We start from the raw sequence: 57,671 nt of genomic DNA on the forward strand, positions 1-57,671 counted from the left end.
TACGTGTTACTCACCCGTCCGCCGCTAAGTTAATCTGAAGCAAGCTCCCTCATAACTCCGCTCGACTTGCATGTATTAGGCACGCCGCCAGCGTTCGTCCTGAGCCAGGATCAAACTCTCCAAAAAGGTAGAGCCGATAGCTCATATCAAACAAACTGACGAGAATTTCTTCTCAATTAATACTCACTCGTTGTTCAGTTTTCAAAGATCAAACTTCTTTGCCGCCGCTCAACTTCTCGTCAGCAGCAACTTTTATAATATATCATATCCAACCGTTTAATGCAAGCTCTTTTTTTTTAATTCTTTTTTTGAAGCAGAGCCCGTATTTCTTGGCCGGAATTAGAATATACCATGATTGATTTCTTTATGCAACCCTTTTTTTAAAAATAAATTCAAAACCAATATCTTCCCTACGTGATGATCTCCTTAATATACAGGTTGCGCGAATGCGCCAGATTAATAATTCGGCCTTCCACGCTTACTAAAGGACGTGTAGGGTTGCTGCGATCCGAGAAGATGATCTCCCCCTGCCGGCCGTCGATAAGGCGTATCTTGGTTCCGTTATGAAGTTCTGTCGTCTTATAAACAAAGGTTTGTACAATTGTGGGGTCCAGTTTGCCAAAGCCCTCTTTCTGGATTTCTTCCAAAACGAGATAAGGCGATTGTGCCTTCTTGTATACCCGCTCGAGTGTCATAGCATGAAAAATATCAGCCACGGCGACAATTTTCGCGTAGATATGAATCTGGCTGCCTTGAAGCCGAAGCGGATAACCCGATCCGTCAATTTTTTCATGATGCTGCAAAGCTGTAAGCCGGACACCTTCGTTGATAGCTGTTACATTTCGCAAAATTTGATATCCATACGTCGTATGCCTGCGCACTTCATTTCTCTCGGTAAGCGTAAGCGGTTCGGGCTTCTGAAGAATGAAAGAATCAATTTTGGCATTTCCTATATCATGCAGCAGGCCGGCGAAGGCCACCTGAAGCCACTCCTTTTGGGGGTATCCGCACCATTGGGCAATTTTATAGGAGGTTAGCGCGGAGAGCACGGCGTTATGATAAATATAGTCCTGATCATTTAGCGTCCGCGGCGTAAAGTTCAGAACATGGTAGTCCTTGATATGGGTGATCAGCGATTCCAGGGCGCTGCGGAGATCATAAATAGGCAGAATTGCCGCGCTGGCTGAGCTATAACAGCTTTTGATGAGCGCAAGCATTTTATCGTATTCCTCATGCAGTTGTGAACTGCTGCGGGTCACTGAAGAGACTGAAGAAGCCGTTACCTTCTTGGCATCCCCCTTCAAAGGAGCTGCAGGGGCTTCCGAAGCTATGGCGTCCTCTTCCGAGCCTTGAATATCCACTTGCTGGATAAGAAAAGCCTCCAGTATTTCCATATCGCGCGGCAGCAATACTTTTCCCTTGGTAAACAGAGTCCCTCCCAAAGGCGTAATGATGTCTTTACTTACTTTTGAACCCGGTTTTACTTCCGCCACCGATATGCTCGGCATACGCTCAACCCCTTTATTCTCTCCATGCTGAAAAATAGGTACTATTTTCCTAATTATATTATGAATATAGGGAAGCGACTAGTATGAAAGTTTTAGTTTAGTCATTTTTTTAGGATGCAAAAAAAGAGTACCTGCCAGCACTCGCTGCAGGTACTCTCTTAGCTAATGGATGATGCTATTCCAGAGCCTCTCCGCCATCTTCCGAATCGGAATCGGCAGATTCTGATTCATTGACTTCCGAAGCTTCGGTCAGCTCAGGATTGACGCCTTCCTCCTCATCGGACTGCGCGCCCTCCTCTTCCTCACTCTTATCGGTGCGGCAGACGGTAGACACGGCATCGTCCTCGCGGATGTTGATCAGCTTCACGCCTTGCGCATAACGTCCCATGGTCGAAATGCCATCCATGCTCATGCGGATCAAGGTTCCGCCCGTCGTGATGATCATTAGATCCTCTTCCTGCTTAACGACCTTGAGGCTGACGACAGGGCCGTTCTTTTCCGTAAGGTTGATGGTCTTGATTCCCTTGCCTCCGCGGGTCTGCAGACGGTAATCGCCGGCAGGCGTCCGTTTGCCATAGCCCTTGGTCGTGACAATGAGCACATCCAGGTTCTGATCGATACAATCCATGCCAATGACATGATCCTCTTCATCCAGAGTAATGCCCTTGACGCCAGTCGCACTCCGTCCCATGGAGCGGACATCCTCCTCGGAGAAGGTGATGGACATTCCGTCCGCCGTGCCCAAAATCAGCTTCTGCTTTCCGTCGGTAAGCTTCACATCGATAAGCTCATCCTCTTCCCGCAGATTGATGGCGATAAGCCCGCCTTTACGGATATTGTTGTAATCCTCGAGCGGCGTCTTCTTCACCAGACCTTCGCGGGTGGCAAAGAACAGGTATTGATCGCTTTCGGTTTCCTCGATCTGGATGACCGCGCTGATCTTCTCTCCCTGCTCGATCTGAAGCAGGTTAATAATCGGAGTCCCGCGGGCCGTACGTCCAAGCTCGGGAATTTCGTAGGCCTTGATCCGGTATACCTTCCCTTTATCGGTAAAGAACATCAGATAGTTATGGGAATTGCTGACGAAGAGATGCTCGACAAAGTCCTCATCCTTCGTGTCCATGCCCACAACGCCTCGGCCGCCGCGTTTCTGGCTGCGGTAAGTGGTTACCGGAAGACGCTTGATGTAACCGGTATGGGATACCGTTATGACGACCTCTTCGCGCGGGATCAGATCCTCATCGAGAATGCTTTCTTCTCCGATAGTGATCTCGGTCCGGCGATCATCGGCATACCGGTCACGCAGTTCCTGCAGCTCATTGCTGATAATCTCAAGAACGAGCGCTTCATCGCCTAGAATGGCCTTGTACTCGGCTATCTTCACCAGCAGCTCGTTATATTCGTTCTCGATCTTGTCGCGTTCCAGACCCGTCAGACGCTGCATCCGCATGTCCAGAATCGCCTGTGCCTGCTCGGCACTGAGGCTGAAGGTCTCGATCAGGCCTTCGCGCGCAATATCGACCGTACGCGAAGCGCGGATCAGAGCGATAACCTCATCCAGGTTATCCAGCGCAATGCGCAATCCTTCCAGAATATGCGCCCGGGCTTCGGCCTTCTTCAGTTCAAATTCGGTCCGGCGGCGGATAACCTCGACCTGATGCTGCAAATAGTGGTACAGCACGTCGCGCAGGTTCAGCACCTTCGGCTCTTTGCCGACAATAGCCAGCATATTGATGCCAAAGGTAGACTGCATCGAAGTGTGTTTGTAGAGATTATTGAGTACAACATTCGCGTTGACATCCCGTCTGACTTCAATCACAATGCGCATGCCGTTGCGGTCCGATTCGTCCCGAAGGTCGGTAATGCCTTCAATCCGCTTCTCGCGCACCAGCTCGGCAATTTTCTCCACCAGACGCGCTTTGTTAACCTGATAAGGCAGCTCATTTACAACAATCCGCGCCTTGCCGTTACTCTCCTCTTCGATCAGTGCCTTTGCACGCATCGTGACCGAGCCGCGGCCCGTACGATACGCCTGGCGTATGCCTTCGCGGCCTAAAATATATCCGGCCGTTGGAAAATCCGGGCCTTTGATATATTCCATAAGTTCGATTGGCGTAATTTCGGGGTTGCGGATCATGGCCTGTACGCCATCAATGACCTCGCCCAGATTATGCGGCGGAATGTTGGTAGCCATCCCTACGGCAATACCAGATACCCCGTTAACCAACAGATTGGGAAAACGGGAAGGCAGAACAGCAGGTTCATTCTCCTCGCCATCATAGTTCGGAATAAAATCAACCGTTTCCTTGTTCAAATCGCGCAGCATTTCCATGGCAATCTTGGAAAGTCTGGCTTCCGTATAACGCATTGCCGCAGCCATATCGCCGTCAATCGAGCCGAAATTGCCATGCCCGTCAACCAGCATATAGCGCATGGAGAAATCTTGAGCCATCCGGACCATCGTCTCATATACGGCCGAGTCGCCGTGCGGATGGTACTTGCCGATAACCTCACCGACGATTCTCGCCGATTTCTTGTAAGGCTTATCCGGTGACATTCCAAGCTCCGACATCGCAAACAAAATGCGCCGGTGAACCGGCTTAAGTCCGTCCCGTACGTCCGGCAAAGCCCGGCTCACAATGATGCTCATTGCGTAATCCATAAAGGAATCGCGCATTTCGACACCGATGTCCCGATCCCTGATTTGCGGGTTATTTTGTTCAGCCATGAGTTGCTGGACCTCCTTCAGTTAAAAAACCGCTACCCTTTATTATATTCCTTTCACAAAAACAGCACAATTAAACGTACTAGCTGATAGCTGTTATATCAATATTTTTCTGCCCGGTTCCCGGGTATTAGCCCTGTCCGCATAGACTCACGGCTCATAGACTGTATGGAACAGACCGTGCCTAAACGCTCTATAGCACGGGCATAAAGATATCATCCCATATCCTTAGATTATACCATTGTTTAGAACACTTGTCCTTATATTTCAGCCGTGTAAAGGGAGGAGTAACATGAGAATTCAGCGGGTTTCCAGCAAATGGGCCAAGACCGAAGTCATCCTGCAGAACCGCTCCTTGGCGCCTTATATTCCCGATACCCGTAAATATGATTATTCGGTGCTTAATGAGATGCTCGTCCTGTATGAAACCGTCTATATCAAGCCGGACCGCGGAACCTACGGATGCGGGGTCATGCGAGCGGAGCGGCGGAATCTGATCCTGACACCAAGCGGCGCGGAAAATCCGGAAGCACACGAAGAGGAAAACGCCGAGCCAAGTATAATGTATATCCTCCGTTACGGTACCAAAGCGCATGCCTTTCAATCGATGGAAGAGCTGCATCAGGCCATCACTGGACGAATAAAGAAGCGTCCCTATTTGATTCAACAAGGAATCAACCTTCTGCGTTATAAGAATCTGTCATTCGATTTGCGTGTGCTTGTCCAAAAAAACCCGGAGGGCCGATGGGAAACAACGGGACTTTTGGGCAGAGTGGCGGCGCCGCAAAAAATTGTGACCAACTATCATAACGGCGGAAGCCTCCTGCCCGTTGAGGAGCTGCTTGCCGAGCATATGATCACGGCTGATCGCTCGTCTATGATACATCGACTGAAACATCTTGGCGTGCGCATCGGGCGCCAACTGGTGAAGGCTTTCCCGGATATGAAGGAAATCGGTCTGGATGTCGCCATGGATGATCATCATGATTTATGGATTCTTGAGGTCAATACACTGCCTTCCCTTGTAGCGTTTAAGCTGTTTGACGACAAATCCATTTACCGTAAAATCAGCCGGTATGCCGCCTCCTACGGACGTGCGGGTTTTGGCAGCTCGAGCTTATCCTCGCGCCGCAAGACCCATACACGCGGCCGTTAGCCCCCTGCTCCTTCTTCCTCCTTGACGTAAAAACAGCCCCCGGACCGCCTTGCTTGGCGGCAGCCGGAGGCTGCTGAAGATGGATACTGCGGTTCTGTGCTCCCGCAACACCCCTTTACCGTATGAATCGAACTCATCAGGCTGACCTGCAGCCGAATTAAATGTCCAGATTCTTGACCGTATTGGCATGCTCCTGGATAAAATCGCGCCGTGGCTCCACATTATCGCCCATCAACGTATCGAAAATGCTGTCCGCCAGAATGGCGTCTTCGATCGTTACCTGCAGCATACTGCGGCTTTCGGGATCCATTGTCGTTTCCCAGAGCTGCGTGGCATTCATCTCTCCGAGGCCTTTATAGCGCTGAACATTATATTTGGCGTTCTCTCCGAAGGTGGCGATAATCTCGTCGCGCTCCTTCTCCGAGCCGGCGTAGCGCACCACCTTGTTGCGTTCCACTTTGAACAGCGGCGGCTGGGCGATGTAGATAAAGCCCGCGTCAACGATTTTGCGCATATACCGGTAAAAGAAGGTCAGCAGCAGCGTGCGGATATGGGCGCCGTCGACATCCGCATCCGTCATGATGACAACCTTGTGATAACGCGCCTTCGACAGGTCGAAGTCATCGCCGATTCCCGTTCCAAGAGCGGTAATAATCGCGCGGATTTCGGCGTTGGACAAGATGCGGTCCAGCCGGGCCTTCTCCACGTTCAGAATTTTACCGCGCAGCGGTAAAATTGCCTGAAAATGCCGGTCACGCCCCTGCTTAGCCGATCCCCCGGCAGAGTCGCCTTCGACGATGAACAGCTCGCTGATGGAAGCATCCTTGGACGAGCAGTCCGCCAGCTTGCCCGGCAGCGCGCTGACTTCAAGCGCGCTCTTGCGCCGCGTAAGCTCGCGGGCTTTGCGCGCCGCTTCACGCGCCCGGGAAGCCTGCAGCGATTTCTCCAGGATGCGCCGGGAAATGGCCGGATTCTCCTCGAGGAATTCCTGCAGCTTCTCGGCAAACAGCGATTCCACAATCCCGCGAGCCTCACTGTTGCCAAGCTTTGTCTTCGTCTGGCCCTCGAACTGCGGCTCGGGGATCTTCACGGAAATGATAGCCGTTAGTCCTTCACGAACATCGTCCCCGGTCAGGTTGGAGCTGTTATCCTTGATGATGCCGCTTTTGCGCGCATAATCGTTGATAATGCGCGTCAAGGCGCTCTTGAATCCGGATTCATGCGTCCCGCCCTCATGGGTGTGGATGTTATTGGCGAAAGAGTAAATATTTTCGGTGTACGAATCGTTGTATTGAAGCGCCACTTCGACCTGGATCATATCGCGGGAACCGCCAACATAGATCGGTTCCTCATGCAGCACCTCTTTTTTCTCATTGAGGAACTTCACGTATTCGATAATACCGCCGTCATATTTGAACGTGTTCACCGCACCGGTCCGCTCATCCGTGAGAGAGATTTCAATTCCCTTATTCAAGAATGCCAGCTCGCGAATCCGGGTAAGGAGCGTATTATATTCATACACGGTCGTTTCGGTAAAAATCTCCGGGTCCGGGTGGAAGGTCGTCTTGGTCCCCGTCTCTTCGGTATCGCCAATCATCCGGATGTCGTACTGAGGGGCCCCCCGGCGATATTCCTGCTGGTACACATGTCCCTCCCGCTTAACTGTGACAACCACTTTTTCCGAGAGGGCATTCACTACCGAAATACCCACACCATGCAGGCCGCCCGATACTTTATATCCGCCGCCGCCGAATTTGCCCCCTGCATGCAGGACGGTCATGACGACTTCAAGCGTCGATTTCTTCAGCTTCGTGTTCTCTCCGACAGGAATTCCACGTCCGTTGTCGATTACCGTTATGCTGTTGTCCTCATGCACAATAACTTGGATTTTGTCGCAATAACCGGCCAACGCTTCGTCAATACTGTTATCGACAACTTCCCATACGAGATGGTGCAAGCCCTTTACGCTGGTCGAACCGATGTACATGCCCGGACGCTTGCGGACCGCTTCCAGCCCTTCAAGCACCTGAATCTGGCTCTCATCATATGTCGGTTGATTCATTGACATGCCTTCACCTACTTCTTTCAGATTGTGACCTGGGCCCAGAACGGGCTTTAACCTTCAAGCAGCATTCTGGATCTTTTTTTGAGTGTGGAAGAAGAAATGGGGGAATAATACACGATATTCTGCGTAACGACTATTGATTTGGCTTCTTCTTCACCGATGCGCTCCAATTTCTTGTCATTCAAGGCCGCAGCAACGAACTGTTTGGACAATTTGGAGGATTTCTCGATCGAAATATCGAATATGGCAATCAGCTCCGAAGACCGGATAATCTTTTCCCCGCCCAAATGAATATACATGGTCTTCCTCCCGTTTAAGACTCTATGATTCCGTTATGGACGCGATACTGGATTGCGCCTTTTAATTTATCGGCATTCAGGCTTTCGATTCCGGTAGCCGTTATGAAGGTCTGCACTTTGCTCTGAAACGTTTCAATTAGCTGCGTTTGACGGTACGGATCAAGCTCGGACAGAACATCGTCAAGCAGCAGGACGGGATATTCCCCGATTTCCTCATGGATTAGTTCAATTTCGGCGAGCTTGAGCGAAAGAGCGGTTGTGCGCTGCTGCCCCTGGGAACCATAGACCGAAGCTTCTCTGCCGTTGATAAAAAAGGACAGATCGTCCCGATGGGGACCTGTCAGCGTCATGCCTCGCCGAATTTCCTGTTCACGTGTTTGTGATAACTTTAACATAAATTTGTCTAATAAGACAGCTTCATCTTCCTCATCACGCTCTCCGAAAGAAGGGACATAGGACAGTTTCAGCTCTTCGCCGCCGTTGGTAATCCCTTTGTGAATCTCTTCGGCCCACCCTTGCAGCTTCTTTATGAATTGTTTCCTTTTTTTGACGATTTTAACACCATGCTCCGCAAGCTGGGCGTCCCATATTTCCAGCATATCCCCGCCAGCCCCGTTTTTGGCCCACAGCTGCTTGAGCAGATTGCCTCTTTGGAGGAGCACCTTCTGATACTGCTGCAGATGGAACAGATAGCTTGGCTGAACCTGGCCGATTTCCATATCCAAAAAACGGCGCCGGACGCCAGGCGTCCCCTTGACGATCTCCAGATCCTCGGGCGCAAACATGACGACATTCAGCGAACCGACAAATTCACTCAGGCGCCGCTGCTCCAGACCGTTAATCTTGGCTTTCTTCCCCTGCGGGGACAGCGTGAGCTCAAGCTTTAAGTTCCCGTATTTGCGCCGAATCTCCGCCTCGATATAAGCCGCGCCGTCCGGAGCGTCGAAAGAGATCAGCTCGCGGTCCTTTGAGGTCCGGTGGCTCCTCGTCATCGCCAGGCAGTAAAGGGCCTCGACGAGATTCGTCTTGCCCTGGGCATTTTGCCCAAGGATCAGATTCACATCTCCGAGGCCTTCAAGCAGCAGCGATCCGTAGTTCCGGTAATGCCGCAGGGTGATACTGTTTACAAACACGAAAGCGTTCCTCCCAAGCAGGAAACGGCAGCACAATTCCCATGGATGAAAAAGCGCCCGCTTCTCGATCGAAATACAAGCCATTAACCGCTATGCTCTTATTCCAGCTTATATTTCAAGCTAGCTCCTGACAATGGAGCTTTGATTTACAAGTGAAAAATGCTTACTCTTCTCCGCCGGCTACCTCAAACAGTCCTTCGTCCTTCACTTCGACTTTGTCGCCCGGATACAGCTTTCTTCCCCGGCGATCCTCTTTTTCCCCGTTCACGAGCACATTCCCCTCCTGAAGCAGAGCCTTCGCCATCCCGCCTGTGGATACACAGTCCGACAGCTTTAAAAATTGATCCAGCTTGATATATCCACTGTGGATAACTATTTTCTTCATGATTTATTTCCTCTCCGCCACTTATCCACAAAAGGGGAATCCGGCGTTAGTTGGTTGTACGATAAGGCAAAATAACGTACAGCGCCTTGCTTTCATCCAGCGGCTTTAAAATTATCGGGCTCATCATCCCGGTAAAAGCGATTGTCAGCTGTTCGCTGTCGACTATTTTCAGTACATCCAGCATATATTTGGAGTTAAACGATATTTTCAACGGTTCGCCTTTAAAATCAAGGACGTCAAGCTCTTCCCGCACTTTCCCAAGCTCCGATGAACTCGAGGAGATTTCGATTCCTCCGTTATCAAGCGTCTGCAGGCGGACGATATTCGTCTTCTCTTCGCGGGACAGCAAATAAGCCCGGTCGATCGATTCGCTTAATTTTTTTGTTTCGAGAGTCAGTTCTGTTTTGTAAACATTCGGAATAATTCTAGAAGTATCCGGATAGACGCCGTCAAGAATGCGGGTATAGAAGAGAACCCGGTCCAATTTAAAAAGCACCTGATTATCGGCCACGACGATATCTACGAGCATGTTCTGGTCGGGAATGATTTTGCTCAGCTCATTCAGCGTTTTGCCGGCGATGACAACATTTGCGAAACGGACTTCCTCCGTTCCTTCCAGCCGGGCCGCTCTTGTTGCCAGCCGGTGACGGTCCGTTGCGGTAAATTTGAACTCACCGTCCGACAGATTCCATAGTATACCTGTTAAAATCGGCGTTGTCTCCTGGGTGGAGATGGAAAAAGCCGTTTGCTTGATCATATTTTTCAGCAAATCTCCGGGTATAGAGATCGTTTCATTGCCTTCAATATTCGGCAGGACAGGAAATTCCTCCGGATCAAGGCCCACCATCTGAATTTCCGTCGCTCCGGAAGAAATGTAGGTCTGAAAGCCATCCTTGACCTCCATATGAATTTCCTTAGAAGGCAGCTTCTTGATGATTTCAACGAAAAATTTGGCCGGAAGCACGACGCTTCCCGGCTGCTCCACCTTCACGATCTGCTCGCTGTCATTTTCCGCCGGAATAAACGATTGAATGGAAATATCGGTATCGCTGGCGGTTAGCGTAACGCCCTGGTAACTGACCTCCAGCTTGATGCCGGTGAGAATGGGGATCGTCGTTCGGCTGGATATCGCCTTGGATACATGCTGGATGGAATCGTTGAGTTCATTTTTAAGAATGCTGATTTTCATAATTTCACTCCTAGCTGAATAGTGGGCAGTCTGATAATGAGAGTTTACAGAAGCCTTATACCGGTTCTTCGAAAGACGGCGCAGCCGCTTTGTCTGATGAAGATATATTATAGATTTTAAATAGTATTAGTAGTAGGGGCGCTGGATATGTGGATAAGCGGCCTGGACTGCATAAAATTAAGCCTACGCACATGTGAATAGATTGTGTATAGGCTTGTTTATTCCTTCTTACGAAGGATTTTTTATTTTCTCGGAAATATTGTTTACCACTTTGTACAGCTCCTGATCGACCTTAATCGACTGGCTTATTTTTTCGTGGGCGTGAATAACGGTTGTATGGTCCCTGCCGCCAAAGGCCTCGCCGATCTTGGGAAGCGAATAATCGGTCAGCTCCCGGGAAAGATACATAGCAATCTGTCTTGGAAAAGCGACGGCTTTCGTCCGTTTGCGCGCTTTGAAATCTTCGAGTCGCAAATTGTAATATTCGCCGACCTTTTGCTGGATATCCTGAATGGTGATCATCTTCGGCCGGCTGGACGGGATGATATCCTTCAGCGCTTCGGCTGCCAGATGCGTCGTTACATCCTGGTTGGTCAGCGAAGAGTAGGCCACAACCCGGATGAGAGCGCCTTCCAGCTCACGGATGTTCGTATCGATCTGATTAGCGATATACATCATCGCTTCGTTTGGAATATCAAGGTTCTCGGCTTTGGCCTTTTTGCGCAAAATTGCGATCCGGGTCTCCAGATCCGGCGGCTGAATGTCCGTGATGAGGCCCCACTCGAACCGCGAACGCAGCCGTTCCTCAAGAGTCGGAATTTCCTTTGGTGGCCGGTCGCTTGAGATGATAATCTGCTTGCGTTCCTCATGCAGCGCATTAAATGTATGGAAAAATTCCTCCTGCGTCGATTCTTTGCCGGCAAGGAATTGAATATCGTCGATCAGCAGAATGTCGACATTCCGGTATTTGTTGCGAAAGCTTTCGCCGCGGTTGTCCCGAATAGAGTTGATGAACTCGTTGGTGAATTTCTCGGATGAAATATAAATCACCTTGTTGCTCGGATTATGTTCCAGAATATAATGGCCGATTGCATGCATCAGATGCGTTTTGCCGAGTCCCACACCGCCGTACAAGAACAAGGGATTATAGGCTTTGGCCGGCGCTTCGGCGACGGCCAGCGAGGCCGCATGGGCAAACCGGTTGCCCGAGCCGATGACAAATGTATCGAACGTATACTTGGGATTCAGCATATGCGTTTGGGCTTCTTCACGGGAAACAGCGGGAGGCCCGGGAGAAATCTGAACGACAGGCTCCGCAGGCTTGTTCTCTTCTATAACAAACTTGACGTCGACCTGTTGTCCCGTCACTTCGAAAACCGTAGCTCCGACCAGCTTCGTATACCTGCTTTCAAGCCACTCCACGGCGAAAGTTGTCGGCGCCGAAATGACGAGCGACTGGGGGCTGAACGAGAGCGCTTTGGTTGCTTTAAACCAGGTATCATAGCTTGGCTTGCTTAGTTTGGTCTGAATAATTGATAAAATCTGCTGCCATAGTTCGGAAGTATGGCTTTCCACACACTGTCACTCCTTTAAATCTTCCAAATGTGGCTAGAGCCATGAAGTGGAAATGTCGAAGAAAATAAGGTGATGGGGAATATTATCCCCAATAAGCAGGAAGAGAAGACAAAAAAAGATGGATAAACTTGAATTGTTCACAACTTTATCCACAACTTGTTGATAATATGGAGGACATTCAAATCTATTCACAATCAAAAGTAATACCATCATAGCAAAACTCCCCTTGATTTTCAATGAACCCGAGGATTTTATCCACAAATTCAACCACTTGTGTATAATTGATAGCCACAATACTACATATTGTTGATAATTTGTTTACCGTTCGACATTTTCCGGCACTTGTTTATTTTTTTATACACAGATTGTCCATTAAGCGAAGAATTTACCGCCGGTCTTTGAGCACAGGTGGATAACTTTGAAGGGCTGTGGATTATTTAATCGGGCAAACAAGCTGTGGATAAATCGACATTCAGAGAGGGAGAGCAAGGGAGCGGGATTGCAGTTGACTTTTAAGGGCGCTTTATGTTTTAATATATAAAGGTGTTTTCTGCGAGGAAATTTCTCAGATAGATGAAAATGATGATCTTGTGGATACTGTCCCAGCAAGAACGGCCAAGCCGTTTTTTGACAGTCATTTAAGTTCCTGCAAGGGAGGTGCAATACATGAAACCGACGTTCAAACCGAATGTAAGCAAGCGCAAGAAGGTGCACGGGTTTCGCGCAAGAATGAGCACGAAAAACGGCCGTAAAGTGCTGGCTGCTCGCCGCCTGAAAGGCAGAAAAGTTCTGAGTGCGTAAGTCAGGCCAATAAGACCACTGCGGTGGTCTTTTTTTTCAAATAAGCCTCTTTTCGCTCTTCCATGATCTTATATTTCGACGAGAAACGGATGCCCTCCCGCAATATTTGACGGCGCAGCCGTTTCTTCTTGTATATCGGAAGGAATAAGCACCGCTTATTTCCTGGTCTTTAGTCACGAGAAACGGGTAACGTCCTTTTTTTGAGGATGGATTAGCCGTTTCTTCTTGCATAATAAGGGGATGACCGTATTTTGGGGAGAGACGGCGGCCCGCCTGCTGGTCCGCTCGTTTAGTGAGTTCCTCCGGTGACTATAATAATAAGAAGAAAAATTTCGAAGATCCTGATTTTGGACTTTGAGCAAGGAGATTTTTCGTGCATAAAAGCTTGCGTTTACGAAACCGCGCCGACTTCAGCCGCGTATACAGGCATGGGAAGTCGTTTGCGAACCATCAGTTTGTGGTGTATTGGTTCAATAGAAAGCAGGTTGAGCGGTTCCGGGCCGGCGTATCGGTCAGCAAAAAAATCGGAAACGCCGTCGTCCGCAACCGGATGAGAAGACTTGTGAAGGAGATTGTGCGGCATCATGAGGCCGAGATCGCCGGCGGATTGGACATGGTGTTCATCGTCCGAAAAGGGGCGCTCGACATGAGCTATGCGGAGCTTGAAAAAAGCGTGCTTCATGTGCTGCGAAAAGCCAAGCTGCTCAAGGCTTCGCGCAAATAGACGGACGGCCCTGGGCTTGTTTATTTGTCTTCATAAATATGGTATGATTTACGGTGCAATGGAATGTTTAAGAGAGGGGTTATGAAGTGTCTCTATTGAAGACTAGACGAGGAAAATGGTTTCTCCTCATCGCTGGATTAGTTTTAATGATGGCTGTTTTGTCGGGGTGCGGTCAATCAGCCACGGTAACGCATACAATTGAGGATTTAGAGCAAGGGAACTTTTGGGAAAGAAATGTTGTTCGTTACTTTGCTGAGGCCCTGGAATTGTTTGCAAGATGGTTTCATGGGGAATACGCGCTTGCCGTCCTTGTAATGGTGATTGTTGTCCGTACGCTTATTCTCCCGCTGACAATGAAGCAGGTGAAGAGCTCCAAGGCTATGCAGGCTATTCAGCCCGAGCTTCAGAAAATCCAGAAAAAATATAAGGACGATCCCCAAAAAGTTCAGCAGGAAACGATGCGGCTGTTCCAGGAGAACAAAGTCAATCCAATGGCCGGCTGCTTACCGCTGATTGTGCAAATGCCGATCTTTATCGCTCTTTACAACTCGATTTATTACAATCCCCATCTGCGGGAGCATTCATTCCTTTGGCTGGAGCTCGGAAAGCCCGACCATTTGTTCATCCTGCCGGCGCTCGCCGCGATTACGACATACCTGCAAACGAAAATGATGTCGTCGATGAATCCGATGCAGCAGCAGGGCCCGATGCAGTTCATGCTGATGGTTTATCCGGTTTTGATCTTTATTATGTCTTACAACTTCCCGTCCGCACTACCGCTGTACTGGGTATTCAGCAACCTGTATACGATCGGTCAGAATTATTTCTTGTACCGGGGAAAGGGTACTCCTCCCCAAGCGGCGGTCGCCGGCGCCGATTCCGGCAATAGCGGTAAGGCATCGAAGTTGAAGGAGGCCAAAAAATCCAAATGAACAAAGTCGTCGCGACAGGGAAAACCATTGAAGAAGCTGTGAAGCGCGGACTTGCCCAGCTGGCAGCCGAAAAGGACAAGGTCACGGTAACCGTGCTTGAGCAGCCATCAAAAGGATTCCTGGGGCTTATCGGTGTGAAGGATGCGAAGGTGGAGCTCACCTTGCTGACTGATCCTGCACCGGTGCCAGCGGCGAGTGCTCCGTCACTGCCTCAGCAGATTGAACTAGCGACGAGACAAGAGGCGACCGGGGGCGCGCCCCGCCAGGATTCCGGAGATCCAATTAAGGAAGCTTATCAAGAGGCCATTCGTTTTATTGTGGATGTGGCCGCGAGCATGGGACTCCATGTGGAAGTGGAAGTCGTTCAAGGCAAGGATGCCGCTACGCTGCAAATCTCCGGTCCGGATCTGGGACTGCTGATCGGCAGAAGAGGACAAACTCTCGATGCTTTGCAATATTTGGCCAATATCGTTGCCAACCGCTATTCCGACAGCTTTATCCGTCTCGTGCTGGATGCGGAGAATTTCCGTGAACGGCGCAAGAAGACGCTGGAGGATTTAGCGGATCGGCTGGCGGGCCGAGTCGTTCGTACCCGCAAGGAAGTCGTGCTGGAGCCTATGTCTCCGCAGGAACGGAAGATCATCCATTCGCGGCTTCAGGATCATCGTCAGGTGAACACCTACAGCAAGGGCGAAGAGCCGAACCGCCGTGTCGTTATTACATTGAAGCAGTGAAATATAGCCGCAATGACTCCTTGACCACAGTAAGGGGTCATTGTTTTTTTAACTTGTCTATGCCGGTTATTACATCATTTGAAAGGTGAAGGTAAGCATGATCAGCGATACCATTGCTGCCGTTTCGACGGCGGTAGGCGAGGGAGGAATCGCCATTATCCGGGTAAGCGGGCCGGAAAGCATTTCACAGGTGGCGGCTTTGTTCCGCAGCCGGATTCCGCTGACGGAAGCGGAGAGTCACACCGTTCATTACGGCCATATCGTACATCCCGGAAACGGCGAAATCATGGAAGAGGTGCTCGTTACGGTCATGAGGGCTCCGCGTTCCTTTACCACCGAGGATGTGGTTGAGATCAGTACGCACGGCGGTGTCATCTCTGTGCGAAGAGTAATGGACATTCTGCTTCAGCAGCAGATCCGGCTTGCGGAACCGGGGGAGTTCACCAAGCGCGCTTTTCTGGGCGGGCGAATCGATTTATCTCAGGCGGAGGCAGTAATCGACCTTATCCGATCGAAGTCCGACCGTGCTTTTTCCGTTGCGCTGAAGCAGGTTAACGGGTCCTTGTCCCAGCGGATCGGGCAGCTTCGCCAAAGCTTGCTGGAGACGCTCGCGCATATTGAGGTCAATATCGACTATCCGGAGCATGATGTGGAGCTGCTGACGGCTGAATATATTAAAGACAAGAGCCGTGATGTGATGGAAGGAATCGAGCGGCTGCTGAAGACGGCGACCCAGGGAAAGATTCTGCGGGAAGGGATTACCACCGCCATCATCGGCCGTCCAAATGTGGGGAAATCGTCTTTGCTTAACGCGCTCGCTCGGGAGAACAAGGCGATTGTAACCGATATTCCGGGTACGACCCGTGACGTGATTGAAGAATTCGTTACGATTAACAATATACCGCTTAAACTGCTGGATACGGCCGGTATCCGTGAAACGATGGATGTGGTCGAGAAAATTGGGGTGGAACGTTCCAAAGCCGCCGTCAATGAGGCTGACCTCATTCTGTTTGTACTGAACAATAGTGAACCTCTGCATGAGGATGAATTAACTTTAATGGAACAAATCCACGGTAGACAAGTTTTATGTATCATGAATAAAATGGACTTACCGCCGAAATTGGACAAAGACGTTTTGCTGAAATATTTTGACGAATCCGCTATCGTGCCGATGTCCGTGTTGGAAGAGGAGGGCCTCGACAAGCTGGAGGAAGCCATTTCGGAACTCTTTTTCGGAGGAAAGCTGGAGTCCGGGGATTTGACCTATGTCAGCAACGTTCGCCATATCGCCCTGCTAAAAAAAGCGCACAAGTCGCTTCAGGATGCCTATGAAGCTGCGGAGCAGCTGATACCGATCGATATGATTCAGATCGACGTTCGGCTTGCCTGGGAGCAGCTGGGCGAAATTGTCGGGGATACGGCGGCCGATTCGCTGCTTGACCAAATCTTCTCGCAATTCTGTTTAGGAAAATAAGATTGGCGGCCATAGAGCGCCGTTTTCATATAAAAGGAGGAAATGTAATGAGTTATGAAGGAGGAAGCTATGACGTGATCGTCATCGGCGCGGGTCATGCCGGCAGTGAAGCCGCCCTCGCCGCGGCCCGAATGGGCTGCAGCACCTTGATGGTGACGATCAATCTGGATATGATCGCTTTTATGCCCTGCAACCCGTCGATTGGCGGACCTGCCAAGGGGCATGTCGTTCGTGAAATCGATGCTCTGGGCGGTGAAATGGGTCGGAATATCGACAAGACGTTCATTCAGCTCCGCATGCTGAACACCGGTAAAGGCCCTGCGGTTCACGCCCTGCGCGCCCAAGCCGATAAATTTCTGTACCAGCACACAATGAAAGAAACGATGGAGAAGACGCCGAATCTGACGCTGCGGCAGGGAATGGTTGAGCGGCTCGTCGTTGAGAACGGCGAATGCGCCGGAGTAATCACCAAGACCGGAACAATTTATCGGAGTAAGTCCGTTATTTTGACTACGGGCACTTATCTGCGCGGCAAGGTAATTATGGGGGAGACGACTTACGAAAGCGGGCCGAACAATCAGCAGCCGTCGGTTAAGCTCTCGGAGAACTTGCGTGAGCTTGGCTTTGAATTAGTCCGCTTTAAGACTGGAACCCCGCCGCGTGTGCATAAAGATACGATTGACTTCTCTAAAACCGAAATTCAACCGGGAGACGAGCATCCAAAATTCTTCTCCTATGAAACCAAATCTTCCGATAACGAGCAGCTTCCTTGCTGGCTGACGTATACATCGGAGGAGACCCATTCGATCATTAACAGCAATCTGCATCGGGCGCCGATGTTTACCGGCATTATTGAGGGAACAGGGCCTCGTTATTGCCCGTCCATCGAGGACAAGGTGGTCCGCTTCAGCGACAAGCCGAAGCACCAGATTTTTCTTGAACCGGAAGGAAAAAACACGGCGGAATACTATGTTCAAGGCTTGTCTACGAGCCTGCCTGAAGATGTACAGCTCTCAATTCTGCGCTCCATTCCCGGCCTGGAAAAGGTTGAAATGATGCGCAATGGATATGCTATTGAATATGATGCCATGGTGCCAACCCAATTGTGGCCGAGCCTGGAAACGAAACGTCTGCCCGGTCTGTTTACGGCTGGACAGATCAATGGTACTTCCGGTTATGAGGAAGCGGCAGGACAGGGTATAATGGCTGGTATTAATGCGGCCCGCAAGGTGCAAGGCAAAGATCCGGTCATTCTGGACCGTTCCCAAGGGTATATCGGCGTACTGATTGACGATCTTGTAACCAAAGGAACGAATGAGCCGTACCGACTGCTTACTTCCCGCGCAGAATATCGTCTGCTGCTTCGCCATGACAATGCCGATCTTCGTTTGACACCGGTCGGTTATGACATCGGCTTGATCTCCGAAGAACGGTATGCGGCGTTTGTAGATAAGAAACAGAAGGTCGAGCAGGAAATTCAAAGACTGCAGGACACCAAGGTTAAACCGTCCGAAGTAAATGCTGCCCTGGAGGAAAAAGGGTCGGCGCCAATTGTAGACGGGAGTAACCTGCTGATCCTGATGCGCCGTCCGGAAGTAGACTATACCTTTGTTGAACAAATCTCCCCGCCACAGGATTTGCTTGATGAGGAGATGAAGGAGCAGGTCGAGATTCAGATCAAATATGCGGGTTATATTGAAAAGCAGCTTCAGCATGTGGAGCGTCTGCAAAAGATGGAGCAAAAGAAGCTTCCGGACGATATCGATTACAGCGATATTCATGGATTGGCCATCGAAGCCCGGCAGAAGCTGGCGAAGATCCGTCCGATTTCTATTGGCCAGGCATCTCGGATTTCCGGCGTGACCCCGGCCGATATCTCCATCCTGCTGGTGCATTTGGAGCATTATAACCGGGTAACCGCGGCGAAAGGATAAGTATCAATGGACCCGATTCAAGAACAATTTGTCCGGCGGCTGGAAGAGCGGGGGATTGTGCTTTCTCAGCAGTTGGACCAGTTCGAAAGCTATTACCGGGAGCTTGTCAGCTGGAATGAAAAAATGAACCTTACCGGTATTACCGAGCGTGAGCAGGTATATACGAAGCATTTTTATGATTCCCTGTCTCTTGCTTTTTTTGTGGATATGCAGGCTGTTGAGCGGATGGCGGATATTGGATCCGGTGCCGGATTTCCGGGCATTCCGCTTAAAATTGCCTTTCCTCAATTAAAGCTGACGATCGTCGATTCACTGAGCAAACGAATCTCGTTTCTTAAGCATGTCTGCGATGAACTGAAGCTGGAAGGGGTCGAGCTGATTCATGGCCGGGCTGAGGATATTGCTCGTCAGACATCCCACCGGGACAGCTATGATCTGGTGACAGCGCGTGCGGTTGCGAGAATGGCTTTACTCAATGAGTTCTGCCTGCCCTTTGTCCGTAAAGACGGTATTTTTGCCGCAATGAAGGGCAGCGACCCGGCAGAGGAGCTGAGCGAAGCCAAGTTCAGTCTGAAAGAGCTGCGAGGCCAACTTGAAAAAGTAGAGCCATTCAGTTTGCCGATAGAGGATTCGGCGCGGCACATTATTTTCATCCGCAAAACGGGAGCTACTCCGGCTAAGTATCCGCGAAAAGCGGGTATACCTGCCAAAACACCCCTTGTCTGAATGTTTCACGTGAAACATTTGGAAACTACGTTGTCAGCGTTGATCCAAGCCGTCTTCCTATGGGAAGGCGGTTTTTTTCTGGCTCAATAGATTTCAATGTCGGTCTGATAAAATCAGGTCCATTTAAAATTCAACGCTGCGGATTTATGGATGGTCAACTCACTACTGTGCCGACATTGAAACAGCGCCGTTTTGCATATTCTCACGAAGTGTTTTCACCGTAAAAACGGAAAAATAGGTCTATACGAAGAATAGGATTATGGACGGAAAAGTGATAGAATAATATAGTAACATTGCGGTGCCCCAAGCGCCGTATAGGCACGATCAAATGTTTTTTCATTCTTGCAGCATATGACGCAGGACCGACTGGCCTTTTGGGAATCCCGAATAAACGGGACCGGCAAGAGGATCGTTTCGCCGACATAGAGCTGGGCTGTGCCTGTACCGCATACATTAGGAATAGCTTGTACGATTGTTTTTCCGGGAATTGGTCTAGGATCGTACTATAACGAAATTAGGTGGTAATGAACGGAATGAAAGAACAATTCACCAGACTGTTTGGATTTACCGAACGAAGCAGCGGAGAAGAGATTAAACAAATCCCGGTCAAAGATATAATCAGCAGTCCTTATCAGCCGCGAACGATTTTTGATGATGAGAAGATCGATGAGCTATGCCAGACGATTAAGACCCATGGAGTTATTCAACCGATTGTCGTCCGCATGAAGGATTCTCAATATGAGATCATAGCGGGGGAACGTCGCTGGCGGGCGGTTAAGAAATTGGGGATGGAGAGTATTCCGGCAATCATCCGGGATTTCAACAACTCGCAGGCAGCCTCGATTGCACTCATCGAAAATTTACAGCGCGAAGGACTCACTTCCATCGAAGAAGCGATCGCATATCAGAAGCTGATCGATTTGCACCAGTTGACCCAGGAGAGTCTCGCGCAGCGTCTCGGTAAAAGCCAATCCACCATTGCCAACAAAATCCGGCTTCTTCAGCTGCCGGAAGAGGTTAAAGCGGCTTTGATGGAACGAAAAATCACGGAAAGGCATGCGCGATCCCTATTGTCGCTCGATAGCGAAGAAATGCAGCTTAAGGTTCTTGGAGAGATTATTTCCAAGGGATTGAACGTCAAGCAGACCGAAGCGCGCATCGCTTTTTATAAGGAAGCATCCAAGATCAAGAAAGCGAAACGTATTTCTTATACGAAGGATGTACGGTTGGCTCTGAATACGATTCGCCAATCCATAGAAATGGTTACCGGCTCCGGTATGGAAATTAAGACCTCCGAGAATGACCGCGGCGACCATTATGAGATTTTGATTCAAATTCCAAAAAAATAAAGTGTTGCAAAGCTGAAGGCGGCCCTGAGGTGATTGGCCGCCTTTTCTGCGGCTAATCCCGTAAGTTGTCACAAGCATGAGTAGAGCCGCATCAGCTCCTCATCTTAGAACGACTACAAGATTCTTCCCAACTATTCGAGGTGAAATAAGTGTCCAAAATTATTGCCATAGCAAATCAAAAAGGCGGTGTCGGTAAAACAACGACTTCTGTAAACCTGGGTGCCGGTTTGGCTACTTTGGGCAAAAGGGTACTGCTTGTTGACATTGACCCACAGGGAAACACCACAAGCGGTGTTGGCATAAACAAAGCAGATGTGGAAAACTGCATTTATAACATTTTGATTGACGAAATTGCCCCGCATGAAGCCATCCTGGAGACGAAGATCGACGGTCTGCATATTATCCCGGCAACGATTCAATTGGCAGGTGCGGAAATTGAATTGGTATCCACCATTTCCAGAGAGCTGCGGCTAAAGAAGGCGCTCGGACTGGTGAAACAGCAATATGATTACATTATTATTGATTGCCCGCCATCTTTGGGTATTCTTACCATCAATTCACTGACAGCGGCGGATTCGGTTATCATTCCGATTCAATGCGAGTATTATGCGCTTGAAGGCTTGAGTCAGCTGTTGAATACCGTTAGACTGGTTCAGAAAAACTTGAATCCTCATTTAAGAATTGAAGGCGTCCTTCTGACAATGCTGGATGCGCGGACCAATCTGGGCATTCAGGTCATTGAAGAAGTTAAAAAATATTTTCAGGAAAAAGTGTATCGGACGATTATCCCTCGCAACATTAGACTGAGTGAAGCCCCATCTCATGGACAATCCATTATTACTTACGATCCGCGTTCCAAGGGAGCGGAAGTGTATACCGAGTTGGCAAAGGAAGTGGTTTCTTATGAGTAAGCGTTTGGGAAAAGGATTGGATGCCTTAATCCCTTCCTTGTCCATTAACGAAGACGATAAAGTAGTCGAAATCCCTCTTTCTCAGCTGCGTGCCAATCCTTACCAGCCGCGTAAAGATTTTAATGAAGAGAGCATTCAGGAATTGGCCGAATCCATTCGTCAGCATGGTGTGATTCAGCCGATCATTGTACGCAGTGTCGTTAAAGGATATGAAATTATTGCCGGTGAACGCCGATTCCGCGCATCCCAATACTGCGGCAAAGCAACGATTCCGGCGGTGGTTCGCAGCTTTACCGACCAGCAGGTTATGGAAATTGCATTGATTGAAAATCTGCAGCGCGAAAATTTGAATGCCATGGAAGTGGCTGTAGCCTATCAGGGCCTGATGGATCAGTTCTCACTTACACAAGAAGAGCTTTCTTTAAAGGTCGGTAAATCACGCTCTCATATTGCGAATTTCCTGCGGTTGTTGACGCTACCGGAAGAAGTGAAGGATTTTGTTTCACGTGGAACAATTTCCATGGGGCATGCGCGGGCGATTGTCGGATTGAAGGAGCCGGAGTTGATCAAGCAGTTGGCACGGCAATGTGTCGATCAGCAATGGAGTGTAAGAGAGCTGGAAGAAGCGGTGAAAAATTTGGATCGCAAACCGGCGGGGGCAGCCAAAGCTAAAACGGTTAAACGCGATCCCTACATTGATAGTGTGGAAGAAACTTTGCGGGAACGATTCAAAACAACCGTTAAGATTAAACAGGGGAAAGATAAAGGGAAGATTGAGTTGAACTATTACAGTGCTCAGGATTTGGAACGCCTCCTAGAACTGCTCGGAAATTAATCAAGCACATGGAAAACATATCCTGGTCTATCCGAAAAGGATAACAATGGATATGTTTTTTGCACGAAAAAGCGGATGCTATGAAAAAGGGGGCTTGAAATTGAAGGAGCTTGTCTATTTGGATCATGCGGCGACCTCGTGGCCAAAGCCGCATGAAGTTGTGCAAGCGATGATGGATGCACTGCAGCATGCGGGAGCCAATGCCGGAAGAGGGAATCACTCTATGGCAATCGGTACAGGGAGAATGTTAATCCGTGCACGGGCGGCGCTGGCAGAACTGTTCGCGGTCGCCAATGCTCAGGATATCGCGTTTACACATAATACAACCATGTCACTTAATATGGCCATTCAAGGGACGCTTCGCGAAGGGGATCATGTCATCTCTACCATGACGGAACATAATTCGGTTCGGCGCCCTTTAGAGTATCTGCGGAGAACAAAAGGCATTGAAGTTGATTATTTGAAAGTGGACGCGGAAGGGCAGCTGGATCTGCGGGAACTGGAGCAGACATTCAAGAGCAACACCCAAATGGTCATTTGTAGCCATAGCTCCAATCTGCTCGGAAGCATACTGCCCATTGGCGAGATCGGGGGGATTGCCAAGAGACATGGAGCTGTGTTCCTGGTTGATGCCGCCCAAAGTGCCGGCTCGGTGGATATTGATGTAAAACAGATGAATATCGATCTTCTTGCCTTTCCCGGGCATAAAGGCCTGCTTGGGCCGCAGGGAACAGGAGGGTTGTATATTTCGCCTGATCTGGACTTGGAGCCGCTAATGCATGGGGGAACGGGCAGTCAGTCGGAGTATAGCGAGCAGCCAAATGTAAGACCGGACAAATATGAAGCGGGAACGCAAAATACAGTAGGGATCGCGGGATTGCTTGCCGGCGTTCAAAAAGTGAAGTCGCTGGGTACGGAATATATACGGTCGCATGAATGGGGCCTGATCCAAACCTTAATGGAGGGGATGGAGAGCATTCCCGGCATAAGATTTTTGGGCCCGTCTATAGGCGCTCCTCGCACAGGACTTCTGTCTTTTGTTATTGAGGGGGAAGAATCGGCGCAAATCGCCCACCGTCTGGACCGGGAATACGGCATTGCGGTAAGAGCCGGGATGCACTGCACGCCGCTGGCGCATAAATCCGCTGGCACGATTGAGAGCGGCGCGGTGCGGGCGAGTGTAGGTGTGGATACGACCGAAGAGGATGTCGGTATGATGCTGCATGCCATGAGGGAGCTTTACGGCAAGCGGTGAAGCAGATAAAGAAAAAGGACGGTCTTATCGATGTCAGAAATGAATCAATTTATAAGCGATCAGCTGCAGTGGCTGATACCGGGGTTAGCCATTTTGCTGTTGATCATACTCATTATCGTTCTTGTTCAAGGCAGTAAATTACGGTCCATGCGGCGTAAATATGATGCCATGATGTCGGGAACCGGAATCGACGATTTGGAAAGCCTGCTGATTGATTTGAAAAATCAGAACGAAATGCTGGAAGAGGTTCAACAGGCGCAAAAGACCGGACTGGAAGCACTGCAGCTCAAAGTGAAAGGTTTGCAGGGGCGAGTAGCCCTGAAACGGTATAACGCCTTTGGAGAGCGGGGGAATGACCTCAGCTTCTCAATGGCTGCTGTTGATGAACGCGGAAACGGCATAGTTATCACCAGCCTGCACAGCCGGGACAACTCTTATATCTATGCTAAGCCATTAAAAGAGGGAGAGTCGCAGTACCCGCTGTCCCCAGAAGAGAAGGAAGTTACTACTCAAGCGCTGCAGCGGACCTAGAATGGGTATGCCACTGCTTCAGAGCGGAAAAGAGACTGGAAGCGATAATCTCGGATAACCGCATGACCAGGCTGAGCCGTGTGTTCTGCAGAACGAAATATTCCATAAAGCCGCCGACGTTAACGATGCCCGTCAAATGGATATCGCCTACCGGCGGCAATTGTTTGTTTACGCCCGCTCCGGGGCGCAAAGGGCCTTCAACGACCTGGATAGAGCCGACGCTTGTTGAATGTCCGAGACAGGCATCTATGCCTATGACATAGGGCTCCTGATGCTGCTCCCGGATAAGGCCGAGTGTCTCCTCCAGATTAACCGCATGTACCGGGTTGTCAAGTGTTCCATACAAGGTGAACAGCGGGCTGTGATATCGCGACAGAGCGGTGCCAACGAGGGGGCCTAAGGCGTCGCCAGTCGAACGGTCAGTGCCAATACAGACAACCACAATCTGAGATCCTGGACGCACGCGGGAAAAGTGGAATAACAGACGATGGATGATCGCAGAATAGATTTCAGGGTCAGCATGTGATATTTTTAAACAAGACATCTCTTGCAATGGCACTGGATTAGAGGAATAATACATATAATCTTCCTTTCCCCGACGTTTCTATTTGATGTTAATTAGTATATGGATAGAGAGACCGTTTTATACTTCAGGAAGAAGAGATAAGACCTGAAGCCTAAGAGGAGAGTGACCTATGAACGAGGAGCTGCTGATCGCGTTTGACTCGACGCAGCAGGCGCTTCGCGCCGAGATGCTGCTGGAGTACGCAGAAATCGAAATTGATATATGCCCAACGCCAAAAGAGATTACAGCGGGCTGCGCCATGTCGATTCAGTTTTTTCGCAGTGCGCTGGAAGAGGTGGATAAGATCATTGATGAGCAAAATATCGAAATTCGCGGCATTTACGGCAAAGATGAACAAACCGGCTCTTATCAATTGATTACGACGTGAGGAGGAGGAATCTATGAGTCATCGGGCGGGATGGCTGCTGAATGGCGACACCCCGATAGAGACTATGGGGCAAGCGGTGGATCAGGCGGTTCAATTCAAAGATAAAGTATGGAACTGGTTAACGGATGCCGATATGTGGGCCAATGTTTTGTTTTCGGGGCTGCGTATTATTTTTATATTCATCTTGACGCGCATTATCATAAGTGTGGTGTACCGGATCATCGACCGGTCATTGGAACGAAAGACGAGTAGGGGGCTGCTCGCGAACACGCGTCGCCTCTCAACTGTCGGCGAATTGCTGAAGAACACAGTAACTATTGTTTGCAATTTTATTATGATTCTGATTATTTTATCAGAGTTTCATTTTGAGCTGGGTCCACTGCTGGCAAGCGCGAGTGTGCTCGGTCTCGCTATCGGTTTTGGGGCGCAAAGCTTGGTTAAAGATGTGATTACCGGCTTTTTCATTATTCTGGAGGATCAATTTGCGGTAGGCGATGTCATTTCGACCGGCGGATTCAAGGGCACTGTGGAAGTCATCGGGCTTCGAACGACTAAGATCCTTGGAAGCAGCGGTGAAATATACATTATTCCAAACGGAACCATAGCGAATGTGACGAATTTCTCGATGGCTAACGCTTTGGCGATAGTCGATGTTCCGGTAAAAATTGAGCGGAGCCTGGAAGAAACGCTGGGCCTTATCCGTCAGGCGCTTCAGGGGATCGAGGAACGCAATCAGAATGTCGTGGCTTTTCCGAATGTTCTGGGGATTCAATCGATGACCACCTCCGAGTATGTCGTCAGGGTAACAGCCCATACGTTGCCTAATATGAGGGAAGCTGCGCAGCGCCAAATTCAGAGCGACATTAAAAAAGCGCTGGAGCAGCTGGAACTAAGGGAAGCCGAACGGGCTGCAAAAGAAAAAGCTGAGGCTGAAGGCAAAGCACAGGCGGAAGTAGAGGCAGAAGCTGAGGCAGAAGCGTTAGCGGACAAGGAAGCGTCTTTGCGAAAGCCGGAACAGCAGGAAGCGCGCCGGACGGCGGCAACGGGCATCCGGGAGCAGGCGGCGGGAAAGGTTAAAGAAGAAGGGGAGGAGCCAGATGGAACGTAAAAGCTTTCAGCTGGGAGATATCGTGCAGATGAAAAAGCCCCATCCATGCGGAACGAATGAAATGGAAATCATCCGCATGGGGATGGATATCCGAATCAAGTGTACGGGCTGCCAGCATAGTGTACTGATTCCCCGGGCCAAATTTGAGAAAAATTTAAAAAAAGTGATTCGTTCCGCGGACAGCACAGTGGAAAATAATTGAACTTGCCATTCTCCTATTAGCATGATACAATAAATCTTGCTGCGGAGAGGTACCCAAGAGGCCCAAGGGGGCTGACTCGAAATCAGCTAGGCGTGTCAAAGCGTGCGTGGGTTCGAATCCCACCCTCTCCGCCACCAAAGCACATAACGATAACGAATGAAACGAACCTTCTGCCTGAATAGGCGGGAGGTTTTTTTGTATTGATTATTTGTGAATTTTGGAGTTTCCTTATCTGAGTAATTTTGGTAGCTTGAAAATAGGAAAAGGAACGTGCCTGACACCGGATGAGGGGCCGGGACAATGTATTATGGGAGGGAATGCAGTTGCAGCATCACATATTATTGGTAGAAGATGATGAAGCCATCAGCGAGATGGTCCGCTCGTATTTGGTGAAAGAGGGCTACCAAGTGGAAAGCGCCTTTGATGGGGAGGCGGCGGAACAGGCTTTTCGCCATAAAGGACCGTTTGACCTTGTACTGCTTGACCAGATGCTTCCGCAGCGCAGCGGCATGGACATTCTTCAGTGCATTCGCAAATCCAGTCTGGTGCCTGTGCTGATTGTGTCCGCGAAGGATACGGATGTCGACAAAGCTCTTGGACTCGGCTTTGGAGCGGATGACTATATCAGCAAGCCGTTCTCCATGATCGAGCTTGCGGCGCGGGTGAAGGCGGCCATCCGCCGGGCTGAGTATGCCACGGGCCGCAGCCCATCCGGGGAAACTCCTGATAAGAAAGCAAGCGTAACTCTGGGCGGACTGACTGTTGATTTGAATAACTTTTCGGTGCTGAAGAATGGGGGAGAGGTGAAGCTGACGGCCAAGGAATTTCATATCCTGAAGCTGTTTATGACCCATCCGGGCCGGGTGTTCACCAAAGCTCAGATTTACGGAATGGTATGGGAAGAAGAATATTACGGCGATGAAAACGTGATTAACGTACATATGAGAAGACTGCGGGAAAAGATTGAGGACGACCCCTCCCATCCCGAGTTTATCAAAACACTTTGGGGCATCGGGTATAAGCTTGGAGAATCCGTATAATGACCGCCGTGCTGGGAGCTGTGATCGGTCTGCTTCTATTGTGTCTTGCCATGCAGTACCGGAGGTCTCGCCGTGATTCTCTCCAGCTAAAATATATTCATGAGAAGCTAAACGACATCCTTTCACGGAATTCCCGGGAACGGCTTCTGTTATTCAGCAGCTCTCCTGAGCTGAGGATGCTGCTTACCGATATGAACCGGCTGCTGGATACCAACCATGAGGGCATTGCCCGGAGAAATAAACTGGAGAAATCCATGCGCCAGATGCTGGCGAATGTTTCGCACGATCTGAAGACCCCGCTGACCGTCGTTCTCGGGTACATCGAAACGCTGCTGCAGGACCGGGATATGAATGCGGAAGAACGGGAGCGGCTTTTGAAGACGATACACCGGAAGGCTGAAGAGGTGATCACGCTGATGAACACCTTTTTTGATTTAGCCAAGCTGGAGTCCGGAGACCGGGAGCTTCCGCTGTCACGGGTGGAGGCTGGGGAGGTGTGCCGGAGAAATATTTTGGCTTTCTATGATACGTTGAGCGCCAAGGGAACGGAAGTCGTCATCGAAATCCCCGATGAGCCCTGTTACATAAGGGGAAATGAGGAGGCTCTGGACCGGATTATGTCTAATCTGCTGTCCAATGCAATCACATACGGGGCTGGCGGAGGGGTACTGGGGTTAAAGCTGTATAAAGATAAGAATACCGTATACATTGAAGTCTGGGACCGGGGGAAGGGAATCTCTGCGGATCATCAGGATAAAGTGTTCGAGCGTCTGTACACGCTTGAGGATTCAAGGAACCGGGTGTACCAGGGAAGCGGCCTTGGGCTGACGATCACGAAACGGTTGACGGAGCAGATGAACGGCAAGATTACGCTGGTTAGCCAGCCTTTTGTAAGAACAGCTTTTACGGCGGCTTTTCCCAGAATAAACTTTTGAAACCGGCGGATGGGTGTCCGGAAATGTCGCTCGCAATGCCTTCGTATTAAGATTTTTGTAAGAATCCGTTAATAAAAAAGAATATTCTCCCCGGTACAATAAATACCAGGAACTGATGATAAGGAGGCAGCGGGAATGTCGACCATTCTGCGGACACGGAACTTAACCAAAGTGTACAAAGGAAACAAGAGCGTAAGCAGCGTAAACATGAACATTAAGCAAGGTGAAATCTACGGCTTTCTGGGACCGAACGGGGCGGGCAAAACTACCGTGATGAAGATGATTACGAATCTGGTGAAGCCGACGGAAGGCGAAATTGAGTTCTTCGGTGAAAAGATGACCAGCCGCTCTTACGAGATGCTGAAACGAATGGGCAGCATTATTGAATACCCGGTATTCTACGAAAAGCTGACCGCGCGGGAAAATCTGCTGCTGCACGGAGAATATATGGGTTTCTACAACCGGCAGGCGATTAACGATGTGATGGATCTGGTGAAGCTCACTGGGGTCGACAAGAAGCCGGTAAAAGAGTTCTCTCTCGGCATGAAGCAGCGTCTGGGGATTGCCAGAGCCGTGATGACCAAGCCCGAACTGCTGATTCTGGATGAGCCGATTAACGGATTGGACCCCGTTGGCATTAAGGAACTTCGCGAATTGTTTCAAATGCTCAGCCGCGAGTACGGAATGACACTGCTCATTTCCAGTCATATCCTCGGGGAAATTGAACAGATCGCCGATACAATCGGCGTCATTCGTGAAGGTATCCTGCTGGAAGAGGTCGCAATGGAAACGATCCGCAGACAGAATGCGGAATACATTGAGCTTGTGACAAGCTCAGTCCGCCAAGCGGTTTATGTGCTGGAAGAGAAACTGCGCCTGACCAATTTCAAGCTGATGGATTTCTGTACCATCCGGATATATGATGAGGGCGTTTCGCAGCATGAACTGAATAAGGCGCTGATTATGGAGAACGTAGAGGTAGAGAGTATTAGTAAGAGCAAAACGACGCTGGAAGATCATTTCATGAGCTTGATTGGGGGGAAGGGCATTGCTTAAGCTGATTTCGCTGGAAATGCGCAAATATAAGCTGGCTGGGCTACTGAAAGGCGTGCTCATTACCAACCTGGCCATTCTGGCCTTCATGATTTTGCTTGTGTTCTTTGACCAGACTGAATTTATAACCTATCCCGAAGTGTTTGAGGCGTTAAATCTCTTTGTAAGGTCTTCATTCATCGTCTATGCTTCCGTCTTGCTTGGCCGGTTGGTGATTGACGAATATAAGAATCAAACCATTAAGCTGCTATTTACGTATCCCATTTCGCGAATGAATCTGATGTATGCGAAATTAATGATCGTGTTCCTGTTCACGCTGATTAATATAATTGTATCGGTCGCCGCACTGGGTGCCATCCTGGTCGGTATAAACGGCTTCGTCAACGAAATTCCCGGCGAAATTACCAGAAGCTTGCTGATCTCGATGGTGCTCCATACTGCAACCAGCGCCGTATATGCGGCGGGTATAGCCTTGATCCCTTTATTTGTAGGTATGCGCAAAAAATCGGTCCCGGCAACGATCGTGAGCGGAGTGCTGGTTTCAGCGATCATCTCTTCCGACTTCGGCGGCTTCCGGCTGGGAAATTATTCGTTCGTATCGGTATCCCTCGGACTGCTGGGAATAGCAATCGCGTACCAATCCATCCGCAGGGTGGAACGGGACGATATTGACTGAAGGCAGGAAGCATGAAGCCGCCGAAGGCTGGTGGGATGCTTTTTCAACAGCAGGCTTGCCGGAAGGGATTCATTTATGTTATGATAATGGAAGTGTATTTAATGTGCAGTGGAGAGGTACCCAAGAGGCCCAAGGGGGCTGACTCGAAATCAGCTAGGCGTGTCAAAGCGTGCGTGGGTTCGAATCCCACCTTCTCCGCCACTACCTTAATAACAGCTAACGACAATCCTTCGTCCACCTGGCGGAGGATTTTTTGCGCACCATAACAGGTTGTGGTTTTTGACGGACAGAAGGGCATAGCTATTTCGCTGACGTTCCTTTTGGCCCATAAGAAAAACTCCTATCGGAGCCTATCGAAGATGTTGCCGCATCCCTCTTTAGCGGTTGTTTTTCTTTCAATATCAGGAAGTCTGGTCTTGGAAGTTTATACTTTCTGATATTATAACAAAGAAGGACCCTTTCGGGCCCTTCCAGAGGCAGCACTTGAATGATTTTGGAAATCTTCTGTAAAAAGCTCCTAAAGCGAGTCAGGACTACCAAGGCTGTTGTCTTTTACGACTTGGCTCTCAGCGTGATCCTTTGCCAACAATAGTGGCTGAAACAGAGTTCCTGTGATTGTGTTCGACTACATTGTCCAACGGAACCACACCTCTCTCTTGTGCTGCCTGATTATATTATGGGTCAGGGCAACTCGAATTATACATTATTGTTAAAAAAATTAATGCACGCGCGCTTTCTCGACCTTTTTCCACTTGCGGTTTTTGTTGGTCGTCTCCGGGAAAGTGTCGCCTTTCTTCATTTTAATCGACTTCGGGTTCTGAATCTCCGTATGAAAGCTTCGCGCCTCGCCTACCTCCGTATAAATTCCGGGATTTGGTGCCTTTTGGCCTTCTTCAAATTCGGTCTGCTCACCCATGCTGTTCCCTCCTTTCGGCCTTAAAAATGGATTACCGTCCTATTGTGCGCACAGCGCTGCGGCTTCATGTACCGAAGGAAAGTCCATAATCAGACAGAATATAAGGGAAGAAAGGTTGCAACGTGTATTCAAATTTGGTATATTATTATAGTTCGAGTTTGTGCTCGATCCTTGCTCCTGACCTGATCAGGGGCCTTAGACCATAAGGAGGTGAAAGTTATGCGCAAATACGAAGTGATGTACATTATTCGTCCTGACGTTGAACAAGAAGCTGTTCAAGCAGCAGTCGAAAAATTCCAAGGCATCATCTCCAACGGCGGAGAAATTACGAAGCACGATGTGCAGGGTAAGAAACGTCTTGCGTATGAGATCAAGAAATTCCGTGATGGCGTTTATGTTCTGGTTAACTTCAATGCAGAGCCTGCAGTCGTTACCGAGCTGGAACGTATCATGAAGATTTCCGACGAAGTTATTCGTTATCTCATCACGAACGATGTTGCCTAAGAGCACGGCGTTCGCTTGGTAAGGAAATCGCTCCAAGGAGGGGACCCAAATGTTGAACCGTGTCATACTGATCGGCCGATTGACCCGCGATCCTGAGCTGCGCTATACGCCTCAAGGCGTTGCCGTAACCCAGTTTACGCTTGCCGTAGACCGGCCTTTTACAAGCCAGGGCGGCGAACGTGAAGCGGATTTCATTCCGGTCGTTACCTGGAGACAGCTGGCGGAGACCTGTGCCAATTATTTGCGCAAAGGTCGGCTGACGGCGGTAGAGGGCCGTATTCAAGTCCGGAATTACGAGAATAACGAAGGCAAGCGTGTATACGTAACCGAAGTTATTGCCGATAATGTCCGGTTTCTGGAATCTTCCCAGAGCCGTGAGGGCGGAAACGCATCCGGCGGGGGGGATATGCCCGAGCCACCTTCATACGGCGGCGGCGGACGCGGAAACAGCGGAAATAGCGGTTTCTCGCGCAACAATAATCAGGATCCCTTTTCGGGCGACGGTAAGCCGATTGATATATCGGATGATGATTTGCCATTTTAATAAGGAAGGACTGAAAAGACGATGGCTTTTAAACAAAGAGAAGGCGGAGACAACGACAAGAGACCTCCACGCCGTGGCGGCCGCAACAAACGTCGTAAAGTATGCTTCTTCACTGTGAATAAAATTACTCACATTGATTATAAAGATACCGAACTGCTGAAGAAATTCATCAGTGAGCGCGGTAAAATTTTGCCTCGCCGTGTAACGGGTACGAGCGCAAAATACCAACGCGCTCTGACGATCGCTGTCAAACGCGCGCGTCAAATCGCACTGCTGCCTTACACTACGGAGTAAGACAAGCTTTAAAGACAGCCGGTCATCCGGCTGTCTTTTTAATTACGATCTCTTTTTCAGCGGTGAATGAGTTGGTTCTGAATGGAGCCGTTCGCGGATTGACGAAGCCGGAAAAATATAGTAAGTTTAAACCATCCTACAACGAAGGGGAAATTTTGATGTCGGTGAGCGTTCTTAACTAAGCAATTTCATATCACCTTTCAGGTCTGGCAGACCGCTGCTCTTTTGCTTGCTTTAAGCGCATGCTTATTTAGGTGTGCTGCGTAAGCGTAAGTTAGCATTATCTTTTGACAGGGCGAAGCTGTGCCTGGGGTGAATGATTTAGTTAAGAACACGCGACGCGTCAACATCGCCTCTTTACGGCTGTTATCCCGTCAACGCAAACGAACCGTGCTCTTGCAGCGCGGTTTTTTTGTTTATTCCACAAAAAGAGCCGATAAGGCTCCCGGAGACAGGGACCAGTGTAAAGATTAGGGCAAGGAATGCGCTGTGGCATTCTTTGCCCTTTTTTGCGTTGCGGGGGAACGGTAGGACGATAAACGACGACCAATGAGGAGGAAAGAACATGCATTTACTAAGCCGGGAAACGCTCGAATACAATCGGATTAAGAAAGAAGTGGAACGTTATGCCGTCTCCTATGCCGGAAGGTCGCTCATTCGGGAGCTTGCCCCGATGACTGAACCTACGGCTGTGCAGAGAGCGGTGCAAGAGACGGCGGAGGCCAAGGAACTATTAATGAGAGGATCGAGTGTGCCGATACCTTCATTAGAGGGGATTGAATGGGTGATGTCGCTGCTCGGGACGGGATATCTGTTCAATGAGCAGGATTTTACCGCGGTGAGCGTATTCCTGAACAGCTGCTCCCAGCTGCGCAAGTATATGGCTTCCAAAGATGCGTCGCTAAGAATCGGAGCGTATGCCGCCTCGCTGATGGAGCTGAAGACGGTGAAAGAGGAGATCGAGCGCTGCATCCGGTTCGGCGTCATTGACGACGGAGCAAGCAAGGGACTGGAGAAGGTGCGCAAACGTCTGAGAGTAACGAAGGAGCGGCTGCTGAAGAAAATCGAGAGTGTCATGTCGCGGCATCAGTCCATTTTGCAGGAGAGTCTGTACAGCATGCGGGGAGGTCGATATGTAATTCCGGTCAAGCGCGAGTACCATAAGCAGGTCAAGGGTTCGGTGCTCGATCAGTCCACCAGCGGTCAGACGGTGTATGTGGAGCCGGAGGAGGTCGCCGCTTTGCAGGGAGAACTGGAGATGCTAACAAGCGAGGAGGCCCGGGAAGAGGGGATCATCTTAAGCATGCTGACCGGACTGATCGAAAGGGAGCAGGAAGCCCTGAAGCTGAATATTGAAATTACGGGCGTGTACGATTTTATTTTTGCCAAGGCCAAATATGCCGCCCAGACAGGGGCGCAAGCGGTAACGTTCAACAACCGGGGATATATGCGGCTTCTCGGAGGCAAGCACCCGCTGCTTGAAGGCATGATTCCGATTGATGTGGAATTCGGCCTGGAGTATAAGTCGCTTGTGATCACCGGTCCGAATACAGGCGGAAAGACGGTTCTGCTGAAGACGGTAGGCCTGCTCACGCTGATGGCCCAATCGGGTCTGCTGATTCCGGCGGATAAAGAGAGCCAGCTTCCGGTATTTTCCGAGGTGATGAGCGTGATCGGGGACGGGCAAAGTCTGACACAGTCGCTGAGCACTTTTTCCGCCCAGATGAAGGGTGTGGATGATATGCTGCGGGCAGCAGGCCGCAATGTGCTGCTGCTGATCGACGAGCTGGCCGCGGGTACGGACCCGGGCGAAGGAATCGCTCTGTCGATCGCCATTTTGGAGGAGCTCAGCCGCAGAGGAGCAAATGTTATCGTCACGACGCATTTTAATGAATTAAAAGTATTTGCCTCGGCAGCGCCGGATTTTCAAAATGCCCGAATGGAGTTTGATCCGGTGACGCTGCGTCCGCTCTATAAGCTGACAATAGGAGAAGCGGGCCACAGCTATGCGCTGCAGATTGCGGAGAAGCTTGGCCTGGATGCAAAGGTCATCGAACGCTCGCGGCAAATTGCCGCCAGCCACCCCCGGAAACCGCTTGCCGAACAAGAGATGCGCCTGTGGTATGATATGGAAGGGAGAAAGGAAGAGAAGGCTACAGCAGGCAGCAGCGCTGCGAAAAAAGAAGCGAAGGTTCATCCGGAGCAGCCGCATGTATTTGAAGTCGGGGACGCGGTCTATGTCACTGCACTGGGCAGGACGGGAATCGTCTACGAGAAACGGGATGCCAGAGGCATGGTGGGCGTCATGGTGCAGAAGCATAAAATGCAGTTTAACCATAAACGCCTGAAGCCGTATTTATCCAAAGAGGAGCTGTACCCGGAAGATTATGATCTGGATATTGTGCTTGAAACGAAGGAGAACCGGAAGAAGCGCCACCTGATGGAGCGCAAGCATGTGGAAGGCTTGATGATTATCAAGGAAAAGGATGAGGAGGAAGGGTCGTAATAAAAGCTATTGACGCAAGTAATATTGCATTGTATGATGTTTGAAATTTTGTGGAATCCAATATTTATTGCATTCGATATTCAAAGTTGGTTTGAATTGACCGATGGTTTATTTATTGACCACTGGATGGGAAAGCGTTCACAGCTAATTTTAACCAGGAGAAGGGAAGGGACCTATGAACAACAGAAAGGTAATCCGGGCACTTGCGCCGCTGCTCTTCGTTGCACTGCTGCTGTCGGGCTGCGGCGGAGCGGATGCTCCGGACAATCGCGGCGGGAGAGAGCCTTCCTCTGTGGCAACCAATGCCGGAGGCGACCCCAAAGCGGGCGGGACGGTAACGTACGGCTTTCCTTCTCCGTTCAAGGGATTATTTGAGCCGGCTTTTTATGAAGGTGAAGATGATTTTCATGTTCTGGAATTTATAACCGAACCGCTGTTTACAGTCAAGGACGATTTGACCACGGCCCCTGGGATCGCAACCTGGGAGGAGTCGCCCGACCATAAGACGTTCACTTTCAAAATCAAGCGGGGCATTCACTGGCAGAACGGCACCGAATTGACCGTGGAGGACTGGAAATTTGCGCTTGAGGTCATTGCCAACCCGGACTATACGGGCCCGCGCTATTACAGTGTGGAAATGATTCAGGGGGCCGAGGATTATCACAACGGGAAAGCGAAGGAGATATCGGGCATCCAGGTTATCGATCCCTATACAATGAAGATTACTGTAACGGCCGCCCGTGTGAACACGATTGATAATCTGTGGGCGTATCCGATGAATAAGAGTTATTTTGCTGGAGTTGCGGTAAAGGATATGCCTAGCAGTGACCAGGTGCGAAAAGCCCCCATCGGCATCGGCCCGTTCAAAGTGAAGCATATTCAGCCGGGGGAATTTGTCGAGCTGACGCGGTTCGACGATTATTACAAGGGCAAGCCGCTCCTAGACCGCGTGCTGTATAAAGTATTCAACGACAAGCTGATTGCAAGCCTGTTTGAGCAGGGGCGGATCGATATCGAGCAGGCGCCGCGGGATGCGTATAAAAGCCTGAAAAAGCTCGATAACATTACGCTGATGCAGACGCCCGATTTGTCTTTTGAGTATATCGGCTTTAAATTCGGGCATTGGGACGGTAAGACCGGGCAGATTGTCATGGATAACCCCAAGTTCTCGGACAAAAGACTGCGGCAGGCAATGTACTATGCCCTTGACCGCCAAGGCATCATTGACGCTTTCTCTTACGGACTCGGTAAGCTGTCGGAAACGCCGATCTCAAGCAAAAGCTGGGCTAAAATTCCGGAGGATCAAATTAACCGGTACCCGTATGACCCGGAAAAGGCCAAGCGGCTGCTGGATGAAGCGGGGTATAAGGACACGGACGGGGATGACTTGCGCGAAGATCCTAAGGGAGCGAAGTTCGTGATTCATTTTGACGGCATGGTCGGCGGCACCAATGACGAACCGCGAACGGAGGCTATTTTGCAGAATTGGCGGGATGTGGGCCTGGATGTCAAGCTGAACGGCGGAGCGCTCAAGGAGATGAACACCTTCTATACGGCGGTCGAAGAGGATGATCCTTCAGTGGAGCTGTTTAACGGTGTCTGGGGATTGTCCAATGATCCCGATCCTACCGGACTGTGGAGAAAGAATGATCTCTGGAACTACCCCCGGTGGTCCTCGGCGGAGAACGAACGGCTCATCCGGGATGGGATAAGTCTGAAAGCGTATGACCGGAAGTACCGCACTCAGGTGTATTATGACTGGCAGAAATTAATCAATGAAGAAGTGCCGATGATATTTGTTGCGGAACGCGAGACCATTACAGCCGTAAACAAACGGCTTCAGGGAGTCAAGGTCAGTACGCTCAGCAACATCATCGAGCCCTATAAGTGGTGGGTAAAAGACGGCAAATAGGGAGGCCGAGGCCATGCTGCTCAAATTTGCGCTTCGCAGGCTGCTTGGCGCCGTGCCGCTGCTGCTCCTAATTTCGGTCGCCGTGTTCGCGCTGGCCAAGCAGATGCCGGGGGACGGTCTTGGCGGAGGCCTGAATCCGGGGTACAAAGATCCCGGTTATGCCGCGGAAATGAGGGATAAGCTGGGATACAGCGACCCCCTGCCAATCCAGTATTGGCGCTGGTTAAAGGCGGCAGCTGCAGGGGACTTAGGGCAATCCTTCCTGTATAAAATGCCGGTAAGTGAACTCATCGGCCAGCGCCTGCCCGCAACGCTGCTGCTGACCGTGCTGTCGCTTCTCATTACTTATGGAAGCGCTATGGTATTCGGAATGATTGCCGGACGCAATCCGGGAGGATGGAGGGACCGGTTAATCCTGACGGCCAGCTATATTACCTATGCGGTCCCGACCTTCATTGCGGCGATCTTTGCGATTTATCTGTTTGCGGTTGTGCTCGGCTGGGTGCCCCTTGGCGGCTCGGTTACGGCTGCCGCTTCAGGGGGAGCATGGTCATCGCTGGGAGACCGGGCGGTTCATGCCCTGCTTCCCGCGGCCGTGCTCGGCCTGTTCAATACCGCGGCGTATACGCAATTTTTGCGGGGAGAAATCATCGAGAACAGCGGCAAAAATTATGTGCGCACGGCCATGGCCAAAGGCATATCCCGATCCACGGTCTATAACCGGCATATTCTGCGCAATTCGCTACTTCCGCTCGTTACCTTCCTGGGATTGGATATTGGAGGCCTGCTCGGAGGCTCGGTCGTCATCGAGAATTTGTTCTCCTATCCGGGGATCGGATCGCTGTTTGCGGCTGCGGTGGCGGGCCGGGATTATGCGGTGATGATGGCAGTAACGCTGATGACAGCGTTCATGATTGTTGCCGGGAATATCGTGGCGGACGTGCTGTACGGTCTGCTCGATCCCCGCATACGCGCGGGTTACGACGGAGGAAGAAAATGAAGCCAAACCATGCGCCTGCTTCCCGGATCCATGTCGCTGTCCGTCAATTTGCAGCAAGTCGTCCAGCCGCCTTTGCCCTGCTGTTTCTTACAGCGGTAATTACATTTTGTCTCCTTGCTCCCTGGCTTACGGACTATGATCCGGTGAAGATCAGCCTGCGGAACCTGAATAGGCCTCCAAACGCCGAGCACTGGCTGGGCACCGACAATGGAGGCAGGGATGTGCTGTCCCGGCTGTTATACGGAGGCCGGACGACGCTATGGATAAGCCTTTGCGTATCCGCTATGACAGCCGGTGCAGGGACTGCGATAGGAGTACTGGCCGGTTATTTCGGTCGGACGGCGGATTCGCTGCTGATGCGTGCGGCCGATGTCGTGCTGTCTTTTCCCTTTTTGATCATCGTCATTGTCGTCAAGAGCATCTATCCGGACGGCGGCATTCCCTCGCTGATCTGGACGGCTGGGCTGCTGGGCTGGGGAGGATTTGCACGGATCATCAGGGCCAAGACGCTCGCCGTTAAGGAATATGAATATATACTGGCCGCGCGCTCACTGGGAGCCGGGCCGCTGCGCATATTGACGCGCCATCTGCTGCCGGGTCTGTCGGGACTATTGATCTTGAATCTGATGTGGACGTTCGCGGCCATGATCGGAGTCGAAGCGAGTCTAAGCTTCCTGGGGTTCGGCGTGCCGGCCGGTCAGCCAAGCTGGGGGAATATGATGGCGGATGCTCTCTCTCCGGAGGTCATCAGAGACCGATGGTGGTTATGGCTTCCGGCTTCTCTGCTGATTACCGGGGTAATTCTTTCGATTCATTTGATTAGCGAGGGAATCAAGAAGGCATTCCTGGTCCAAGAGAAATATTGAGCATTTTAGGAATTTTTTGTGAAAATGAAGCCAAAACGCAGCTTCGTTCGTCTTATAGGTATGGAGGATGACGATATGAAGCGACGGAGCATTTTGGGGGCGGCAGCCGCCGCCTTGACGATTATAGTGCTGCTTGCAGCAATCGAGAACGGAACGCTCGTCATGAAGCCGCATATCAGGTCAAAAGCGGCGGTTCTGATGGATCTTGAAACCGGGAAGCTTTGGATGGATGTCAACGGTGAAGCCGCCTTGTGCCCGGCCGGCATGTCGAAGATGATGACGCAGATGATCGTGCTCGACCGCCTGGCTGCGGGGGTGCTTCATTGGAGCGATAAGGTACCGGTCAGCGCCCGTGCCGGAACGGCGGAAGGGACGACGCTGAATATGCAGGCCGGCGAAGTATATACGGTAAAAGAGCTGTATCAGGGAATTACCGTCTATTCGGCCAATGATGCGGCGGTGGCGCTTGCTGAGCATATTGCAGGCTCGGAAAGCGCATTTGTCTCTATAATGAACGCAAAGGCCAAGGCGCTCGGACTTTCGGGGGAGACCGTCTTTGCCAATGCAACGGGGATTTCGCCGCCAAGGGCGGAACGGCAGCAGGGCAAGCTCGTCGAGACAAGGATGACAGCCGTAGATGCCGGGAAGCTGGCGGCCGCGCTGATCACTGCGTATCCGGAGGTGCTAGAGACCTCCAGCCTGACCCAAATGAAGCTGCAGAGCAAGGGGCTGTACGTCAGCAATACGAATCTGATGCTTCCGGGAATAGGCGGGGCTTACGCTTACACGGGAACGGACGGACTAAAGACAGGATACGACGAACGGACGGGTTACAGCTTTGCGGGAACGGCCCAGCGCGGAGGGCATCGTGTCATTGCCGTCATAATGGGCGCGGACTCCCAGGAGGAGCGATTCAAGGAGACGGCCGAGCTGTTCGACTACGCGTTTTATATGGAGCTTCCGCCGGTCCGAAGATTCAAATACTTGCTGGGACGCCTTGGCGGCGCCTTCGGCTAAGAAAGCATTCTGCCGCTTTTGGAGAGCGGTGGAATGCTTTTTTAACCAAATGTGTCGTTTTTTGTTGTTTCTTTTTCCCTTCATAGTGATTACAATAGTGTTATTGTTTATTTAGGTAGAATCTGCGCCGAAAGGAGGAAGACCAGCTAGGGGCGCCGGCATAGAGCTTGTCTCTGCTCTGCAGAACCAATCCATGACCGCTCCGGTCATTCCAAATAAAGCAATCGAGATTATCGTCTACTCTATAATAAAAGAAGGAATCGATATGAAAAAAAAGTGGAAAAAAAGATATATTGCTCTTATCCTGCTTCTGATCATTGCAGCCGGAGGAGTTTTGCTTCGCAAGCCGCTGACGGTTCTGGCTTTTGATTTGTTCCTGTCGGACAAGGTCGAGACTACGCTTCAGCAGAAGTCCTATCAGCCGCTTGCAAGCGAAGACAAGACCGTCAAGCCTGAGCCGATCTCTTATAAGAGCGATCCTTTCTCCGTTATGCTGCTAGGCACCGACCAGCGCAAGACGGAAACGGCCCGTTCGGACACGATGATTTATGCGGTGGTCCGTCCCGAGGATTACAAGGTGCTGCTCATCTCCATTCCCCGCGACACGTATACGGAGATTATCGGCCATGACGGCAACAAGAAGGATAAGATTACGCACGCTTACGCTTTCGGCGGCCAGCAAATGGCCAAGGATACGCTGGAGGAGCTGCTGGGGCATGATATTCAATATTATGCTACGATCAACTTCCAGGGGCTGAAGGATACCGTCGATGCTTTGGGCGGCCTGCCGCTGCCGATCAAAAAGACGATCCAGAACAAAGGCAAGGACCATGAGAAATTTACGATTGTGGGCGGAAAGCCTTTGTATAACGGCGAGGAATCGCTGAACTATGTGCGCTACCGCGAAGACAGTGATTTTAACCGCACGAAGCGACAGCAGGTCTTCCTGGATGTGCTCGCAAACAAAATGCTGTCCCTGAACCAAATCGGCAACGTGACAGAGCTGCTTAACATTATGGGCGAAAATTTCAAGACTGATATGCCGCCTGCCATGATTACCGGTTTGGCTAAGAAGTTTCTGGGCGGCAAGGAAGCCGATATTTCCAGCTTCACCGTTATGGGCGAGGGCACACGTATCGGCGGCGTGTATTATGATGTAATAAATGATGAGGATCTGAATAAAGCGAAGTCGATGATCGACAACTGGATGAATGCCGCAACGCCGGTAGACCAGCTGATCGAGCCGGGAAAAGCGGGCGACGCGCTGGAAGCGAAGGCGACGTCCGCCGCCCAATAGAGCCTTTTGCGATTCAAACAACTTTCTTATAAATCACCCGCAAGCAGCAGCCCTGGTGAAAAGTTACCGGCTGCTGCTTGTTGTTCCTATGGTATACTGTTGTTGGAACTGCGGTTAAGGCTTTTGCGTATCAATTAAAGCGGACCCCATCCGAGAGAGACAAGGGGAAAGCCGTTATTCCTTGGGGACTTTGAGGAGGACCTAGAAGATGAATATTGCGTTTTTCCTGCTTCCGAAGCAGGAGGTTGCTTGCGTTACGCTGGATTCCACCCTGCGTCAGACGCTTGAACGAATGGAATACCACCGGTATACAGCTGTTCCGATCCTGAACAAAAATGGCGAATACGCCGGTACCGTAACGGAAGGAGACCTGCTCTGGTACATGAAAGAATCGGAGGGAAAGGTCACCTTCGAAAATTCGTCGAGATTTCTGCTGAAGGATGTTCCGCTGCGGATGAACAACAAGCCGGTATCCATCGATGCGGACATGGAAGATCTGATTAATCTGGTCAAAGTACAAAATTTTGTGCCGGTTGTGGACGACATGAACAAGTTCATCGGCATTGTCCGGCGGAGCCAAATTATTGAGTATTGTGAAAAGTTCGTATCCCGAAAATCGCTAGAATCCTTGTAAGCGCCGAACAAATTCCGAGCAAGGCTATCGGCAGGGAAGCAGCCTGTATTTCCGACATAGGGGGATGCGGGCTTTTTTTGCCCCAGGTCCGGGCCAAGAGGGTGTCGTGATGCGGAAAGTCATTTGTGCTATAATGGAGAATAAAGCTTTTTCCCGGAGGTAGATAGACGTGTCCAACATGCCGAAGGATTTGGATGTAGCCAAGAGGGCCAAGGTCATCGAGTGGCTGAAGACCGAAGTCATCGATCAGGTTTCCCGATTGTTCAAAGCATTATGGGAAGGCAGCACCGGGAGGGTAAGCGACAGCTTGGCCAGCTTGATTATGAGCTCTTATATTCTGGGTCGCAGGCTCGGCATATCGTACCGCGATCTGGATGAGGTGCTTCAGGAGAAGCTGAGAAAGCACCGGCAAGAAGGCCATCAGCTGGAAGATTGGTATCAGGATATATCGGCGTTAGAAGAACATATGCGTAAGAGGTGAACATTGTTGAAATATCGCTGGACATCCGCGGTCTGGAGTGTGGTTTATCTGCTCCTGCTGCTATCCCTGTCAACTCCTTTTCTCATTATCACGACACTGTTTGTAATTATCCCGGCTGTCCTGCTGTTCACCACGCTGAATACAAGGCAGTTTATACTTTCGATTGTGCCCGTATGGCTGATATTGGGGCTGATTAGCCCGCTGTATATATGGATTGCCGCCTACCTGATTGTTCCCGCACTCGTTATGGGACGATGGTACAAGAAAAAGGCTCCGGCTTCTACGGTGATTGTTGCAGGCACCATTACGCTCCTCGGGGAATTTCTGCTGCTGCTCCTTTTGGGCAAAACCTTGTTCCAGTTCGATCTCTATAATTACGTATATGACGTGCTGAACGAGATGCGCACGATGGCCCTGTCCCCGATGCAGGAATTCGGTATGGGCGGCATACTTGGGGGAAGCCCTGAGGACATCGGCAATAACAGTCGCGCATTCATTCAGGTCATTCCTATGGCGTTGATTGTATCTTCTTTCCTGATTACAGTGATCACTCACTCTATCGTCCGGCCGATTCTGAACAGTATGGGATACGCCGTACCGAAGCTTAAACCTGCCCGCGATTGGAGAATACCCAAGTCGTTTATTTGGTACTATTTGATCGCCGCCGTGATTCAGCTGTTCTTTTTAAAGTCGGATAACAGCCTTCTGGTCATGATTACGGCCAACCTAGTGCCGCTGCTGCGGATATGCTTTATCATCCAGACGATCGGGTTCTTCTTCTTTCTCGCTCATGAGCGGAATTGGAACAGAACCATTCCGGTTATACTTGCGGTATTGGCCATTATGGTGCCGCCGCTGTGGATTATCGGGATTATCGACCTGGTGGCGCCGCTGCGCGAAATGGTCACCAAATCGAAACGATAGGGTGAGAGCTCATGCCAAAATTTTTGCAAAGACGCTGGCACGGCTATCACACCGTCTGGGCGTTCTTGCTGCTGCTGGTCCTTATTATCATTGTCAGCATATATAACTGGGCGCTTGGTGTTGTCAGCCTGTTTCTGGCCGGAACGCTATGTTTCACCATGCTGAAAGCCGAGCTTTCGTTCCGGCGGAATCTTGTGGAATACATCAACGGTCTCTCTTTCCGCATTAAGCGGGTGGAGGGGGAAGCGCTCGGAACGCTGCCGCTGGGCATTATTCTATACGGCGAGGATCGGTCGGTGGAGTGGAACAACCGCTATGCGGGGGAGATTTTTTCAAGAAAATCGCTGGTGGGCGAGCCGCTGACCGAATTGCTGCCGGACCTCGTACAGACGGCCGCCGGCGGGCCTCCGGTCAAGCGGGAAGCGGGCAAGGAAGGGATTCAGAAGGAAGTTCGCATGGAAATCAGCGTTGACGAACGCTACTATCAGGCGGTTGTTATTCCAAGCGAGCGGCTGCTGTACTTATATGAAATCACCGAGCTAATTGATCTGCGGCAGCGGTATGAGGAAGAGAAGCTCGCGCTTGGCATTCTGCTGATGGATAACCTGGACGAAGCCGCCCAGGGAATGGACGATCAGCAGCGGACATCGCTGATCGCCAAGGTAACGAGCGAAATAACAGAATGGGCGAAGCAGTTCGAGGTATACCTGCGCCGCCTTTCCTCGGAGCGCTATATGATGCTGCTGAATTACCGCAGCCTGCAGGCGCTGGAAGAGAGCCGCTTCGTTATTTTGGATGAGGTGCGGGAAATGACAGCCGATCTCAAGGTGCCGATGACGCTGAGCATCGGCCTAGCGTTCGGCGCGGAGTCTGCGAGCGAGCTCGGGGCCCTGGCCCAGTCCAGTCTGGATATGGCGCTCGGACGAGGCGGCGATCAGGCCGCGGTCAAGGCGGGCCAGCGGCTCTCCTTCTACGGCGGCAAGAGCAACGCGGCGGAGAAGCGAACCCGCGTGCGCGCGCGCGTCATCGCGCATGCCCTCCGCGATCTGATTCAGGAGAGCGACCGGGTCATTATTATGGGGCATCGCAACCCCGATATCGACGCCGTGGGAGCCTCCATCGGGCTGCTCCGTGCGGCCCAGATGTATAACGTAGATGCCGATATCGTGCTCGAAGGGCCGAATCCGTCCATTACGCGCATGCTGGAGCAGCTTCGCAGGGATGAAGAGTTGTACAGCTCGTTCATCAGTACGGAGCAAGCGCTGCAGGTGATGACAGAGCATACGCTGCTGATCGTGGTCGACACACACAAGGCTTCGATGACGATGGAGCCACGGCTTGTTCAATACGCCAGCCGGATTGTCGTCGTTGACCATCACCGGCGGGGCGAGGAGTTTATCAATGAGGCGGTGCTCGTCTATCTGGAGCCGTATGCGTCTTCCACCTGCGAGCTGGTGACGGAGCTTCTCCAGTACATCCATGAGAAGGTCAAGCTCAGCACGCTGGAAGCGACGATGCTGCTTGCCGGTATAACGGTAGACACGAAGCATTTTGCCCTTCATACGGGATCGCGGACGTTTGAGGCCGCAGGTTTCCTGCGGCGGCTGGGCGCCGATACGATTCTGATTCAGCGGATGCTGAAGGAGGATTTGCAGGAGTACATCTCGAAAGCGGAAATTATCAAGCATGCCCGGATGGTGTATGACCATATTGCGCTGGTGGTAACAGCGCCGGGGATGAAAATTCCGCAGCTGCTGATTGCCCAGACGGCCGATACGCTGCTGGGAATGACGAATGTGCTCGCTTCCTTTGTCATTAGCGAGCGCCCGGACGGGCTGATCGGGATCAGCGCCCGCTCGCTTGGAAGAATGAATGTGCAGGTCGTTATGGAGAAGCTGGGCGGCGGCGGACATTTGACGAACGCGGCCGTCCAATTGGAAGGAACAAGCAAGGAAGCAGAGGCCAGACTGCTTGAGGTGCTGGCGGAAATTGAAGCGAAAGAGGGTCTGTTCGAATGAAGGTTATATTCATAAAAGACGTTAAAGGACAGGGCAAGAAGGGGCAGATCAAAGAAGTATCGGAAGGCTACGCGACAAACTTCCTGCTGCCGCGGGGCATGGCCCGTCCGGCTACAGAAGGCAATATGAAGACGCTCGAGAATCAGACGGCTGCAGAAGTGCGCCGCAAGGAGCAGGAGAAAGAGGAAGCGCAGAAGCTTGGAGAGAAGCTGAGTGATCTGTCGCTTACGCTTAAAGCGAAGGCGGGCGAAGGCGGCCGGCTGTTCGGGGCCATCACAAGCAAGCAAATCGCCGAAGCGCTGACGAAGCAGAACGGCATCACCATCGACAAGCGTAAAATTGAGCTGGACGAACCGATCCGTCACTTGGGAACGACGCAGGTTCAGGTGAAATTGCATACGGAAGTCAAGGCCGTGCTGAAGGTTCAGGTAACGGAGGAGTAGTATGGGCGGAGATCTCTTTTTCGATCGGGTTCCCCCGCAGAATCTGGAAGCAGAGCAGGCGGTCATTGGCGCGATCCTGCTGCAGGACGAAGCGCTGATTGCCGCCATGGAGCGGGTGAATACCGAAGACTTTTACGACAAGGCGCATCAAATGATATTTGAGGCGATGATACAGCTCGGAGAAGAGAGCCAGCCGATTGATTTGGTTACGCTGACGGCCAAGCTTCAGGATAAGGGAGAGCTTGAAGATATCGGCGGCGTCAGCTACTTGGCCAAGCTTGCACATGCGGTGCCTACGGCGGCCAATGTCGATTACTACGCGCAGATTATCGAAGAGAAGGCCATGCTGCGCAGGCTCATCCGGACCGCGACGCAGATTGTAAGCGAAGGCTACACCGGCGGCGAGGATGTCGCAGATATGCTGAGCGACGCGGAACGCCGTATTCTCGAAATCTCCAACCGCAGAAGCGGCAGCGGGTTCATCGCCATCCGTGATGTGCTGATGGAAGTGTTCGATCGGGTGGAGATGCTACACCAGACCAAAGGCGGCACGTCCGGCATTCCGTCGGGCTTTGTCGATCTTGACCGGATGACGAACGGTTTTCAGCGCAATGACCTGATTATCGTTGCCGCCCGCCCTTCCGTGGGCAAGACGGCCTTTGCGCTGAACATCGCCCAAAACGTGGCGGTGCGCGCGAAGGAGACGGTCGCGATCTTCAGTCTGGAAATGTCGGCTGCCCAGCTGGTGCAGCGGATGATCTGCGCCGAAGCGAATCTGGATGCGAACATTATGCGTACCGGCGATTTCAAGAGCGACGATGACTGGTCGAAGCTGACGATGGGCATAGCGTCGCTGTCGGAATCGGAGATCTATATCGACGACACGCCTGGCATAACCGTGGCCGATATCCGCGCCAAATGCCGGCGGCTGAAGAAGGAGAAAGGGCTGGGCATGATTGTGATCGACTACCTCCAGCTCATCCAGGGCCGCGGCAAGGGCGGAGAGAACCGCCAGCAGGAGGTATCGGAAATTTCGCGGACACTGAAGCAGATTGCACGGGAACTGGATGTTCCGGTAATCGCGCTGTCCCAGCTCAGCCGGGGCGTCGAGCAGCGTCAGGACAAGCGGCCGATGATGTCGGACCTCCGGGAATCGGGCTCGATCGAGCAGGACGCCGACATCGTCGCGTTCCTGTACCGAGACGATTACTACAATCAAGAAACCGAGAAGAAGAACATTATCGAGATTATTATCGCCAAACAGCGTAACGGTCCTGTCGGCACGGTGGAGCTTGTCTTTTTGAAAAATTTCAACAAGTTCGTCAACTACGAGCGCGCTCACGCCGAACCGTTCGCGGGCTAAGGATAATCATGACAATTTCCGAACGATTGTACATTTATTGGTGCAATCGTTCGTTTTTGTTTGACTTTAAAAAAGACCGCTGGTACACTGATAATTGTGCTTTAGCGGATTAAACCGTCTAAAGCGTCCGTCAGGGCTGCGTACATAACGTATAGTACAGAGCCCTATTAAGAAAAATAATGGTGCTTATGGCAGCACCTACGGAGGAATGAACATGTCAACGGTAGTCGTTGTGGGAACACAATGGGGAGACGAAGGCAAAGGCAAAATCACGGACTTTCTGGCAGAGAGCGCGGATGTGGTCGCCCGCTATCAAGGGGGCAACAATGCCGGCCACACGATTCTGATTGACGGCAAGAAATTCAAGCTCAGCCTGATTCCGTCGGGCGTCTTCTATAAAGAAAAGACCTGTGTCATCGGCAACGGCATGGTGATCAATCCGGCCGCCCTTATTGAAGAAATCAATTATATCCACGAGAACGGATTTGATACGGACAACCTGGTTATCAGCGACCGCGCCCACGTTATTATGCCTTATCACATGGTGCTGGATGCGCTCGAGGAAGATCGCAAGGGCCCGAACAAAATCGGCACGACCCGCAAGGGCATCGGTCCGGCTTATATGGACAAAGCGGCTCGCAACGGCATCCGGATCGCCGATTTGATGGATGCCGAAGAATTCGAGCTCAAGCTGCGTCATTTGATGAATGAGAAGAATCAGGTCATCACCCAAGTATATGGCGGAGAGCCGCTTGATGTGGAAGAGACGTTGAAGCAGTATCTGGAGTATGCGGAAGTACTGCGCCGCTATGTGACGGACACTTCGGTCGTGCTGAACGACGCCATCGATGCGAACACTAAGGTGCTGTTCGAAGGCGCTCAAGGCGTTATGCTCGACATCGACCAAGGAACCTATCCATTCGTAACGTCCTCCAATCCGTCCGCAGGCGGTGTCTGCATCGGCTCCGGCGTAGGGCCTTCGAAGATCAAGCAGGTCATCGGGGTGGCCAAATCGTATACGACGCGTGTCGGCGACGGTCCGTTCCCGACCGAGCTGAACGATGAAATCGGCGATTTGATCCGCGAGACTGGTCATGAATACGGTACGGTTACCGGACGTCCGCGCCGCGTTGGCTGGTTCGACAGCGTCGTTGTCCGCCATGCCCGCCGTGTCAGCGGCCTGACCGGCTTGTCGCTGAATTCGCTGGACGTGCTGAGCGGCCTGAAGACGGTCAAGATCTGTACCGGCTACAAATACCGCGGAGAGGTAATTACCCATTACCCAGCCAGCCTGAAAATGCTGGCCGAGTGCGAAGCGGTCTATGAAGAGCTGCCGGGCTGGGATGAGGATATCACGTCGGCCAAGACGCTGGAAGACCTGCCAGAGAACACACGCAGATATGTAGAGCGCGTGTCCGAGCTGACAGGTATTCCGATTGCGATCTTCTCGGTCGGACGCAACCGCAACCAGACGAACCAAGTCCTTCCAATTTACGAGTAGTAAACGGCAAGACCAAGCGAATGATACGCTTATTCGAGCATCCTGCGTAATGCTGAATGTAAGAACCGCAGAGAGCCTGCTATGGCTTTCTGCGGTTTTTTCGCGTGTGCCGATTTCGCGCAAGACGGCCCGTTTGCTCGGGGGGGCGGCCCCATAACTTCCGCATGAATGAGCCGATGAACGTTTCCCGGCGCCCATATTGGTCAATACTGGAAAGATAGCAGCCCAAAGTTCTGAATGGGATGCAAGCGGGAGACAGAATGCACTCATGTAAGGGAGAGATGGGAATGAAATGGGTTAAACGCGCGCTCGGCGTATGTCTGATTGTCGTCCTGGCCAGCAGTCTGTCCATACTGACAACTGGCGTGATCGTCAACGCATATGTTCAGTCGGTCATGTCCGGGCTCGGCCTTAAGGCCGACCTGCCTGCCCCCGGGTTCGGGGGAATGCTGAGCAGCCTTCTGGGGACAAGCGGAAAGCCAACCTTCAAGGAACCGGCTGCACAGGATAACCGCGCGGCTTCGGTCAATCCTTCGGGCGGGGGCAATCCGACCGGCACTGGGGACACAAAGGAAACGGTTCCGGCGGCGACGACGGACAGCAGCGGAAACGCCGCGGAAGACAAGATGCCGGATAACGCGCTGCCCGTCATGGGCGAGGCAGCTTCGGAGGATCAGAGCGGCACGCAGGACCAGCAGTTGGTCATGACCCCGGAAGCGATGAAGGATTTGAAGGATAATCTGCCCTCTGCGGAAAAAGTGAATATTTTTAACATATTAATGAATAAGGTTCCTCAAGAGGAAATGCAGAAGATTTCCGCCGCCATGGAGGGCGGGCTAACGGAACAGGAAGTGACGGAGATCCAGTCAATTATTTCCAAGTACGTAACCACGGAAGAATATAACAAGCTGATGAAGATCCTGACTCCCGGCACGGGCGGGCAGTAAAGAAACAGACTCCCTATCGCGGAATCCGGGTTAAAACGATTGCCTTTTTCAGGAAAAGACGCTGTTCCAGAGCGCTTGCGGGCGTAGAGGGGACGGCGTTTTTTGCGTGGATATGGATCAGGGTGATCCGCTCAGTATAGTTGAAATGTTTCCGCAGGCTATGGTAAAGTTAACAGGGACCGGAAAAGGTTAATTTTTTGTAACTTTTGCCATGTGATCAAAATTGTATTTTTATTCATTCAGGATATATTGTCGGCAAATATAGATGAATCGGTCATACCATAGATCCGGCTGCTTGGCAGTCCGGGGACCAGGCTGAAAGGGAGAGTTTCATGAAGGGTTTAAAGTTAATACGCGGGCTGAAGGAGCTTAAGGGAAAAGCTCCCGCATCCGTAGCCGGAGGGAGAGCCGATGCCGGGGAAGGCATGGTGAACGCTCGGGTAATACAAAATTCGCGTCGGCGTCGGCGCCTCACCTGGCTTACGGCAACTGCCGGAGTTGCGCTGCTGACCGTTTCGATCATCGGGGCGCACAAGCAATATGTGGAAGCAAATACGGATGTCTATTACCGCGTACTGCTGCACGGCAAGGAAATCGGGACGCTATCGGATAAGAACCGGCTTAATACGTTGTTTGAGGAGAAGAGGCAAGCGTATCAGGAGAAATACCCGGATGAGGTAATGGTTCTACAGACGGACGGCATTACTACGAAGGCGGCCCGCAGCTATAAGCCGGTTATTGATAACGAAGGAACGATAGACAAGCTGGACGGCTTGCTTAAGGCCTATGCGGTTGGCGTTCAGCTGGTCGTAGACGGAAAGGCCGTCGGCATCGTGAAAGACCAGGAAACGGCCAGTGCCGTGCTCCAGGGAGTAAAAGCCCACTACATATCGGGGGAGAAGAAAGCCTCCGGTGCTCCGCAGCTGAAACAGACGGCCGCGTTATCGGGTTCGGCTTCATCCGGGGATAAGGTTGAGTCGGCGGATATACGCGAGCCGCTGTCGATTTTGCCGGTAAAGGCCGATCCGAACAAGGTCATGGACGCAGAGGAAGCAATCAAGGCACTGACCGAGGGCGTGGAGGCGCCGCTCCTTTATACGGTTCAGGAAGGTGACACGGTTTCGAACATTGCTAGCCGTTATGGAATCACGCAGAAGGAGATCTTCCGGAACAACCCGGATGTGAAGGAACTGACGCTGCAGATCGGGGATGAGCTTAAGCTGACCGTTCCGCAGCCGCCGATTACCGTTGTAACGAAGGAGAAGGCGACGGAGCGGATCGTGACGGAACCCCAAGTCATTGTGCGTACGAGCGAGCTGCTGCCCAAGGGCAAGACGAAGGTCGTTCGCCCCGGGCAGACCGGGCTCAAGGAAATGCAGTACCGGCTGACGAAGGAGAACGGCGAAGTTGTCAGAGAGGAATGGCTGGGACAGACCGTTCTCAGGGCCTCGCTGCCTGAAGTTGTATACCGCGGAACCAAGGTCGCTCACCAAGCTTCCGGCTCATTCGCCTGGCCGGTAACCGGCGCTGTCATTTCCAGTACCTTCGGCGAACGCTGGGGCCGGCTTCATAAAGGGGTGGACCTTGTTTCCGGCAACCGGACGATCAAGGCGGCGGATGCCGGGACGGTAAGCTTTGCCGGTGTACAGCAAGGTTACGGCAATGTCGTCATCGTTAACCATGGTAACGGATATGAGACCTATTACGGCCACTTGAGTAAAATTTCCGTATCGGTTGGCCAGAAGGTGGAGCAGGACTCCCAGCTCGGTATCATGGGCAACACCGGCCGCTCCACGGGCACACATCTTCATTTTGAAATCCGCAAAAGCGGCACGGCCATGAACCCGATGAAATATCTGCAATAGCACAGCCTGAATACAGCCGCCCGGGAGTTCCCGGACGGCTTCATTATTGTGGGGAGCGGGCACCGTCTTCGCTCTTGCAAGGCGGGTCTGCATACTTCGTAGGATGTGACGTGCGGACAGGTATGGTAAAATGAATAGGAAACTTACCAGTAAGATAAAAGGGTGAAATGGTGGATTATGGGGATGGGAACGATTTTGGTAGTCGATGACGAACAGCCAATTGCCGATATATTAAAGTTTAATTTGGAAAAAGAAGGGTATGAGGTCATCTGCGCTTTTGACGGCATCAGCGCCGTTGATCTGGCCTTGTCCAAACGGCCCGACCTCATGCTGCTTGATCTCATGCTGCCCGGCAAGGACGGCATGGATGTCTGCCGCGAGGTGCGGTCCGCCCATCTCGATCTGCCAATCATCATGCTGACCGCCAAAGACGGGGAGATCGACAAAGTGCTGGGCCTTGAGCTTGGGGCGGACGATTATGTCACCAAGCCGTTCAGCACGCGCGAGCTGCTTGCCCGGGTCAAGGCGCAAATGCGGCGCCAGCACAAGTCTGCCCCTGCCGAGACGCCGAGCGGACCGGATGAGGGCAAACAGGGCATTCACCATTTTGATTTGTTTATAGATACCGATATGTACACTGTCTACAAGGGCGGGGAGCCGCTCGATCTGACGCACCGCGAATACGAACTGCTTTATTACATGGTCCGGAACGCCGGCAAGGTGATGACGAGAGAGCATCTGCTGCAGGCGGTATGGGGATTTGAGTATTTCGGAGACGTGCGGACGGTTGATGTGACGATTCGGCGGCTGAGAGAGAAAATCGAGGAGAACCCGAGCAAGCCGGAGTATATCTTTACGCGGCGCGGGCTCGGATATTTGATGCACAGTCCCAAAAACGGAGGATTGTGATGAAGGTCATGTCCTTTTTCCGGACAATTCAGGCTAAGCTGATCATTATTTACGTGCTGCTGATTCTGATTGCGATGCAGCTGATCGGCGTATATTTTGTAAGCTCAATGAAGAATTCGCTGACCGACAACTTCACGAAGGATTTGAAGGCCCGGGCGGAAATGCTGTCGATTCTGACGGCCGACAAATTCAGCAGCGAAGCCGGAGGAGCAAGCGAGCAGTCCTCGGTCGACAGCCTGCGCGGCATGGTCAACAATCTGTACATCAGCGGCGCGGAAATTCAGGTGCTTGATGCGAGCGGCAAAATCATTACGACCTCGGTGCCGTCGCAGAGCGACTATGTCGGGCGGCGTAATACACAGACGGTGGTCAGCCGCGCGCTGCAGGGCATCAGCGACAACGAGGAATACATTATCGGCGACGACAATGTGCGGAAAAAGGTCGTGGCCAAGCCGGTATGGTCGGGAGGCAAGGTGGTAGGGGCCATCTACATCGCCGCCGACATGAAGGATTTGTACGCGACGATGGGCCGGATCAACAGCGTGTTCATCTCCGGCCTTTTGCTGGCGCTCACCTTGACGGCCGTGCTCGGCGTTATCCTCGCCCACACGATCACGCAGCCGATCAAAGAGATGACCCGGCATGCCAAGGAGGTCGCCGAAGGAAGCTTCGACCGGAAAATGCCGATATTCGGCAATGATGAGATCGGGCAGCTCAGCAAGGCGTTCAACTATATGACCGGCAGGCTGAGGGATGCACTTGCCCAGAACGAGGAAGAGAAGGAGAAGCTGGCCTCTATTCTGACCAATATGAGCGACGGCGTGGTGGCGGCGGACGAAACCGGCCGCGTCATTCTGATGAACCGCCGGGCGTCTATCATGCTGGGAGCGGAAGAGCCGCTCCCCCGGGGGCTTGAGCTGGTCCGGCTGCTCGGTCTCGAAGGCGACCAGACGCTTGCCCTGTCCGGCGGCACCGCGCAGTCGACGATGCTTCGGCTGCAATCTGCCGAAGGGGAGGAACCGAACATCGTGCGGGTGACGTTCACGCCGATCCACCGCCGCGAGGGCGGAATCGCCGGAACGATCGCGGTGCTGCAGGATGTCACCGAGCAGGAGAATCTGGAGGCGTCACGCCGCGAGTTTGTGGCGAATGTGTCGCATGAGCTGCGGACGCCGCTCACGACCATCAAGAGCTATGCGGAAGCGCTGGGTGACGGTGCACTGGAAGACCCGCAGCTTGCAGGGCGCTTTGTCGGCGTCATCCGCAGCGAGACAGAGCGGATGATCCGCCTTGTCACCGATCTCTTGCACCTGTCGCGGCTCGATTCCAGGGAAGCGCAGCTGCGCTATCAGGAGACGGACATTTCCGAGATGCTGGAGGATGTGGCCGACCGCTTCTCTTTCCAAATCCGGCAGAAGCGGATCTCCATCAGCATCGTCATCCGCCGGGGCATCTCAACGGCCTGGCTTGACCGGGATCAGATCGACCAGGTGCTCGGCAACCTGGTGTCCAATGCTCTGAAATATACACAAGAGGGCGGAAGCATCGGACTGGAGGCGGGACGCAATCCCGAAGGCATGCTGGAAATATCCGTTCGCGACTCCGGAATCGGCATTCCGAAGAAAGATATCGAACGGATTTTCGAGCGTTTCTACCGGGTGGATAAGGCGCGTTCGCGGAATATGGGCGGAACCGGACTCGGACTGTCCATTGCCCGGGAAATTGTTAAAGCGCACGGGGGCACCATCTCCCTGCAGTCCGAGCTGAACAAAGGCTCTAAGGTCACCTTTACGCTGCCTCTGGAGAAGCAAAGGAGGGATCAGGCGTGAAGGAAAGAATCAAATCATGGATTCTGGCGCTGCTCGTCGTGAGCAGCCTGGTGGAGAGTTATTATTTGATCTACCGTCTGCCGGGCAGCGATTCCGCGGTCTTCTCCGAGAATCTCTATGTCAAGACAGACAACATGGGGCCGGAGGAAAAAGTCGAAAATCTGCTGTTCCCCGACAAGATGATTATACATCTCGGAAACAACAAGCATACGCTGTTCTACCCGAGCTCGACGTTCTATAACCTCATTCTGAACCGGCTGAAGGGGCGCAGCTTCGAAAGCTTTCAGCGCCGCTCCGTCCAGGATTTCGACTGGGCCAAGATCCGCAGCGAGAATCCCGGCATCGAGCTATCGTTCGGTTCGGGTATTCCCGTAACGCTGCTGCAGCGGGTGATGCAGCTCTCTCCGGATTCCCTGTTCTCGGGGGAAAGCATCGACCGGGTCTGGATTTACAGCGCCAAGAGTGATTCGAAGGCGCATGCCGTTTTCTTCAGCACAAGGGGAGATATCGTGTATGAGGCGGCCAAAGCCGATCTTACCGTGCAGGACGTGCAGCAGCATGTCGATTTCGGAAAGTCGTGGACGCCATACACTACGTTAACCGGCGATTATTACATTCCGGAGAACAACCTGTCTCTGGTAGCGTCGGAGATGCCTTCCGGGCTGTATACGGTAGAGCAGATGCAGAGCAGCTTGTTCTTCGATGCGGGCAGCACGCGCTACATCCGGGAAAAAGACGGCTCCGAAATCTATACGGACAGCAAGCGCAGCCTGCAGGTCGATCAAGAGCGGAACTGGATGAGCTACAGCGACCCTACGGCACTTCCGGCGGGCGAGAGCACCGATGCCAAGGATGTGCTGGAGGCCGTCGATTTTGTCAATCAGCATGGAGGTTGGAACGGTACTTACCGGCTGGAGGCGGCCAGGGAGAACGATCAGGATCGGCTCGTTTCGTTCCAGCAGTATTACGGTTCTTACCCCTACGGCTCTTACCCGGTTCTCGATCAGCCGCAGCTGCATTACGGAATCATCTATTTGCAACTGCAGCAGGGAACGGTTACGGCCTATGAGCGGTCCTTAATGTACAGCAAGGAAGATCAGAGTACCAAAAGAATTGTAGACCTCCCCGGCGGGGACGCCCTGCGAAAACGGCTGGCCGAGGTTGGCAAATCTTCGCCGCTCCGTGATTTGTACCCGGTCTATAAGCCGGTGGTCAAAGGAGACAAGCTGGAGCTGGTTCCCGTCTGGAAGGTCGTGTACCGGGACGGCAGCACGCTTACGCTGAAATAATCAAGGAGAAGAGGAGGAGAGTCATGGACTGGGGAAGAGCGAAAAATGTGCTGATCTATTCATTTCTGCTGCTGAATCTGCTGCTGTGCTACCAGCTCTGGGTTGACCTGCGGGAGCAGGTCAGCGCCAATCTTGACTTCACCTCTCTCTCCGATTCGACCCAGCAGATCATGGAGCAGAAGGATATTCGCATTCTGTGCCCCATTCCGGCGGCTACGCCTGAGCTCCCCGACTTGACCTACCGTTATTCGGCCGTGGAAGGCGGCGGAGCCGTCAAGCTTGACCGGCCGGTCGACAGCAAGCTGATCTTCTCCTTCACCGAGCTGAGCGGAGAGCTGAAGTCTCAAATTCCGGACATCGGGAGCTACCGGTTCGACCCTTTGGAAAGCGAGGTCGGCAGGTTCGTGCTGCATCCGCTGGTCGACGGCAAATGGCCGCTGTTCAGCGTCAGACTGGAGCTCATCTACGACAATCAGAAAATTGTCGCTTACCGCCGGCCGCAAATCGATCTGGGGGAAGGCGGAAAGGGCGAAGCGCAGAAGGTGCTACCGGCTTCCAAGGCGCTGGGGAGCCTGATCGAGAAGTTTTTCCCGCAGGGCGCGGCGGTGAAGGAAATTGAACTCGGCTATTACGGGGAATTGTTCAATTCCGAGAGCCAGGTGGCGGCGCCGATGTGGCGGTTCATGCTTGAGGACGGCAAATCGTATTACGTCAACGGCATCAGCGCCGATATTATCAGTCCCAAGACATCAGAGTGAGAAATTGGATTACGACAAAAGGAGCAGGAGCTATGGGGATTTCATTTACGGTGCTGTCCAGCGGTTCGACCGGCAACGCCACGATTGTACGGGGAGGCGGGACGACGCTGATGATCGATGCCGGCCTGAGCGCGCGGCGGGTCGAAGAGCTGCTGACCATGCGCGAGTTAAGGGGAGAGGAGATTGCCGGGATTCTCGTCACGCATGAGCATTCCGATCATATCAAGGGCCTCGGCGCGGTTGCGCGCAAGTATAGCCTGCCGATCTACGCCAATAGCGGCACATGGAGCGCAATGGAGAAGTCGATCGGGAATATCGAAGAGCATAACCGCATCATTCTGGAGACGGGACAATTCAAGGATTTTGGAGACCTGCGGGTCGAATCGTTTGCCATTTCCCACGACGCCGCCGAGCCGGTCGGCTATAACTTCTATGAAGGCAAGGACAAGCTTAGTGTGGCGACGGACCTCGGCTATGTCAGCGATAAGGTCAAGGCGGCGATTTCGGATGCCGATGTACTGGTGCTGGAGGCCAACCATGATATCGAGATGCTGCGGATGGGGCGTTATCCGTGGAATACGAAACGGCGGATCCTCGGCGACATGGGCCATTTGTCCAACGATGCGGCGGGCGCGGCTCTAAGCGAGATTCTGACGGGACGCACCAAGCGGACCTACCTGGCCCATTTAAGCCGGGATCATAACATGATCGACCTTGCGCGAATGTCGGTTCGGGGGGCGATGGAAGACAGAGGCTGCTTCTACAAAGACAGCGAGTTCCGGCTCTGCGACACGTATTACGATCAGCCTACGCCATGGGATACGGTGAGCGAATCATAAGATGGTCAAGCTCCGACATTTTGCGTTCCAGCTCCTTGCGTGTAATCAGCCCTTTTTCAATCAAAAGTTCCACGGCCGCGCTGAGAGCAAGCGTCATATGATAGTGTTCGTCTTTTAAATCGCCCAGCTTGCCGATGAACTGCACTAAATCCATATGGGAAGAAAATGAATCCATAGCCATGCCTCCTGCACTGTTTTTGTTTTTATTTTGGTAAACACGCGCTGCCGCTCGGGCTGTGCTACAATAGAGGAGTACAGCAGTCCGATTGCGCGCGGCCAACCGTCAGTATTACTAGCATTATAGTCGGACAGGCTGCGAAGTATTCCGCCGTTAGGAGATTTAGTCTGTTTTGAGCGCGAAAAAAGGCCTTTTTTACCGTGAATGAGCGCATAGCCGAAACCTTTCTGGGCATGACGCAGTCTATAACATGAGGAATTGGGCTGCAGGGCAGGGTGCCCCACGCTTTAAGGCGCGAGTTAATGAGGGGAGAGGATGACAAGTTGGGACTGTTTGACGATGATTTCTATTCAACGAAAGTATCCAGACGGAGAGAACGAAAAGTCTCAAAGCAGCGGTCTGTTCCACGCGGCTGGTCGGCCCGAAGCAGACGGCTGAGACTGTCCACACTGCAAATTTCCGCGCTTTGCTCCTTGTTCAGCGCGGTCGTTGCGGTCCTGCTGTTCAGTCTGGTTACGGGCCAATTATCCCATCAACAAGGAGCCCAGCCCGCCTTCATTCAAAATGTCACGCCAAGCAGCGGAGATCCTTACGACCGGATTATCAAGGCGGCGGCTGCCGTCCGTCCG

Annotated in this window: 55 protein-coding genes, 2 tRNA genes and 1 rRNA gene (1 of these 58 running past the window's edge); 46 read left to right on the forward strand and 12 right to left on the reverse strand. The window is 51.8% G+C overall.

Annotated features, from left to right (window positions below; translation table 11 throughout):
• From G5B47_RS05850 to gyrA, 3 genes are all read right to left on the reverse strand, one after another.
• A 16S ribosomal RNA gene (locus G5B47_RS05850) occupies positions 1 to 126 on the reverse strand; the annotation flags it as partial.
• A gap of 284 nt (positions 127 to 410) precedes the next feature.
• Positions 411 to 1,508: an HD-GYP domain-containing protein gene (locus G5B47_RS05855; RefSeq protein WP_165095558.1), complete on the reverse strand. Its 1,098-nt coding sequence runs from the start codon at positions 1,506 to 1,508 to the stop codon at positions 411 to 413.
• A gap of 175 nt (positions 1,509 to 1,683) precedes the next feature.
• Complete coding sequence (gene gyrA, locus G5B47_RS05860; RefSeq protein ID WP_165095561.1) at positions 1,684 to 4,236, reverse strand: DNA gyrase subunit A; 2,553 nt, start codon at positions 4,234 to 4,236, stop codon at positions 1,684 to 1,686.
• A 289-nt stretch (positions 4,237 to 4,525) separates the two neighbouring features.
• On the opposite strand from gyrA, the gene G5B47_RS05865 reads away from it, so the two are divergent.
• Positions 4,526 to 5,389, forward strand: coding sequence for a YheC/YheD family protein (locus tag G5B47_RS05865; RefSeq protein ID WP_165095564.1), 864 nt, complete (start codon positions 4,526 to 4,528; stop codon positions 5,387 to 5,389).
• A gap of 157 nt (positions 5,390 to 5,546) precedes the next feature.
• Here G5B47_RS05865 and gyrB read toward each other — a convergent pair whose 3' ends face one another.
• The 6 genes from gyrB to dnaA form a co-directional block, all read right to left on the reverse strand.
• Positions 5,547 to 7,457, reverse strand: coding sequence for a DNA topoisomerase (ATP-hydrolyzing) subunit B (gene gyrB / locus G5B47_RS05870; protein WP_165095566.1), 1,911 nt, complete (start codon positions 7,455 to 7,457; stop codon positions 5,547 to 5,549).
• A gap of 47 nt (positions 7,458 to 7,504) precedes the next feature.
• Positions 7,505 to 7,753 (reverse strand): extracellular matrix regulator RemB, encoded by a 249-nt coding sequence (remB, locus tag G5B47_RS05875; protein WP_165095568.1) that lies wholly within the window; start codon positions 7,751 to 7,753, stop codon positions 7,505 to 7,507.
• 14 nt (positions 7,754 to 7,767) lie between these two features.
• Positions 7,768 to 8,886: a DNA replication/repair protein RecF gene (gene recF, locus G5B47_RS05880; protein WP_165095571.1), complete on the reverse strand. Its 1,119-nt coding sequence runs from the start codon at positions 8,884 to 8,886 to the stop codon at positions 7,768 to 7,770.
• Between the two features lie 163 nt (positions 8,887 to 9,049).
• Positions 9,050 to 9,271 carry a S4 domain-containing protein YaaA gene (gene yaaA, locus G5B47_RS05885; protein WP_165095574.1) on the reverse strand — a complete coding sequence of 74 codons (222 nt, stop codon included), beginning with the start codon at positions 9,269 to 9,271 and terminating at the stop codon, positions 9,050 to 9,052.
• A gap of 46 nt (positions 9,272 to 9,317) precedes the next feature.
• On the reverse strand, positions 9,318 to 10,460 hold the full coding sequence (gene dnaN / locus G5B47_RS05890; protein ID WP_165095576.1) for a DNA polymerase III subunit beta: 1,143 nt from the start codon (positions 10,458 to 10,460) through the stop codon (positions 9,318 to 9,320).
• A 228-nt stretch (positions 10,461 to 10,688) separates the two neighbouring features.
• Positions 10,689 to 12,035 carry a chromosomal replication initiator protein DnaA gene (gene dnaA / locus G5B47_RS05895; RefSeq protein ID WP_165095579.1) on the reverse strand — a complete coding sequence of 449 codons (1,347 nt, stop codon included), beginning with the start codon at positions 12,033 to 12,035 and terminating at the stop codon, positions 10,689 to 10,691.
• Between the two features lie 666 nt (positions 12,036 to 12,701).
• On the opposite strand from dnaA, the gene rpmH reads away from it, so the two are divergent.
• The 12 genes from rpmH to G5B47_RS05955 all read left to right on the forward strand — a co-directional run bounded on the left by rpmH (position 12,702) and on the right by G5B47_RS05955 (position 24,241).
• Entirely contained in the window at positions 12,702 to 12,836 is a 135-nt protein-coding gene (rpmH, locus tag G5B47_RS05900; RefSeq protein ID WP_165095582.1) for a 50S ribosomal protein L34, read from the forward strand.
• A gap of 373 nt (positions 12,837 to 13,209) precedes the next feature.
• The gene (rnpA, locus tag G5B47_RS05905; RefSeq protein WP_025337167.1) at positions 13,210 to 13,560 is read left to right on the forward strand and encodes a ribonuclease P protein component; all 351 of its coding nucleotides are present in this window, start codon (positions 13,210 to 13,212) and stop codon (positions 13,558 to 13,560) included.
• Between the two features lie 86 nt (positions 13,561 to 13,646).
• On the forward strand, positions 13,647 to 14,492 hold the full coding sequence (locus G5B47_RS05910; RefSeq protein ID WP_165095585.1) for a YidC/Oxa1 family membrane protein insertase: 846 nt from the start codon (positions 13,647 to 13,649) through the stop codon (positions 14,490 to 14,492).
• Positions 14,489 to 15,226 carry an RNA-binding cell elongation regulator Jag/EloR gene (gene jag, locus G5B47_RS05915; protein WP_165095588.1) on the forward strand — a complete coding sequence of 246 codons (738 nt, stop codon included), beginning with the start codon at positions 14,489 to 14,491 and terminating at the stop codon, positions 15,224 to 15,226. The genes G5B47_RS05910 and jag overlap by 4 nt, the downstream gene beginning before the upstream one ends.
• 97 nt (positions 15,227 to 15,323) lie before the next feature.
• A complete protein-coding gene (gene mnmE / locus G5B47_RS05920) occupies positions 15,324 to 16,700 on the forward strand; it encodes a tRNA uridine-5-carboxymethylaminomethyl(34) synthesis GTPase MnmE (RefSeq protein ID WP_165095591.1) in 1,377 nt (458 codons plus the stop codon).
• A 47-nt stretch (positions 16,701 to 16,747) separates the two neighbouring features.
• Positions 16,748 to 18,634, forward strand: coding sequence for a tRNA uridine-5-carboxymethylaminomethyl(34) synthesis enzyme MnmG (gene mnmG, locus G5B47_RS05925; protein WP_165095594.1), 1,887 nt, complete (start codon positions 16,748 to 16,750; stop codon positions 18,632 to 18,634).
• A gap of 6 nt (positions 18,635 to 18,640) precedes the next feature.
• Entirely contained in the window at positions 18,641 to 19,360 is a 720-nt protein-coding gene (gene rsmG / locus G5B47_RS05930; RefSeq protein ID WP_165095597.1) for a 16S rRNA (guanine(527)-N(7))-methyltransferase RsmG, read from the forward strand.
• A 533-nt stretch (positions 19,361 to 19,893) separates the two neighbouring features.
• Complete coding sequence (gene noc / locus G5B47_RS05935) at positions 19,894 to 20,709, forward strand: nucleoid occlusion protein (protein WP_165095600.1); 816 nt, start codon at positions 19,894 to 19,896, stop codon at positions 20,707 to 20,709.
• Between the two features lie 149 nt (positions 20,710 to 20,858).
• Positions 20,859 to 21,620 carry a ParA family protein gene (locus G5B47_RS05940; RefSeq protein ID WP_025337159.1) on the forward strand — a complete coding sequence of 254 codons (762 nt, stop codon included), beginning with the start codon at positions 20,859 to 20,861 and terminating at the stop codon, positions 21,618 to 21,620.
• Positions 21,613 to 22,455 (forward strand): ParB/RepB/Spo0J family partition protein, encoded by an 843-nt coding sequence (locus G5B47_RS05945; protein WP_165095603.1) that lies wholly within the window; start codon positions 21,613 to 21,615, stop codon positions 22,453 to 22,455. The genes G5B47_RS05940 and G5B47_RS05945 overlap by 8 nt, the downstream gene beginning before the upstream one ends.
• Before the next feature lie 100 nt (positions 22,456 to 22,555).
• A complete protein-coding gene (locus G5B47_RS05950) occupies positions 22,556 to 23,710 on the forward strand; it encodes an aminotransferase class V-fold PLP-dependent enzyme (protein ID WP_165095606.1) in 1,155 nt (384 codons plus the stop codon).
• Between the two features lie 30 nt (positions 23,711 to 23,740).
• On the forward strand, positions 23,741 to 24,241 hold the full coding sequence (locus tag G5B47_RS05955) for a DUF4446 family protein (RefSeq protein WP_165095609.1): 501 nt from the start codon (positions 23,741 to 23,743) through the stop codon (positions 24,239 to 24,241).
• Here G5B47_RS05955 and yyaC read toward each other — a convergent pair.
• Positions 24,216 to 24,821, reverse strand: a complete 606-nt coding sequence (gene yyaC, locus G5B47_RS05960) for a spore protease YyaC (protein ID WP_165095611.1) — start codon at positions 24,819 to 24,821, stop codon at positions 24,216 to 24,218. The two genes, G5B47_RS05955 and yyaC, sit on opposite strands and share 26 nt — an antisense overlap.
• A gap of 115 nt (positions 24,822 to 24,936) precedes the next feature.
• On the opposite strand from yyaC, the gene G5B47_RS05965 reads away from it, so the two are divergent.
• From G5B47_RS05965 to G5B47_RS06005, 9 genes are all read left to right on the forward strand, one after another.
• Positions 24,937 to 25,194 (forward strand): DUF3343 domain-containing protein, encoded by a 258-nt coding sequence (locus G5B47_RS05965; RefSeq protein WP_165095614.1) that lies wholly within the window; start codon positions 24,937 to 24,939, stop codon positions 25,192 to 25,194.
• Positions 25,195 to 25,258: 64 nt separating this feature from the next.
• Positions 25,259 to 26,302, forward strand: coding sequence for a mechanosensitive ion channel family protein (locus G5B47_RS05970; RefSeq protein WP_165096611.1), 1,044 nt, complete (start codon positions 25,259 to 25,261; stop codon positions 26,300 to 26,302).
• Positions 26,292 to 26,504 (forward strand): DUF951 domain-containing protein, encoded by a 213-nt coding sequence (locus G5B47_RS05975; RefSeq protein ID WP_165095617.1) that lies wholly within the window; start codon positions 26,292 to 26,294, stop codon positions 26,502 to 26,504. The genes G5B47_RS05970 and G5B47_RS05975 overlap by 11 nt, the downstream gene beginning before the upstream one ends.
• Positions 26,505 to 26,547: 43 nt before the next feature.
• A tRNA-Ser gene (locus G5B47_RS05980) sits at positions 26,548 to 26,638 on the forward strand.
• A 189-nt stretch (positions 26,639 to 26,827) separates the two neighbouring features.
• Entirely contained in the window at positions 26,828 to 27,544 is a 717-nt protein-coding gene (locus G5B47_RS05985) for a response regulator transcription factor (RefSeq protein ID WP_328804467.1), read from the forward strand.
• Complete coding sequence (locus G5B47_RS05990; RefSeq protein ID WP_165095623.1) at positions 27,544 to 28,479, forward strand: sensor histidine kinase; 936 nt, start codon at positions 27,544 to 27,546, stop codon at positions 28,477 to 28,479. The genes G5B47_RS05985 and G5B47_RS05990 overlap by 1 nt, the downstream gene beginning before the upstream one ends.
• A gap of 135 nt (positions 28,480 to 28,614) precedes the next feature.
• On the forward strand, positions 28,615 to 29,535 hold the full coding sequence (locus G5B47_RS05995; RefSeq protein ID WP_165095626.1) for an ABC transporter ATP-binding protein: 921 nt from the start codon (positions 28,615 to 28,617) through the stop codon (positions 29,533 to 29,535).
• On the forward strand, positions 29,528 to 30,208 hold the full coding sequence (locus tag G5B47_RS06000) for an ABC transporter permease (protein ID WP_165095628.1): 681 nt from the start codon (positions 29,528 to 29,530) through the stop codon (positions 30,206 to 30,208). The genes G5B47_RS05995 and G5B47_RS06000 overlap by 8 nt, the downstream gene beginning before the upstream one ends.
• A gap of 110 nt (positions 30,209 to 30,318) precedes the next feature.
• A tRNA-Ser gene (locus tag G5B47_RS06005) sits at positions 30,319 to 30,409 on the forward strand.
• Positions 30,410 to 30,926: 517 nt separating this feature from the next.
• Here G5B47_RS06005 and G5B47_RS06010 read toward each other — a convergent pair.
• Positions 30,927 to 31,124: a YjzC family protein gene (locus G5B47_RS06010; RefSeq protein WP_025337148.1), complete on the reverse strand. Its 198-nt coding sequence runs from the start codon at positions 31,122 to 31,124 to the stop codon at positions 30,927 to 30,929.
• Positions 31,125 to 31,343: 219 nt separating this feature from the next.
• Here G5B47_RS06010 and rpsF point away from each other — a divergent pair, with 219 nt between their 5' ends.
• The 23 genes from rpsF (at position 31,344) to G5B47_RS06125 (ending at position 56,864) form a co-directional block, all read left to right on the forward strand.
• Positions 31,344 to 31,628: a 30S ribosomal protein S6 gene (rpsF, locus tag G5B47_RS06015; protein WP_165095631.1), complete on the forward strand. Its 285-nt coding sequence runs from the start codon at positions 31,344 to 31,346 to the stop codon at positions 31,626 to 31,628.
• A gap of 49 nt (positions 31,629 to 31,677) precedes the next feature.
• On the forward strand, positions 31,678 to 32,172 hold the full coding sequence (gene ssb, locus G5B47_RS06020; protein ID WP_165095633.1) for a single-stranded DNA-binding protein: 495 nt from the start codon (positions 31,678 to 31,680) through the stop codon (positions 32,170 to 32,172).
• A gap of 21 nt (positions 32,173 to 32,193) precedes the next feature.
• Positions 32,194 to 32,466 carry a 30S ribosomal protein S18 gene (gene rpsR / locus G5B47_RS06025; protein ID WP_165095636.1) on the forward strand — a complete coding sequence of 91 codons (273 nt, stop codon included), beginning with the start codon at positions 32,194 to 32,196 and terminating at the stop codon, positions 32,464 to 32,466.
• Between the two features lie 565 nt (positions 32,467 to 33,031).
• Positions 33,032 to 34,972, forward strand: coding sequence for an endonuclease MutS2 (locus G5B47_RS06030; RefSeq protein WP_165095639.1), 1,941 nt, complete (start codon positions 33,032 to 33,034; stop codon positions 34,970 to 34,972).
• Positions 34,973 to 35,147: 175 nt separating this feature from the next.
• Positions 35,148 to 36,884, forward strand: a complete 1,737-nt coding sequence (gene opp4A / locus G5B47_RS06035) for an oligopeptide ABC transporter substrate-binding protein (RefSeq protein WP_165095641.1) — start codon at positions 35,148 to 35,150, stop codon at positions 36,882 to 36,884.
• 16 nt (positions 36,885 to 36,900) lie between these two features.
• Positions 36,901 to 37,884 carry an ABC transporter permease gene (locus tag G5B47_RS06040; protein WP_165096614.1) on the forward strand — a complete coding sequence of 328 codons (984 nt, stop codon included), beginning with the start codon at positions 36,901 to 36,903 and terminating at the stop codon, positions 37,882 to 37,884.
• Positions 37,881 to 38,750 (forward strand): ABC transporter permease, encoded by an 870-nt coding sequence (locus G5B47_RS06045; RefSeq protein ID WP_165095644.1) that lies wholly within the window; start codon positions 37,881 to 37,883, stop codon positions 38,748 to 38,750. The genes G5B47_RS06040 and G5B47_RS06045 overlap by 4 nt, the downstream gene beginning before the upstream one ends.
• A gap of 75 nt (positions 38,751 to 38,825) precedes the next feature.
• A complete protein-coding gene (locus G5B47_RS06050) occupies positions 38,826 to 39,767 on the forward strand; it encodes a D-alanyl-D-alanine carboxypeptidase family protein (protein WP_165095647.1) in 942 nt (313 codons plus the stop codon).
• Between the two features lie 265 nt (positions 39,768 to 40,032).
• Complete coding sequence (locus tag G5B47_RS06055) at positions 40,033 to 41,064, forward strand: LCP family protein (RefSeq protein WP_165095650.1); 1,032 nt, start codon at positions 40,033 to 40,035, stop codon at positions 41,062 to 41,064.
• Positions 41,065 to 41,272: 208 nt separating this feature from the next.
• Positions 41,273 to 41,698 carry a CBS domain-containing protein gene (locus G5B47_RS06060; protein ID WP_025337138.1) on the forward strand — a complete coding sequence of 142 codons (426 nt, stop codon included), beginning with the start codon at positions 41,273 to 41,275 and terminating at the stop codon, positions 41,696 to 41,698.
• A 178-nt stretch (positions 41,699 to 41,876) separates the two neighbouring features.
• Positions 41,877 to 42,179 carry a MazG-like family protein gene (locus G5B47_RS06065; protein ID WP_025337137.1) on the forward strand — a complete coding sequence of 101 codons (303 nt, stop codon included), beginning with the start codon at positions 41,877 to 41,879 and terminating at the stop codon, positions 42,177 to 42,179.
• A 6-nt stretch (positions 42,180 to 42,185) separates the two neighbouring features.
• Positions 42,186 to 43,103 (forward strand): DUF2232 domain-containing protein, encoded by a 918-nt coding sequence (locus G5B47_RS06070; protein ID WP_165095653.1) that lies wholly within the window; start codon positions 42,186 to 42,188, stop codon positions 43,101 to 43,103.
• Positions 43,104 to 43,114: 11 nt separating this feature from the next.
• Positions 43,115 to 45,121, forward strand: coding sequence for a DHH family phosphoesterase (locus G5B47_RS06075; protein ID WP_165095655.1), 2,007 nt, complete (start codon positions 43,115 to 43,117; stop codon positions 45,119 to 45,121).
• Entirely contained in the window at positions 45,118 to 45,564 is a 447-nt protein-coding gene (gene rplI, locus G5B47_RS06080) for a 50S ribosomal protein L9 (protein WP_165095658.1), read from the forward strand. Before G5B47_RS06075 ends, rplI begins: the two co-directional genes overlap by 4 nt.
• A gap of 1 nt (position 45,565) precedes the next feature.
• On the forward strand, positions 45,566 to 46,927 hold the full coding sequence (dnaB, locus tag G5B47_RS06085) for a replicative DNA helicase (RefSeq protein ID WP_165095661.1): 1,362 nt from the start codon (positions 45,566 to 45,568) through the stop codon (positions 46,925 to 46,927).
• Between the two features lie 214 nt (positions 46,928 to 47,141).
• Positions 47,142 to 48,428, forward strand: a complete 1,287-nt coding sequence (locus G5B47_RS06090; RefSeq protein ID WP_165095664.1) for an adenylosuccinate synthase — start codon at positions 47,142 to 47,144, stop codon at positions 48,426 to 48,428.
• 287 nt (positions 48,429 to 48,715) lie between these two features.
• The gene (locus tag G5B47_RS06095) at positions 48,716 to 49,375 is read left to right on the forward strand and encodes a hypothetical protein (protein ID WP_165095666.1); all 660 of its coding nucleotides are present in this window, start codon (positions 48,716 to 48,718) and stop codon (positions 49,373 to 49,375) included.
• Positions 49,376 to 49,707: 332 nt separating this feature from the next.
• Entirely contained in the window at positions 49,708 to 51,240 is a 1,533-nt protein-coding gene (locus G5B47_RS06100; protein WP_165095669.1) for a M23 family metallopeptidase, read from the forward strand.
• A 177-nt stretch (positions 51,241 to 51,417) separates the two neighbouring features.
• Positions 51,418 to 52,149 carry a response regulator YycF gene (gene yycF, locus G5B47_RS06105; RefSeq protein WP_025337129.1) on the forward strand — a complete coding sequence of 244 codons (732 nt, stop codon included), beginning with the start codon at positions 51,418 to 51,420 and terminating at the stop codon, positions 52,147 to 52,149.
• The gene (gene walK / locus G5B47_RS06110; protein ID WP_165095672.1) at positions 52,149 to 53,978 is read left to right on the forward strand and encodes a cell wall metabolism sensor histidine kinase WalK; all 1,830 of its coding nucleotides are present in this window, start codon (positions 52,149 to 52,151) and stop codon (positions 53,976 to 53,978) included. Before yycF ends, walK begins: the two co-directional genes overlap by 1 nt.
• Positions 53,975 to 55,267 (forward strand): YycH family regulatory protein, encoded by a 1,293-nt coding sequence (locus G5B47_RS06115; protein ID WP_165095675.1) that lies wholly within the window; start codon positions 53,975 to 53,977, stop codon positions 55,265 to 55,267. Before walK ends, G5B47_RS06115 begins: the two co-directional genes overlap by 4 nt.
• 23 nt (positions 55,268 to 55,290) lie before the next feature.
• The gene (gene yycI / locus G5B47_RS06120; RefSeq protein WP_025337126.1) at positions 55,291 to 56,025 is read left to right on the forward strand and encodes a two-component system regulatory protein YycI; all 735 of its coding nucleotides are present in this window, start codon (positions 55,291 to 55,293) and stop codon (positions 56,023 to 56,025) included.
• A 32-nt stretch (positions 56,026 to 56,057) separates the two neighbouring features.
• Positions 56,058 to 56,864 carry an MBL fold metallo-hydrolase gene (locus tag G5B47_RS06125; RefSeq protein ID WP_165095678.1) on the forward strand — a complete coding sequence of 269 codons (807 nt, stop codon included), beginning with the start codon at positions 56,058 to 56,060 and terminating at the stop codon, positions 56,862 to 56,864.
• Here the strand turns inward: G5B47_RS06125 and G5B47_RS06130 are convergent.
• Entirely contained in the window at positions 56,833 to 57,039 is a 207-nt protein-coding gene (locus G5B47_RS06130) for a hypothetical protein (RefSeq protein ID WP_165095681.1), read from the reverse strand. The genes G5B47_RS06125 and G5B47_RS06130 overlap by 32 nt on opposite strands.
• Positions 57,040 to 57,365: 326 nt before the next feature.
• Between G5B47_RS06130 and G5B47_RS06135 the strand changes: the two genes are divergently transcribed.
• Positions 57,366 to 57,671, forward strand: partial view of a S1C family serine protease gene (locus G5B47_RS06135; RefSeq protein ID WP_165095684.1) — the 5' portion only. 936 nt of this gene lie beyond the right edge of the window; 306 of the gene's 1,242 nt are visible here — the first part of the coding sequence; it begins with the start codon at positions 57,366 to 57,368; its stop codon lies off the right edge, out of view.

The sequence above is a fragment of the Paenibacillus apii genome, assembly GCF_011043685.1.
Lineage (GTDB): Bacteria > Bacillota > Bacilli > Paenibacillales > Paenibacillaceae > Paenibacillus_AQ > Paenibacillus_AQ sabinae.

What these genes read in the sequence shown, in the direction of transcription:
- G5B47_RS05855 (WP_165095558.1), bottom strand. Translation starts at nt 1,508, where the DNA reads ATGCCGAGCATATCGGTGGCGGAAGTAAAACCGGGTTCAAAAGTAAGT.
- gyrA (WP_165095561.1), bottom strand. Translation starts at nt 4,236, where the DNA reads ATGGCTGAACAAAATAACCCGCAAATCAGGGATCGGGACATCGGTGTC.
- G5B47_RS05865 (WP_165095564.1), top strand. Translation starts at nt 4,526, where the DNA reads ATGAGAATTCAGCGGGTTTCCAGCAAATGGGCCAAGACCGAAGTCATC.
- gyrB (WP_165095566.1), bottom strand. Translation starts at nt 7,457, where the DNA reads ATGTCAATGAATCAACCGACATATGATGAGAGCCAGATTCAGGTGCTT.
- remB (WP_165095568.1), bottom strand. Translation starts at nt 7,753, where the DNA reads ATGTATATTCATTTGGGCGGGGAAAAGATTATCCGGTCTTCGGAGCTG.
- yaaA (WP_165095574.1), bottom strand. Translation starts at nt 9,271, where the DNA reads ATGAAGAAAATAGTTATCCACAGTGGATATATCAAGCTGGATCAATTT.
- dnaN (WP_165095576.1), bottom strand. Translation starts at nt 10,460, where the DNA reads ATGAAAATCAGCATTCTTAAAAATGAACTCAACGATTCCATCCAGCAT.
- rpmH (WP_165095582.1), top strand. Translation starts at nt 12,702, where the DNA reads ATGAAACCGACGTTCAAACCGAATGTAAGCAAGCGCAAGAAGGTGCAC.
- jag (WP_165095588.1), top strand. Translation starts at nt 14,489, where the DNA reads ATGAACAAAGTCGTCGCGACAGGGAAAACCATTGAAGAAGCTGTGAAG.
- mnmE (WP_165095591.1), top strand. Translation starts at nt 15,324, where the DNA reads ATGATCAGCGATACCATTGCTGCCGTTTCGACGGCGGTAGGCGAGGGA.
- mnmG (WP_165095594.1), top strand. Translation starts at nt 16,748, where the DNA reads ATGAGTTATGAAGGAGGAAGCTATGACGTGATCGTCATCGGCGCGGGT.
- rsmG (WP_165095597.1), top strand. Translation starts at nt 18,641, where the DNA reads ATGGACCCGATTCAAGAACAATTTGTCCGGCGGCTGGAAGAGCGGGGG.
- noc (WP_165095600.1), top strand. Translation starts at nt 19,894, where the DNA reads ATGAAAGAACAATTCACCAGACTGTTTGGATTTACCGAACGAAGCAGC.
- G5B47_RS05945 (WP_165095603.1), top strand. Translation starts at nt 21,613, where the DNA reads ATGAGTAAGCGTTTGGGAAAAGGATTGGATGCCTTAATCCCTTCCTTG.
- G5B47_RS05955 (WP_165095609.1), top strand. Translation starts at nt 23,741, where the DNA reads ATGTCAGAAATGAATCAATTTATAAGCGATCAGCTGCAGTGGCTGATA.
- yyaC (WP_165095611.1), bottom strand. Translation starts at nt 24,821, where the DNA reads ATGTATTATTCCTCTAATCCAGTGCCATTGCAAGAGATGTCTTGTTTA.
- G5B47_RS05965 (WP_165095614.1), top strand. Translation starts at nt 24,937, where the DNA reads ATGAACGAGGAGCTGCTGATCGCGTTTGACTCGACGCAGCAGGCGCTT.
- G5B47_RS05970 (WP_165096611.1), top strand. Translation starts at nt 25,259, where the DNA reads ATGGGGCAAGCGGTGGATCAGGCGGTTCAATTCAAAGATAAAGTATGG.
- G5B47_RS05975 (WP_165095617.1), top strand. Translation starts at nt 26,292, where the DNA reads ATGGAACGTAAAAGCTTTCAGCTGGGAGATATCGTGCAGATGAAAAAG.
- G5B47_RS05990 (WP_165095623.1), top strand. Translation starts at nt 27,544, where the DNA reads ATGACCGCCGTGCTGGGAGCTGTGATCGGTCTGCTTCTATTGTGTCTT.
- G5B47_RS05995 (WP_165095626.1), top strand. Translation starts at nt 28,615, where the DNA reads ATGTCGACCATTCTGCGGACACGGAACTTAACCAAAGTGTACAAAGGA.
- G5B47_RS06010 (WP_025337148.1), bottom strand. Translation starts at nt 31,124, where the DNA reads ATGGGTGAGCAGACCGAATTTGAAGAAGGCCAAAAGGCACCAAATCCC.
- rpsF (WP_165095631.1), top strand. Translation starts at nt 31,344, where the DNA reads ATGCGCAAATACGAAGTGATGTACATTATTCGTCCTGACGTTGAACAA.
- ssb (WP_165095633.1), top strand. Translation starts at nt 31,678, where the DNA reads ATGTTGAACCGTGTCATACTGATCGGCCGATTGACCCGCGATCCTGAG.
- rpsR (WP_165095636.1), top strand. Translation starts at nt 32,194, where the DNA reads ATGGCTTTTAAACAAAGAGAAGGCGGAGACAACGACAAGAGACCTCCA.
- G5B47_RS06030 (WP_165095639.1), top strand. Translation starts at nt 33,032, where the DNA reads ATGCATTTACTAAGCCGGGAAACGCTCGAATACAATCGGATTAAGAAA.
- opp4A (WP_165095641.1), top strand. Translation starts at nt 35,148, where the DNA reads ATGAACAACAGAAAGGTAATCCGGGCACTTGCGCCGCTGCTCTTCGTT.
- G5B47_RS06045 (WP_165095644.1), top strand. Translation starts at nt 37,881, where the DNA reads ATGAAGCCAAACCATGCGCCTGCTTCCCGGATCCATGTCGCTGTCCGT.
- G5B47_RS06050 (WP_165095647.1), top strand. Translation starts at nt 38,826, where the DNA reads ATGAAGCGACGGAGCATTTTGGGGGCGGCAGCCGCCGCCTTGACGATT.
- G5B47_RS06055 (WP_165095650.1), top strand. Translation starts at nt 40,033, where the DNA reads ATGAAAAAAAAGTGGAAAAAAAGATATATTGCTCTTATCCTGCTTCTG.
- G5B47_RS06060 (WP_025337138.1), top strand. Translation starts at nt 41,273, where the DNA reads ATGAATATTGCGTTTTTCCTGCTTCCGAAGCAGGAGGTTGCTTGCGTT.
- G5B47_RS06065 (WP_025337137.1), top strand. Translation starts at nt 41,877, where the DNA reads ATGCCGAAGGATTTGGATGTAGCCAAGAGGGCCAAGGTCATCGAGTGG.
- G5B47_RS06075 (WP_165095655.1), top strand. Translation starts at nt 43,115, where the DNA reads ATGCCAAAATTTTTGCAAAGACGCTGGCACGGCTATCACACCGTCTGG.
- rplI (WP_165095658.1), top strand. Translation starts at nt 45,118, where the DNA reads ATGAAGGTTATATTCATAAAAGACGTTAAAGGACAGGGCAAGAAGGGG.
- dnaB (WP_165095661.1), top strand. Translation starts at nt 45,566, where the DNA reads ATGGGCGGAGATCTCTTTTTCGATCGGGTTCCCCCGCAGAATCTGGAA.
- G5B47_RS06090 (WP_165095664.1), top strand. Translation starts at nt 47,142, where the DNA reads ATGTCAACGGTAGTCGTTGTGGGAACACAATGGGGAGACGAAGGCAAA.
- G5B47_RS06095 (WP_165095666.1), top strand. Translation starts at nt 48,716, where the DNA reads ATGAAATGGGTTAAACGCGCGCTCGGCGTATGTCTGATTGTCGTCCTG.
- G5B47_RS06100 (WP_165095669.1), top strand. Translation starts at nt 49,708, where the DNA reads ATGAAGGGTTTAAAGTTAATACGCGGGCTGAAGGAGCTTAAGGGAAAA.
- yycF (WP_025337129.1), top strand. Translation starts at nt 51,418, where the DNA reads ATGGGGATGGGAACGATTTTGGTAGTCGATGACGAACAGCCAATTGCC.
- walK (WP_165095672.1), top strand. Translation starts at nt 52,149, where the DNA reads ATGAAGGTCATGTCCTTTTTCCGGACAATTCAGGCTAAGCTGATCATT.
- yycI (WP_025337126.1), top strand. Translation starts at nt 55,291, where the DNA reads ATGGACTGGGGAAGAGCGAAAAATGTGCTGATCTATTCATTTCTGCTG.
- G5B47_RS06125 (WP_165095678.1), top strand. Translation starts at nt 56,058, where the DNA reads ATGGGGATTTCATTTACGGTGCTGTCCAGCGGTTCGACCGGCAACGCC.
- G5B47_RS06130 (WP_165095681.1), bottom strand. Translation starts at nt 57,039, where the DNA reads ATGGATTCATTTTCTTCCCATATGGATTTAGTGCAGTTCATCGGCAAG.